This is a genomic window from Herbiconiux sp. (assembly GCF_023264855.1).
Classification (GTDB): domain Bacteria; phylum Actinomycetota; class Actinomycetes; order Actinomycetales; family Microbacteriaceae; genus Herbiconiux.
Window position 1 is genome coordinate 114881 of sequence record NZ_JAHFUW010000001.1, and the last position, 57671, is coordinate 172551.

The following is a 57671-nucleotide window of genomic DNA, read 5'->3' on the forward strand; positions in this document are numbered from 1 at the left end:
GACGCTGGTGGCTCGCGTTCTTCATCACGATCGCGCTCTCGGCCTCCATCGAGCTCTACCAGTTCGTGGCCCTCCCGCACCGCTACGCGACCGTCCGGGACGTCGTGGCCAACAGCGGTGGAGGTGCGCTCGGCGCGCTGCTCGCCGCCCTCGTGATCAGCCTGGCGCGCATCCGGCGGCCGCCGCGGCCTCCGCGCTTCCCGGGCCCGGGCGATCCCACCGCACACATTCGGATCTAGTCACCGCCCGCGCAGCCCCGTACTGCTCAGTTCTGCTCGCTCGGACCAGGTCGGCGGCGGAACCGCCGCGTGACCGACGCCAGCTTACGGCGGACCTTGCGGAGCACCGGCGTCCCGATCGTCCGCAGCACAGCACGGTTCTCGTCTCCCGCGAACATCCAGAGCAGGCCTGCGAAGGCGACCAGACCGAGCACCCCGACGGGGAGGGCGAACACCCAGAACGCGTGATCAGCGCTGGCCCAGGGGGTGAGCTGCAGCAGCGCGATGACGACGACTACCGGGATCATCGCGACTACGCTGCGGAACACCTGTCCGAGATACTTCCACACCGGCAGCCCGATGAGTCGGTGCAGAATTCGGATGCGGACGGGCCACGTGGCGATCCTCGACCAGCGGGAGAACGCCACACCGTAGAGCCCGAAGGGCAGCAGCGCGAACACGAGGGCCACGCCGACGACGTTCTGCAACAGCGCAACCCACAGCGCGGTGTCGGCCCGGCCGATGGCGAGGAAGGCGCTGCGATCGAAGTACATGACGGCGCCGAAGGCCCATCCGCCGGCCAGGATCCATATCAGCGGAATGGTCGCATCCCAGCCCGGGCCGAATGCGAAGGGGACGATCTGGGGCGCGAGAACGGCGACCAGCCCGAACATCGGCACACCGATGGCGCCCGAGGCGAAGGTCATCTGCAGGAAGATGCGGTTGAGTCGGGGGAGGTCGTCCTGCACCTTCGAGAACGTCGTCAGCGTGACGCGCGACATCACCGTGGTCACCAGTTCGATCAGGATCGTGCCGATCCGCTGCGCCAGGTAGTAGTAGCCCAGGTCAGAGGCGCTGAAGAAGGCACCGATGAGCAGCTTGTCGATGTTCTGTTGCAGGGCATCGAGCAAGCCGATGCCCATGATGCGGACGCCCATGGCCCACATCGACTTGAGCGAGGCGATGGAGTACTCGAATTTCGGGCGCCAGGAGGTCGCCGTCCAGAGCACGATGACAGAGGCCGCATTGGTCACCAGCACCTGCGCGACCAATGCCCAGACACCGCCGCCGCTGAAGGCGATCACGACGGCGACCGCTGCACCGCAGGTGGCCCCGATCACCTGGCGGATGGCCAGGGGGCGGAAGCCGAAGGAGCGCTCCAGGAGCGCTGACGGAACCTGCGAGAGGGAGGAAATCGGGAGCCCCAGCCCCAGGATCTGCAGAACCCCGGGCAGGCTGGGTTCGTCGAAGAGCGCGCCGAGCAAGGGGGCTGAGAAGAACAGCGCCGCATAGAGCACGAGGCTGATCGCGACCGACGTCCAGAACGCCGTCGAGGTGTCTTTCGCGCCGAGTTCCTTCTTCTGCACGAGCACCGTCACGAACCCGGACTCGACGAACACCTGGAGCAGTGCGATGACGACGGTCGCCAGCGACACCAGGCCGAAGTCCTCTGGTGACAACAGCCGCGTCAGGACGGCGATGACGACGAGGGAGAGAACCCGCGAGGTCCACCGCTCGAGGATGATCCACCCGATCGAACGTGTGGCTTTGCCCCGCAGATCGTCGCTGTCGCTCATAGCTGTGATCTCTTCTGCAGCATCAGGCCTGCCTGGAGACGAGCCTGCGCACCTTGCGAACCGAGCGACGCGCGAGATCGCCAGCCGACTCGGCCACCGCGACGGGCCCGAACGCCGACCAGAGGGTCGACACGCGCCCCCGCGACGAGGCGATACCGAATTCGACCGTCATCATCGGGTCGAGCGGATGGGCGACGCCGGCCAGCGACTTCCCCGAGTGGTTCTCCCCGGTGTCGACGTGGTAGACGGCCGCCCGATAGGGGAACGTCTCCAGCTCACGACCCCGTTCTTGGTGCCACTTCACGGCGTCGCGGTGAGCGCCCATGATGGTCGACAGTCGGTCGCCGAAGCCTTCGGCGACCTCGTGCTGCGATGCCGAGACGGTCAGCTCGACGGGCACCTCGTATGCTCCGAAGGGGATGATGAAGGAGGTGCCGCAGGTGCGGTTGAAGCCGTCCTGTCGCACGTACGAGTTGCGCGAGCGCGAGTACATCCAGCCCTCACGGATCACCCAGCCAGAGTGGTGAGGGCGCTCATGAACGAACCCGGCGAGGTCGCGATGCACGAAGTCGTCGGCGTCGAATATCATGACGTGCGTCGGCGAGTACTTCTGGGCCTCGATGAGCCCGATCCCGAGCTTGGTGCCCTTGTCCCAGACGAACGGTTCGCGCGCCGTCTTCGCCCCCGTCGGAGGCGCGGGCGGCGGGAACTCGACCGGCACGAAGTGGGTCCGCTCCGGTAGCTCGAACCGTGGTCGCTGGTTGCCGACGATGATGATGACGTACTCGTCGGACGTCTGCTGGGCGACGGAGTGGAGGGTCTCGCGCAGGAGCATCTCGACGCGACCGTAGTCGACCGAGTTCTGCGGGTGCCGGAGCGTCGTGATGAAGGCCAGCATCAGCGTGCCGTCAGCTCTTCGACGAACCCGCGGGCCATGTCGGTGTCGGTAGCGTAGCGCGCCGTCGAGAACTTTCCGGTGTACTCGTCGAACACGGCACCGATCTTGCGGTAGTTGTTGTCGAGGGCGACGTGGTCGATCCCGAGCAGGAGGGCCAGAACGTGCGCATGCAGGCGGTCGACGACGATCACCCCTGCCGTCGAATACAGTCTGAGCGCGCCCACGACGTTGATGTCGTTCAGCGTGGCGATGAGGCGCTGATCAACCCGCTGCGGCAGGGCAGGGACGAACTTCAGGCGTCGCCGCACGCGTACGAGCCGTTGCTGCAGGCGCATCGCCGAGCGCGCGAGACGGAATTTGACGGCCAGCCAGCCCTCGCTGTGCCAGTCCGTGCTGGTGCACGTCACTCCGGGCACCCAGCCGTCTTTCACGGCACTGAGCCCGGACACCGCCTCCCGGTCCTGGCGGGCGATGATGAGGACGGAGTCGCGCGGGCCGGGGCTCCGCTGCACCGGCGGCTCGTAGCCCAGGGCCATGTCGTAGCAGAATGTCGTGTCGATGCTCGGGAGCAGCTCTTTCGCCCGCTCGATCGAGAGGGGGTCGCGGAGCAGCAGCCGGAAGTCGGAATGCGCCCCGATGATGGCGTCGGCTTTCTCGGCACGCTCGGGGGACCCGAAGAAGATCGACTGCGGGAGCTGGACGATCCGGTAATCGGTCAGGCTTGCGACGACGTCTTCGCGGTGATTCTGGTGGCCGAGCCACAGATCGCCGAAGTTCCCTCCGCCGTGCAGGAGCACCACGCCTTCGGGCATCACCTTCCGCAGCTTGGCCGCGTCGAAGGTGCGGATGTCGGAGACGTAGCGCAGTCGAAGGCCCATCCGACGGAGATAGGCGATCTCACCCGCCCAGATCAGCGAGTCGCCCACGTTGGTCTGATTCGGCGCGTCGAGGATCGCGACGTCGAGGGAGTCGCCGATCGCCGCCCGCAGGATGGACTCGGTGGAGTCGCGGATCATGGCGAGGTATTCGAGGTCCACGTTGGTGAGCGGCACGCTACCCACTTTCTCAATTGCGCATCATGAAGTTGCGCAACACAGCCGGCTGAAGCCCATTGATGTGTTGCCCGAGTCGCTCCCGCGCGCCCGCGGAACCTTGACGCGAATCCAGTCGACTTATGATCGGCGGTCGCCTGACCATACTACTGACAACAGCCCCGTCTCTTTCGCGCATCGGTGGGGGACGCGTCCGGGCGCGAAGACGATTCGGATCAGCAGGTGAACTGCAACTCCGTCACCTCTGGCTGAACGAGTAGGGGTCCGACGAGCGACTCGATGCTCTTCTTTTCCAACCCGCTGATATCGATGTCGATCGTCGCCGTCTGCGTCTCACCCGGCGCTGCTTGAATGACGCCTCGGGCCACCGGGTACTCCTTGTCGGCTCCCACGAAGGAATCGGCCTGACTGGTGCTTCCGTCGATGCTGAGGATCTTCGACCCGACCGGCGCATAGACATAGGTGAAGATCCGCAGATCTCCCACCGGCACGTTGAAGTTGTTGCCGCTGTTTCCCGTGACGTAGATCGAAAGTCCGTCGACGGCGCCAGGATCCAGCGAATTGTTCGCAGTGACCTGCACGCGCAACCTGGTGCTGCCGTCAGCACACGTCTGCTGCCCCACAGCCATTGCGGTGCGCAGGTAGTAATCCATCTTCGACCCCTGATAGTCGCTCAGGTAGATACCCACCTGGTGCGACGCGTCTGTCTCTTGAGGCATGCGCCCACCGAAGCCTCCGTCGGCAATGAGCTGCGCGACGGTCGGATCCGTGCTCGACGCAATGACACGGCGTTCCGACGCTCCCTTGGTCATGGCGGTCACGAAGGTCGGAATGTCGAGGTTTCCGCTCATGACGGCCGAAAAGGTCTTCGCCGCCACTCCTGAGAAGAAGGCGTCCTGCAGGTCAGGCGCATCGGAGTTGGCCTTGCCTGAGTACTGCTGGTACACGCCGTTCAGAAGCAGATCAACCGCATTGTCATGGTTGATCTCTGTTCCATCGTCCAGAGTGATCGGACCAGTCGCACTGAGGATGTAGGTGAGAGCAGTGGGGTCGATGAATACGACCGTGTCGGAGGTGACGCCCCGGGTGTTCTGCCACATCGATCGAGTGAGGTCCGCGGCGACCTCCACACGCGGAGTCAGAGTGTTGTTCTGGCTCTGCAGGCCGAACGGCACCAGGAAGAGCGAACGCGCCTCCCTACCCACGTGGGAGTTCGCGAACTCCTCCGACTCGAACGGGAAGTCACGGCCTGATGCCTCCTGCGCGATGCTCACTCGGCCTTGATCCGCAGTCAGGAGCACCTGTGCCCCGGCGATTCCGCCGAGCGGGCGCACCTCAGCCGAATTCTGGAAAACCAGAAGGTAGTTTCGCGGGCCGTCTGCGCCCAGCAGAGCGGGCAACACAGGCGCCACGGATTTCGCGGTCGCGATGGCGGGTTCGACTTCGCCGACCAGATCGTTGATCTGTGTGACTGCACTCTTCACGGGTCCGATGAGCGAATCGGTCTTGAGCGCCGAAATGGAGTCCTTCGCTCCCGTGAGGGCCGTTCCGGCAGACTCGATCACGGGCAGGACGGTTTGGATAGCCGCAAGGTTGACCGCGCCGTCGACGGGCTTGAAGATCGCCGGCGAGAGGTTGTCTCCGAGCGCCACCGCCGGCACGATCGCGTCGTCGACCACGTTCGAGACGCTGTTCGTGATGGTGCGCACGGCGATCAGGTTCTCCCCGATCCCGGGGATCTGCTCCGCCAGCCACCAGGCGGGGCCGGTGGTCGCCTCGTTGGCCTTGTCGGCATGTTTCTTGAGTTCGTCGACATCGGACTGCGCCGACGCGGCTTGACCGTTCAGAACCTTGTCCTTGACCGTCGACATCAGCGGCTTGGCATCGGCAAGCTCACTGTTCACCGTGATGGCGCTCGTGACCACCGAGACCGCGCCTGCGCCGGCGGCCACCAGCAGCAGGAAGATTCCTCCGACGATCCAGGGCCAGCGTCGCCGACGTCGTCGGCGTGCCGGTTTCTCAGCGCGGCGGGATCGGCGGGTGTAGGTCTCGTCGGTCACCCGGTTATCCTATGGGCTCGCATGCAAGCCCGGCTGAGTGAACGGCGAGTGTCCTCGTGCGTCAGGAACGCGTGAGCTCCAGCACCCGGGCGGTCGATTCCAGGGACTTCTCCGCAGCCTTCCTGGTGTCGTTGAGCTTGGTGCCGAACGACGGGATCATGGCGGCGAGCTTCTTCTCCCAGACCGGATACTGCTCCGGGAAGCACCGCGCCACCAGGTCGATCATGATCGGGACGGCGGTCGAAGCCCCGGGAGACGCGCCGAGCAGACCGGCGATCGAACCGTCGGCGGAGGTGATGACCTCGGTGCCGAACTGCAGCACTCCGCCCTTCTTCGCGTCCTTTTTCATCACCTGCACACGCTGACCGGCCGTGATGAGATACCAGTCCTCGGCTTTGGCCGTCGGCATGAATTCCCGCAGCGCCGCGAGCTTCTTCTTCTTGCTCGCGAGCAGCTCGCCGATGAGGTACTTCATGAGGTCGCCGTTGTCGCGGGCCACGGCGAGCATGGGACCGAGGTTGTGCAGCCGGATCGACCGCGGGAGATCCAGCCACGAACCGCGCTTGAGGAACTTCGGGCTGAAGCCCGCATAGGGCCCGAACAGCAGGGACGACTGGCCATCCACGACCCGGGTGTCCAGGTGCGGCACCGACATCGGCGGGGCGCCGACGGCTGCCTTGCCGTAGACCTTGGCGTTGTGCTGCGCGACGACCGCGGGGTTGTCGGTGCGGAAGAACTGCCCGCTGATCGGGAAGCCGCCGAATCCCTTGATCTCGGGGATGCCCGACTTCTGGAGCAGCGGAAGAGCGTGCCCGCCCGCCCCGACGAACACGAACTTCGCGTTGACGCTGAGCGGGGTGTTGCCCACCCGCTCCCGCACCGAGATGGTCCAGGTGCCGTCCTTCTGCTTCTTGAGCTTCTTCACCTCGGTCTCGAGGCGGATGTCGGCACCCGTGCTGCGCAGGTAGTCGAACAGATTGCTGGTCAGCGATCCGAAGTCCACGTCGGTGCCCGATTCGAACCGGGTCGCGGCGATCGTCTCGCCCTTCACCCGCTCACGCACCAGCAACGGCGCCCAGGTGTAGATGACACGAGGGTCGTCACTGAACTCGATCCCCGCGAACAGCGGCTCCTCGCGCAGCAGCTCGTAGCGCCGGCGGAGGTAGTCCACGTTCGCCTCGCCCCGCACGAAGGTCATGTGAGGCGTGGGATTGATGAAGTTCTCGGGATCCGGAAGCACGCCGTCGGTCACCAGCGACGCCCAGAACTGCCGGCTCACCTGGAACTGCTCGTTGATGTTGATGGCTTTCGAGGCCTCGAGACTGCCGTCGGGCGCCTCAGGCATGTAGTTCAACTCGGCGAGCGCCGCATGGCCGGTACCCGCGTTGTTCCACGGGTTGGAGCTCTCCTGCGCCACCTCGCTCAGCTTTTCGAACACGAGGATGGACCAGTCCGGTTGCAGCCGGCGGATCATGGTTCCGAGGGTGGCACTCATGATGCCACCACCGATCAGGACGACATCCACGTTCTTTGTGCTCACACCACGATCCTACGCGCTTGTATACACGCTGCCGAACGCGATGAGCAGCAAGATCCGCCGATCTTTACGGGCGGCCCATCGCGCGGTAGTTCCAGCCCGCTTCGCGCCAGGTGGCGGAGTCGAGCACGTTGCGGCCGTCGACGATCGTCTTGCCCGCGACCAGGCCATCGATGTCGGCCGGGAGGATCCCGCGGTACTGCTTCCACTCGGTCAGCAGCAGCACGATGTCCGCGCCCTGCACCGCCTCGGCGATGGACTCCACGAAGTGGAGCTGCGGATGCTTGGCCTGCGCATTGCCGATGGCTTCCGGGTCGGTCGCGGTCACGAGCGCTCCCAGACCGTTCAGCTGCACGGCGATGTCCAGGGCGGGCGAGTCACGGATGTCGTCCGAGTCGGGCTTGAAGGCCAGGCCGAGAACGGCGACGCGCTTGTTGTAGGCCTGCCCGCCGAGCAGGTCGACGGTGAGGTCGACGACGTGCTGACGGCGCCGCAGGTTGATCGAGTCGACCTCCTTGAGGAAGGCCAGCGACTCGCCGCGCCCGAGCTCCTCCGCGCGGGCGCCGAAGGCCCGGATGTCCTTCGGCAGGCAGCCGCCCCCGAAGCCGATGCCGGCGTTGAGGAAGCGGCGTCCGATCCGGGCGTCGAAGCCGATGGCATCCGCGAGCTCGGTGACGTTCGCACCCGTGACGTCCGCGATCTCGGCGATCGCGTTGATGAACGAGATCTTGGTCGCGAGGAAGGCGTTGGCCGAGACCTTCACCAGCTCGGCGGTCGCGTAGTCGGTGACGACGAGCGGGGTGTCCTCGCTGAGGGCCTTCGCGTACACCTCGTCGAGCACGGCCTGCGAGGCCGCGGCGATCGCCGGGTCGGAGGAGACGCCGTAGACCAGACGGTCGGGCGAGATGGTGTCTTTCACCGCGAAGCCCTCCCGGAGGAACTCCGGGTTCCAGGCCAGATCCGCCCCGGGAACGGCCGACTTGACCTTCTCGGCCAGGCGCGCAGCCGTGCCGACCGGCACGGTCGACTTGCCCACCACGAGATCGCCGTCTTTCAGGTACGGCAGCAGGCCGTCGACCGCCGCATCGACGTAGGTCATGTCCGCGCTGTACGAGCCCGGCTTCTGCGGTGTGCCGACGGCGATGAAATGCACGGTCGCGTCGGCTGCTGCAGCAGGATCGGTCGAGAAGGTGAGCCGTCCCGATGCACTCGCCGAGGTGAGGATCTCGGGCAGGCCGGGCTCGAAGAACGGCGCCTTGCCCGCGGCGAGGGCATCGATCTTGCGCTGGTCGACATCGATGCCGACCACCTCGTGACCCAACTCTGCCATCGCGGCAGCGTGCACCGCTCCGAGATAGCCGCAGCCGATGACGGAAACCTTCATAGTTCGCCCCAAGGTGTCTAAGTGTGCGATCACGTCGTCGTGCTGACGACTCCATTTCTATCAGAGTCGCGGTTGAGCCCGGGAAAGGAGGCACCCAAGCTCCCTTAGTCTGGGATCGTCCGAAACAGCCACGATCGCGAACGAGGAGCAGCCATGGCCAAGGTGGAGCTCGTGCATTGGAACCCGTCTAGGCCGATCATTCCTGGTCGATTCGGACGATTCCTGCCACGCAAGCCGGTCGATAACTTCGGCGACCTTCTCGGCCCGGCCATCGTGGAACGCATCCTGCATGTGCGCGGAATCTCCTCGGAGTCGGCTCCTGACAGACGCCGACTGCTCTCGGTCGGATCCATTCTGCATTTCGCCGAGGACGGCGACACGGTCTGGGGAACCGGCGTCAACGGAAAGAAGCTCCACGGCGACCCGCCGTTCCGATCGCTCGACGTGCGAGCAGTTCGCGGCCCGCTCACCCGGTCCTACCTCCAGGGTCTCGGAATTCCAGCACCTGAGGTCTACGGCGACCCCGGCCTCCTGGTAGGTCACCTCTGGACGCGTGAGGAACTTGCGGTCGGATACGAGGATCACGACCATATCGTGCTCCCGAACTTTCATGACTTCCCCGCAGCGAAGCGATCTCCCGCGCTCGTGAATCCTCGAGACCCGTTGTGGTCGGTGATCGGCCGGATCGCGTCGAGCAAGTTCGTCGTCGGATCTTCACTGCACGCGATGATCGTGGCCGAGAGCCTGGGCATCCCGGCACGACTCGTGATTTCGAAGACGGAGCCGATATTCAAGTTCGACGACTATTACCAAGGGACTGGGCGTGAAGGTGCCGAGCCCGCACACACGGTCGAAGAGGCTTTGCGGATGGGCGGCCAAGAGGCTCCTCGCTGGCTGCCCGGACCCCTGCTCGACAGCTTTCCCGCCGACCTATGGGCCGCCCCCGCGACCTCGGCCAGGTGAACGCCGCCCACGGATGAGCGACTTCACAGGAGCCGCGACATCGTGCGCCCCTTGGTGACCAGCGCCTGAATGCAGCGGACGGTGTCGGGACCCGCTATTTGCGGCGACGCGATGATGCCGCTCGATAGACATCTGCGTAGCGACGACCGAGCGTCTCCCACGATCGGCGGGTGAGATCCGGAGCGCTGGTGGGTTCGGGGAGATCTGCCACTGCGCGCTCCAGAGACTCGGCCGACCAGTCGTCCACGAGACGCACCCAGCTCTCTCCCACCTCGAGCGCCAGCTCCTGCATCGTCGGAGACGCCGTGACGATGATCGGACGGTTCGCGGTGAGTGCCAGAAGGGCTGCTCCCGAGTTGTACACCTGCCGATACGGCAGCACCACCGCCATCGACGCCTGGATCTCCTTGAGGAGCTCCCTGTCGCCGAGACGCCCGGCGGCGACCTCGATCCGCTCGTCGTCTTCGCTGAGCAGCTGCAACTCGGTGGCATACGACCGGGGCAGCGGACTCCCGGCGATCTTCAGCGTCAACCCACTGCTCGGCGCCGACTGCTTCAGTGCCGTGATCAACTGTTCGAATCCCTTGTAAGGGCGAAGGTACCCGAAGGCGAGAAGTCGACCAGGCACAGTCTCCACATGGTCCACGGCCAAGCGCTCCAGGAAGGGGCGGTAGTCGCCGTGGACGATCGTGACGGCTCGCCTCTCGCGATCATCCTCGGCTGCTGCCTCACGGCCGGCGTCAGAGAGGTAGACGCTCACTGCGCAGGACCGCTCCCACGCGCTCAGCACGAACCGGTTCAGGCGGGTTCCCGCTTCGTGCGGCCGCAGATTGTGGACGGTCCTCACATGGCGAGCCATCAATCGATTCCTCGCGATAAGGGCCAGAAATGCGAGTTCCTTGGCAACCCCGCGAAGCCGTGAGCCTCCCTTGAGGATGTGCTCGGGCCAGTGGATGTGCAGCACATCGTAGGAACCGAGCAAAGCCGTCTTCCACCGGAATTCCTCGACGATGATGTCCGAGGGAAGACTCTCCACCAGCAGAGAGACGAAGGGGTTGTCGTCGTCCATCGATGAGCCCGGCGACATCACCACACGCGTGGCGTGTGGCGGCGAAGCAGCGGGTGTCGAGGAGCTTCGACCACGTGAGCCGCGCAATCCGGCCTTGGCCGTTGCGGCCACGGCGTAGACCAGAGCGCTCGGGCTCGGCCGACCATAGCGCAGTGCGGTGGCGATCACTCTGACCATCGATCCCACCGATCCGTTGCGCCGGGCGAAGCCGAGCGACTGGGTCAGTATGAAGTCGCCGAGCGTCCGACGGTCGCTGCCAAGTCTTCGCCGAGCCCACGCGATGGACCCTGCTGGGTCGATCTTCTTCGATACCGAGCCTTCGGTCGAGTGATAGGTCACCAGAGCATCCCACACCTGCAGCACCCGCACCTCGGGGTGTGCGGCCACGACGTCGACCAGCCAGCTGATGTCCTGATGGAATTTCAGGCTGCGGTCGAATTGGACCTCAGCCGCGAGCGAGCGAGGAAACAGCAGTGTGGAGGCCTGGATGAAGCCGTGCCCGGCTCTCGGCGATGCCTTGTGGAACATGTAATGCAGGAGGTTCTCATCTGCGCCGACCGGCCGGGCCGGCTGAACGAGCACCTCGGTTGCGGACCGGCGCATCAGTACCCGAGAAGTTGCGATCCATACGTCAGGTGCATTTTCACCGACGAGATCCAGCTGTGCCCGAATCTTGTCCGGGAGCCACTCGTCGTCGTCATCGAGAAGCCCGATCACGTCACCGACCGCGGCATCGATCCCGGCCTGCCTGGCAGTATTGCCGCCCGCGAAGGGCCCGGTCCGCAGGACACGGATTCTTCGGTCGTCGGGAAGAGCGAACTCGTCGATGGTGTCGGCCACGACCAAGATCTCCAAAACCGGCTCCGTCTGCGCCAACACAGACTCCACGGCACGGAATACATGATCACGACCGATCGTCGGTATGACGACGGACACGCTCGGTCTGCTCACCAGGCTCCTCAGAACGGGATCGTACGATCGGGAAACACCACGACACCGGGGCAGCCGGACGCATCCAGCGCTTCCAGTGTACTGAGCAGACTCCCGGAATCTTGTGGGCCGTGGTGTAATGGTCGAGCCGGAGACCATTTGGGTGTGGTCTCATTGCTCTGGGTGCTTCAACGGCTTGGGTGTTTCGGCGCGTTCTTTTGGGGAGAACATGATCGTTTGGCGTGCCAAAAAATCGACTATTGCTATTACTGCAGCTCTCGCGCTATTAGCAGGAATCGTAGTCCCGGTGTTTCAGGCGCCGTCGGCGATGGCAGCCGCCGGAGAGAGCCTCATCGACGGTTTCGATGACGGCGCGGGCACCTGGGTATCCGCGAAGGGATCGATCACTCCGACCGGCTCCCCCGACGCTTCACAGGGCACAGGCTCATTGAGCCTTGCGTACGACCTCGCAGCGGGATCGGTCGAGGCCGGGCGCACCGGCACTCTCCCCACCCTGGCCTCGAAGGGGTATTCGGCGCTGAAACTCGACGTCAAGGGAGACGGGACGTACAACACCCTCTACGTCCGGTTCAAAGACGCGACAGGTGAGGTGCTGTACTACCGGGTGGCCAACCTCAATTCCACGAGCTGGACGACCGCCACCGTCAACTTGAGTGCTGCAGCCGCTGCGACCTCAGGAGGCAATGCAAACGGGATTCTCGACGCCCCGATTGCGCTCTACCGCTTCGTTATCGTGCGCAATGGCAGCCAGCCGGCCACCGGCACGGCTCTGGTCGACAACGTGCGCACGGTCGACAGCGGCTGGACGGCCGCGACGGCCGACCCTTCCTATTTCTCCGCCGCCACCGGACAGGTAGCAACGATCGGGTTCGTCGCGGGAACCCCCGGCGATTACTCCTTACGCCTCTCAGATGCCGGCGGGCACTCCCGAGAAATTCTCGGAACCGCTGGATCCGCCGGTGCGCAAGCGGTCACGTGGGACGGTGCAGCAGGCGATGGTTCCCTCTTCGTCGGGGATGTCTCGGCGGTGCTTGCCTTCGATTCCACGCCTAACGGAGTGCTCACGACGCCGACTTCCATCGGCACGCCCTTACTCACGACGGCGGCTGCTGCCGACGTGGCCACAGGCACGGAGGCCATCGCCTTGGCCGAGGGGTTCGAGTCAGCGGGATCTGCATGGGTCGCCGCCAAAGGAACGGTCACTCCGACGGCCTCGACGGACGTCACTGAGGGATCGACCTCGCTCAAGCTGGACTACGACCTGACCGCTGGATCGGTGGAGGCCGGCTGGAAGACGACACCTGCCGGGTTCGCCCCGACTGCATACAGCGCTCTCAAGCTCGACTACAAGGGTGACGGCACATTCAACACCCTCTATCTGCGCCTGCGCGACGCGACGGGCGAGATCCTGTACTACCGAGTTGGAACGCTGAACTCCAAGACATGGTCCACGGCGGCCGTTGACTTGCGTGCGGCCGCGGCGGCCAGCTCCGGGGGAAACGCGAACGGGGTTCTCGATGCCCCGATCGCGTTGTATCGGCTCGTCGTGGTTCGAAACGGTACCCAGCCGGCCACTGGCACCCTGCTGGTCGACAATATGCGCACCGTCGGCGACGGCTGGGGGGCTCCCACCGCAGATACCGCGTACTTCTCGGTGGATGAAGGTCAGCCGGCGAAAATCACCGTGCCTGCGCAGAGCTCGGGCGACTTCCAAGTCACACTCAAGGACCCGGCGGGCGTGACGCGCACACTCACCGGCTCATCTGACGGCGCAGCCCAGACACTCGACTGGGACGGAATGGCCGATAGCGGGCAGCCCCTTCAGGGTGATATCGCTGCCACTCTCGCTTACGACACGATCGCGGACGGCACCGTGTCGACACCGCCCACCAGCATCGGTAATCCACTGCTGACGACGGTAGCGGAGCGTGTTGCATCCTCCACTCTTGTCGAGGGGTTCGACGATGGGGCCGACTCGTGGGTCCTCGCCCTGGGAAAGGCTACGCCGCGCACGTCCGCCGACACCACTCAGGGCGCGAGCGCGCTCGACCTGGCATACGACTTGACGGCGGGTTCGGCGGAAGTCGGCCGAACGATGACGCCGGGACCATGGAATCAGCAGGCGTACAGCGCACTCAAAGTCGATTACAAGGGCGATGGCACGTTCAACACCTTCTACCTGCGAGTTCAGGATGCCACCGGCGAAGTCTTCTACTACCGCGTCGGCACCTTGAACACCAAGACCTGGACTACTGCGACGATCGACCTCACGGCCGCACCGGCGGCCAACTCGAAGGGGAACGCCGACGGAGTGCTCGACGGGCCGCTTTCCCTGTACAGACTTGTGGTGGTGCGAAACGGAACGCAACCCGCGACGGGGTCCGTGATTGTGGACAACCTCCGCGCGGTCGGTGACGGCTGGACCGGAGTGACGGCCAACCCCCAGTACTTCAGCGCGGCCGCCGGTCAGTCCACCGTGATATCGGTGCAGGCGGCGACTCCAGGTGATTACACGGTCACGCTCAGCGATCCCGCGGGCACCACCCGCAGCATCACCAAGACGGTGACGGCGGCCGGCGCGAGCACCTTCACGTGGGACGGCAAGACTTCAGCCGGCGTCAGCTTGCAGGGAAACATTTCGGCACGACTGTCCTACGACACGGCTCCGGACGGCCAGCTCACCGCGGCCAGAACACTAGGCATCCCTTATCTGGGAGGTGTGACCGCGCGGACGAGTGCCACCGCGAATTCCGCAACGACCGGGGTGAACAGTGCGCTGACGACGTACGACTCGATCGCGTCGGCAGACGCCGACGCGAAACTCATCGAGAACGCCTCCGTGCACTACGCCCGAGAGGAGTTCGAGTGGAATCGGATCGAGCCCCGGAACGGCTACTTCGAATGGGCGAAGTTCGACCAGGCAGTCGCAGTAGCGAAAGCTCGCAACATCGAGATCGTCGGCAGGCTCGTCTATACGGCGGATTGGGCGTCCAGCGCGCCGGCTGGAACACCGAGTGCGCAGGCTCGCTACTATCCTCCGGCCAACATGGCCGACTGGAACGACTACGTGGCACAGACCGTCGCTCGGTACAAAGACAGCGTCTCGGTCTGGGAGGTCTGGAACGAGCCCAACCTCGCCACCTACTGGATGCCGACGCCTGACGCGTCGCAATACGCCGAGATGCTCAAGGCGAGTTACTCCACGATCAAGGCCATCGCCCCTCAGGCGACGGTCCTCCTGGGTGGGCTTGCCGGCGGATTCTCGGAGTCGTACATGAACACCCTCATCGCCAGCGGGGCAGGCAACTCGTTCGACGGTGTCGCGATCCACATCTTCGTGGTGGGCGCGCCCGAGTCGGGCATCATCGATACCTGGATGAACACCGCTGAGACGTACATCGCTCGCAAACTCCCCGGCCGATCCCTCTGGATCACCGAGGTCGGGTGGAGCACGTGTGGAAGCTGCACGGCCAAAGTGACGGAGGACCAGCAGGCCCAATACCTGTCGCGCTTCATGATCGACGCGGCCAGCCACGGCGTGAAGGGGGTCATGTGGTTCAATCTTCGGGAAAGCGGCACCTCAACCAGCACCATCGACAATTACGGCCTGATCGAACGTGACGGCCGAGTGAAGCCCGCCTATACGGCGCTGTCGAGGTTCGCGGCGGCCACAATCGGCTCCGTCTACGCAGGGAGCGCGAACCCCAGTCCTGATGGAACCTCCACCTTGGTCAACGACTTCGCTACCACGAGCGGACTCAAGGCGAGCTCACTGGGCACAGGCGGTTCGACCACCGTCTCGGTGTCATCGGGCCGGATCGGGGGCGCGGGCGCCTTGGCGGTGAAATACAACTACTCGACACCCAGCGCTACCGGAGGGCTCATCACGCTCGGCAGTCCCGTCTCCGGCTCCCCGACTGCGCTCTCACTCTGGGCTTACGGTGACAACAGCAACGCATCCGTCATGCTGAAATTCACCGATGCGACGGGCGAGGCATTCGAAGCGAAGATCGGCAATGTCGGCACGGCCAAGTGGACCCGGATGGTGTTCTACTTCGATGGTACGAACCCGAGCTACACGCACTCGGGCGGCAACAACGACGCAAAGATCGACTACCCGATCAAGGTGACTCAGATTCACGTCTACAAGTCGTCCTCCGCGTCGGTCACATCAGGGCAATTCATCCTCGACGACCTCACGGCCCACTACGGGGCCCCACTGCGGGGGGCAATCTTCACCGGCCGCGGATACGTCACAGAGGCCGTCTACGCCATCGTCCCTCGCGACACGAAGCTGATCGTGCCCAACACGACCGCCTATATCTATGACCGAGGCACCGTCAATGCAGTCACCGTGCAAAATCGACTTGCGAGCGTGACACTCACGCCGACACCGAAGTTCGTGATCGCCACACCGACTGTGTCGCCCGTCACGGGGCCCGCCCAGACGCCGGTCTCCCTTGCTCTCGTGACCGGGGACAGGACGATGCTCACCGTGCAGGTCTATTCGAATACAGGAGTACTCATTCGAACGCTGACGTCGAGCCAGTCCTTCGTCTCCGGCGCCCGCAGCATCAGCTGGGACGGACGGAAATCCGATGGTACCTGGGCCACCGCAGGCGCATACACATTCCGCATCCAGACGACAGGGATCGATGGCCGCAGCTCAGTGATCACTCGGTACTTCAGCCTGTCCTGAACTCGAACACGGGTCGTGCTGTCTCTGCGTGTGTCTCATACCGTACGAAGCGTCCGCGAGCTGATGATTTCGTCCTCGGTCTCCACCGAGAACGGGGCGTCCAGCTTCTTCTTGAGCATGACAGAATCCGATCGCGCACCACGCCACGTATTAGATGCGATCTGCACGTGCTTCGCTTCCACCGAGACGAGAATTGCATGTTCCATCTGCGAGTCGGAAGAATCGCTCGCGATCAGGTTCCCGATCACGGAGAACTGGGACGCGGAGCCACCATCGGTCCGGGTCAGCGTGATTCCGCAACACCATTCCGTCTTCATTCCCGAGCGCGTGCCCGGGTCGAAGATCAGATTCGAACTGATCACGAAATCGCTGACGCCTTCGACCTGGACACCACTCTTGCCCGTCGCGATCAGATGGTTCTGGGCCACCACTGTACGGCTCGAACCACCGTTCCGGTCGAACAAGTGCACACCGAAGTCGAGGTCCGATAACAGCGTGTTTCCCACGATGCTGCCCTCAGTCGCTCCACTGCCGAAGAATACGCAGACAAGCGTCGTGTGAAGACGGTTGCCCACCACTGCGACGTTCCGCGTGGTGGTGCCGGCCACGAGCACCGCAGTGTCGTCCGACCCGAGCACGGTGTTCCCCGTGACCGTGACGTCGACGCCGCGGATGTAGAACGCCGCCGGGCTAGTGGCGTTCTTCTTCGCGACATCGGCCACGACATTGTCCTCGATGAGAACGGTCTCGGTTCCTTCCGTGACGCGAACGGCGTAATCGGAGATCTGAGAGAAGTAATTACCGCGGATGACAATACGCTCCGATGACTCGAACGCAGTGGTGTACACGTGAACGGCATGGCTCATCCTGATGAAGGCGCAGTTCTCCACGACCACGTCGGAGCAGCCATCGAACTGGAGCGAAACCGCGTCCTGGTCTTGGATTCCGCCATCGAAAGTGATCCCTGAAACACGCACCTGCGTCATACCCGAGGCCAGCACGAATGGCGACTGCGAATTGTCAGCCAGGCGCACTGTGGTGACGCCGGCACCGGCGCCGATGAGATTCACGCCCGACTGCAGCCGAAGGACACTCTCGATCAGGTATTCGCCCGCCGGAAGAACGATGTCATCACCCTGCTGAGCGTTCGCCAGCAGGGCGTTCAAGGCTGAAGCATTGTCAGTGGAGCCGTCACCGACGATCCCCGGCGCCGCGTCGCCGGTGCTGGGTCGGGGCTTAGAGGGAGGGGCCGGAGTCGCTGTCGGCGACGGCGTCGCCGTCGGAGCGGGCGTGGCACCACCGACGGCCACCGGGAGGCGATGGGACGCCAAGGCCGAAGCGATCCCCCCGGCCGCGAAGCCGCCGGCCAGAGCGCTCACCGGGAGCGAGACGAGGATGGCGCGCCGCGAGATCCGGTCGCCTTTCGACTCGCCATCAGTCACGCGGTGTTCCCTTCTTCCAGACGGCCCCGGCGAAGTTCTCGAACCGCTCAGCCCGTGCGTCGTACTCTTCACGCAGGCTACGCGCCTTCATTCCACGCAACCTGAAAAGCAGCGCCCTGGAGAGCAGGCCGCCGCTGAAGATTCCGCGCCAGACGAACCTGCGCACAGGCCCGGCGTGGAACTCGCGCACGTAGTAGTCATAGGTATTCACCGCCCACATCGTGGAAACCTTCCCCCCGGCCTTGTTGACCGACGAACCGATGAGATGCGTCGCCTTGACGGAGGGGGTGACCACCACCCGGTAGCCGGCGAGCGAGACGCGGTGCGCGAACTCGATGTCCTCGCCGTACATGAACCAGCGTTCCGACAGCAATCCCACCGTGCTCAGGGCCGGCTCGGTGACGTACAGCGCACATCCCGACACCCACTCGACGTCTTGCTCCACGGACGAATGGTGTCCCATGTACAGGTGTCGTCCGCGCAGGGCGCGCCAGCGGGGGAACGCCCGCGCGAGACCAGAGAAATGCGTGAACAGCGGCCACAGGGTGGGCTGACGTCCGGCAGCCATCACAGCCACTGTCGGGCCGCTCTCGACCAGCGGCGCGATTATCCCGATCCGGGGATCGTTCCTCGCCGCTTCGCGGAGGCGCACCACCGAGGCCCCATCGATCTGAGCATCCGGGTTCAGCAGGAAGACGTCGCGTCCGTGGGAGGCGCGGATGCCCGCATTGACAGCTTTCGCGAATCCGTCGTTCGACTCGGAGAGCACGAGAACATCGATCGCACCCCGCTGCTCGAACCGCCGCAGCATCTCGGGGGTGGAATCGCTGGACGCGTTGTCGACCACGACGATCTCGAGCCCCTCGCCACCGGCCAGCTGGTCCAGGCAGGCGGCGATGTCGTCCTCCGAGTTGAAGGTCACGATCACCACCGAGGTCTCGAAGCTGGGCGTCATCACCGGGCCGCCTTTCGCGGGTTCTTCCTGCCGTTGTCCGCGGCCGTCTCGACGGCCGCGACGATTCCCCGGGCGTAGGACTCGGGTGAAAATCGGTCGAGCACGCTCAGCCTGCCTCGGCGGGCGAGCGAGCGGGCGAGGTCGTCGTCCACGACGATCTGCTCTAGGACCACCGCGAGCTGTTCGTCGTCGCCCACGGGGAACGACCGCCCGATCGAGGGGTCGTCGACGATCTCGACGAGACCCTGCACGTCGGATACCACGGTCGGCCGTTCTGCAGCCATTCCTTCCGCCGCCACCGTACCGAAAGGCTCGATCCGAGAGGGAACCACCAGAATGGAGGCGCGCTGGAGAAAAGGTGCGGCGTCGGACTGGAATCCTGCGAACTCGACTCGCGACTCGAGCTTCAGCTCTGAGACGAGCCCCTCGAGCTCGTGGAGGTACCACTCGTAACCGGAGAAGACCGAGCCGACCACCGTGAGCCGGGCGTCGATGCCGCGCTGCACCAGTCGCGCGAGAGCCCGGATCGCCACATCCGGACCCTTGCGCGGATTCAGCCGCCCAATGAACAGGATCTCCGGGCTGGGCCCGACGCCGTCGAACGCCGAGCGGAAATACGGTGCCCAGTCCTTGCCGTTGTACACGATGCGTGACTTGGCGGCCATGCGGAAGCCGCGGTCGATCACGTGCTGCATCGTCGATGCGGAGTTCGACACCGCGACGTCGGCCAAGGTCAGCGGCGCCAACAGGACGCGTTGGGCGATGACGGGGATCTCCGTCTCGGCCTCCCGGACATGCACCAGACTGGCACGCCGCGACATCCGGGCCGCGAGCAGCCACCACGGCTGTGTGATGGTGTTGGCGTAGACGACGTCCACGGCCTCGTCCCGCATGAGTCGGCGCGAGCGGGAAATCGTACGCGGCATACGGCCGATCAGCCCGATCAGCCCCTTGGGCTTCAGCAGGGCTTTGCGCAGCACCGGGAGATCGACGACCTCGAGCGATGCCCCGGCATCCGTGAACAACGGGCCGAGCGGACCGTCGCTGGGGAGCACCACGAGAACCTCATGCCCCGCCTGTACGAGTGCCGCGGCTGCTGCGACCGCCATCCGGTCGCTGCCGTAGAGTTCACTCCCCGGGTGGGCGAGCAATACTTTCATTGTCGATGTCCATCAATGAGGTCGATCAAGGCCTTCTCGTAGCCGGCATTCACGCCGGCCCACGAGTAGCGCTCTCGACCGCGCTCGAAGGCACCCACGCTCAGCTCCTCTTGGCGCTGCGGCGAGGCCAGCACGGCACGGATTCCCGCCTCGATCGCCCCCGGGGTCGCGGCGACGAACTCCCCGTTGTCCGCAAGCACTTCGCGGTTGTAGACGGTGTCGCGTGCCACGATCGGCGCCCCGCAGGCCATGGCCTGCACGAGTGCCGGATTCGTGCCACCCACGCTGTGACCGTGGAAGTAGGCACCCGCGTGCTGCCACAGCGCGTTCAGCCGGCGATCGTCACGCACGTGACCGAGCCACTGCAGATTGGGCATGCGATTTGCCAGCGCCGCGACGGCCTGGTCGATCTCGCCCCCGTAGCCGGCCGAACCGACCATCACGACCTTGGTGTCCTCGGCCAAGCGCTCGGCCGCCGCGAGGAACTCGTTGATCGTGTTCTCCGGCACGAAACGCGCCACCACGAGTACATACTTGCGGTGTTCGAGGCCGTCTTCCACTGGCAGCTCGCCGGGCACATCGCCCCCGTAGGGAATGAACACGCCGCGGTCGACCTTGAAGTCAGCCCGCCAGCGCCGGCCGATCTCTTCGGCGTCGTAGACGAGCTGGTCGCCGAACCGGGCGGTGGCAGAGGCTCCCGCCACGAAGATACGTTTCGCCAAACCGCCCCACTTGTCGCGATCCCACTCGATGCCGTCGACGTTCACCAGCGATGGGATACCGCGCGCCTTGAGGACGGGCAGCCAGAACCCGTTCGCCACATTCATCACGAGGGCGGCATCGGGGCGTCGTCGCGCCGCGTCGAGGGTGGAACTGAGGCCGTAGGTGAGGGTACTCACCGACTTACTCTCGACACCCCACGTCACACGGGTCGTGACCCGGGCATCCGCCTCAGCGTCGACGGTGGAACCCTTGCGGCCATAGACCGTGACGTCCCACCCTTGTTCCGCAAGATACGGGGCGAGCTTGCGCACCGCCGTCTCGAACCCCCCGTAGTAACTGGGATATCCCCGGGTGCCGATGATTGCGACAGACCTGCGTACCGCCAAGTGTTCCTCCGTGGTCTTGAAAGGCAAGCCTACCGGCCGAAGGCGGCACGCCAGCGATCTCGAAGGGCCGCATCGGGCCGCTTCGACGCCGAAGGACATTAGCGATTAGCATGGTGCATCGGGACGGGTGAGGTAAAGGGGGCAGCTCGAGTGAATTCCGCGAGAGCGACCACGGTCATCGCAACAGTGGCCGGAGCGGTGCTGTTCGTGGCCGTCGTCCTTGTGCTGGGCATCCAGAACACGCTGATCGGCATCATCGTGCTGATCGCAACGGTCCTGCTGCTGCGATTCCCCACCGTCGGCGTCTACGCCCTTGTAATCCTCTTGCCGTTCAACGGGCTTGTGTCGCAGGTCACCGAAGGAACGCCGATCCCCGCGCTGTACGGTGCCGCGAAGGACTTCATCCTTCTCGGCCTGGTGGTGATCGCCATGGTGACCGGCAGGATCCGGCGTGTTCCCGTCGCCGTCGTGACCCTGGTTTTCGCCACAATTCTGGTGGCCATGTTCTCCGCGGTCTTCACGAACGATCTCGTTCAGGCAAGCTACGGATGGCGAAATGACTATGAGCCCCTCCTTCTTTTGATCGCTGTCCCCGCGATAGTCGATTTCCGGGCCGTGCGGGGTATTCTCGGCACAGTCATCGTGATGGGACAGATCAGCGCGGCAGTGTCCGTACTCACCTGGACCCGAGGCCTTGATTGGTTGTTCGACATCGGGCGCCTGCCTGTCGCCAATCAGAGCGATTTCCCCACCTCACTGTTCAGTTCCGGCAACCTCTGGCCTCGCGCTTTCAGCCCCTACGTGGCTCCGAACGAGATGGCGGTGGTGATGAGCATCCTCATCGCGGTCGTCTGGCTGTTCCCTCGCCTGAAGCTCTCCACCCGACTCCTGCTCTCGGTGCTCCCGATAGTCGCCATCGTGCTTTCCGGCTCACGAAGCGCCCTCCTCGGCGGGATCGTGGTCGGCTGCGTTCTGGCTGCTCGCGCGATCCACTCGCGTTCGAATCTGCTGTCGGTGACGTTCCTGGCCATCGCCGGTCTGGGCGTGGCTGCCGGAGCCGGGTTGTACATCACGAACCGACTCGGCGATGGCGGTGACCCGTCGCTCGGCGGCCATTCGTCGAGCCTGGAGGAGGGCATCCAGGCTCTCGTCCAAAACCCATTCGGCGTCGGTCTCGGCCTGGTCGGGCCTCGCGCCAGAAACCTCGATACCTCCTACCACGTGGAGAGCTTCTGGTTGCTGATAGGGCTTGAGTCGGGAATAGTCGTCCTGGTCTTGTTCGTGATCCTGATGGTGTTCCTGGCCAGGCGCTCCGTCGCCGCCAAGACCGATCTCGGCTTCTTGGCGGCCGCCGCGCTGGCGGCCAGCCTGGTGAGTCAGCTGGTGCTTCCCACGCTCCAGGAAGGAGCGGTGAGCTTCCTCCTCTGGACGATCGTCGGGCTCTCACTGATAGCCCTCCAGCACGAGAACGAACCCGTTGCCGACGAGTCGGCACCCACCTTCACAGCCTCGTCGCAGCCAGGTCGGGCGATTGCGAAGGCACCACTCCCCCGACCACACGGCACCTGACACATCGGAAGATCCGGAGCAGCGCGCTTCGCGACCCTCGCCCCCGAGCCCACAACTGGCCTACAGCCATCTAGAATGTGCAGAACGACTGCCCGGGTCACCGATGACCCAGCGCACTGTTACGCGGTTCGTGGTCGTGCTGTGTTCTGGGGGGAATAGGCATTCGATGACACGACTTCACCGATGGGGCGTCAGAGCTGTCTTCGCGGTCGCCGTGCTCCTGATCCCAATCGAGCTGCTGGTCCAACGTTCGATCGGCGAACAGCCGTATCCAGGGATATACCAGCCCGATTTCCGGGGCACTCCTCTTTCCGCAGACGGTCGTATCCGGATCACGGAGACCACCGCAAGCGTTCAGTTCGAGGACGGAACCAGGACGAGCTTCGACTGGCACGAACTCGTCCCCCCCCACGTCGTTGTCGGATGCCGCAGTGTTCCGGACGGCTTTCGGTACGCAAACTGCCGCCGATGCTCCCGCGAGCCGATCGTTCCTGTCGCAGAGGATGGCCGAGCTGTTCCCGGAAAGGGTGGTCACCTCGGTGATCTTCTTCTGGAAATCGTCCACCGCCGACATCGTGAGCCATGACATCGCACCCTTCAGGATCGACGAGCGGGTCGTAGTGGACCTGCGATGACTCGCATTCTCTCTTCCTTCGACCGTTGGGCGAACCGTTCACCACTCATCCGAGCCGACCTCGCTCGATATCGCGTCGTGTACGCCGTCCTCGTCCTGCTGACCATGCCCAATGAGCTGTTCACCTCAAGCATCCCCAGGGCCTATTTCGCGCCGCCTCCGGGCCCGTTCAGCCTCTTGGACGGCCCCCCTCCGTTCGAAGTGCTCGTAGCCTTCCAGGTTCTGCTCGCGGTAGCCCTCGCTGCTCTGGCGGTCGGCGTATTCGTGGTGCCGGCATCACTGGTCACGGCGGTCTGCCTGTGTTTTCTTTGGGGGATCCTCTTCAGCTACGGAAAGATCGACCACTCGATCTTCCTCGTCCTGGTGCCGCTGTTACTCGCCGTGGCAGGTTGGTCGAAGTCGAACGCACAAATCAGGCACTGGCCGATCCGCCTGCTCGCCGTGCTGATCGGCGTCGGCTTCGTGACCGCGGCCATGCCCAAGTTGACCAGCGGGTGGCTGGACCCGTCGACTCAGGCAACCAAGGGTCATCTGATCCTGAAGCTGTTCGGACAAGACCCGGATGGATGGCTTTACAGCGTGGCCACATCGATCCAGCCGTCAGCGCTCTGGGAGATCGTCGACATCGCAACGGTGGTGTTGGAGTTCAGCGTGATCCTCAGCGTGCTCAGCTGGAAATGGTTCAGGGTGACACTCGCCGTGCTCAGTTTTTTCCATCTCGGGGTCTTGCTCACCTTCGACATCGGCTTCTCGGCGAATCTCATCGCCTACGGGGCGTTCGTGTCCTGGGCCTCATTCGGCGGGCCGCGCGTCACGGCGAGGGCGTCCCGCGCCGCTCCCACTCGCTGGCCTCTGCCGCTGCGATTGGGAGCTGTCGTGGTGATCGCGGCGGGCGCGCTCGCGCTCTCGACCGTAGATATTGCGGTGTTCGAGATCTTCGTCCGGCGGCTGATCGTAATCGGCGGGGCGGTCGGCGGGGCAACCTACCTCGTCGTTCTGACGCGCCGAAGGATTCAGGCACGCAGGGGTCGGGAGAATCAGGCGGGACAGGTCCTCACTCGATAGCCAGGCTGGGAGCGCGAAGGCCGAACACGTCGCGCAGTGCGGTGCGGGCGGCGTAGTAGCCGCACAGACCGTGCACTCCCGTGGCGGGAGGCGTGGAGGACGAGGCGAGGTACACACCCGTTGCCGGAGTGCGCCACGGGCGGGGCGAGAAGACCGGCCGGATCAGCATCTGCGCCAGCGAGAGCGCGCCGGACGAGATGTCGCCGCCGACGAAGTTCGGATCGTAGTGCTCGAGCTGCTGCGCCGACATCGACGCCGAGGCCTCGACGACGTCGCGGAAACCCGGAGCGTACTTCTCCACCTCACGGGTGATGATCTCGGTGGGATCGACCGTCGAACCGCGGGGAACGTGGATGTACGCCCACAGCACGTGCTTCCGGCCGGTGCACGGCTCGGGTCGACGACGCTCGGCTGGGAGACGAGAACGTACGGCTCGTGCGGCATCCGGCCCGCAGCGACCTCGGCCTCCGCCTTCGCGATGCTCGAACGGGTGCCGCCGAGATGGAGGGTCGGCGTGCGCCGCGCCTCGTCGTTCGACCACGGCACCGCGGCGGACAACGCGAAGTCGGCTTTCGCGATGCCGTCGCCGAAGCGGAAACGCCGCAACGCCGCCCGGTAGGCGGCCGGCAACCGATCACCCGCGATCCGGTTCAGAGAGGCGGCCGACACGTCGAGCACGGTCGCTCGGGCGGTGGGCAGCGATTCGAGTCCTTCGACGTCGACGCCGGTGAAGACGCGACCCCCGTGCGCGAGGAAGTCGTCCTCCAGCGCACCGATGATCGCCTGGCTGCCGCCCACGGGCACGGGCCACCCCCGGGCGTGGGCATGGGCAGCCAGCACCAGGCCGGCCCCGGAGGACGCGAGGCCCGGCATCCGGCCGATGCTGTGGGCGCTGACGCCGCTGAGCATCGCCCGCGCGGTCTCGCCCCGGAAGCGCCGGTTCCAGGCCGGGCCTCCTTGCTCCAGGGTGAGCAGTCCGAAGCGGATCGCCGTCAGCGGATCGCGCGGCATCCGCAGGAGCTGCGAGCCGGTGAAGTCGGTGACGCCGTCGATGTGCTCGACCAGCGCTCCGAAGAGCGAACGCCACGCCCTCCCGTCCGGGCCCAGGGCGTCTGCGGTGCGGTCCAGGTCCCGATAGGCCACTCCCGCCGACCCTGCCTGGAGCGGATGCACGTAGGAGATCTCGGGCACGGCGAACTCGATGCGTCTCGCCAGCTGGAAGGCACGGAAGAACGGCGACGCCAGACCCATCGGATGCACCGCCGACCCCACGTCGTGGTGGAAACCCGGAAGCGTCAGCTCTCGCGTGCGCGCGCCGCCGCCGAGCGTCTCACCCCGCTCGTAGAGATCGACCGACAGCCCGGCGCGCGCCATCGTGACGGCGGCGGCGAGCCCGTTCGGGCCACCGCCGATCACGTTCACGTCGGCCATGTCGTCAGCCGCTCAGAGCGGCGGCGCGGTCACGGCGCGGGGTGGGAGAAGGAGCTCGAATCGAGGAACCCCTTCGGTCCGCGGCGCCGATGCGGCAGACGAGTCGAACACGTCGACGTGGAATCTGCTCTCGTTCTTCTTCGCTGCCCGGCGGGTGAAGGTTCCCGCGAGACTGAAACGGGCCCGGGAGCCCGCCGGCCGCGGGCTGGTCGCGACCGCCCGACGCCCGTCGAAGGCGGGAAGGTCCAGATCGACCCGCGAACGACCGGTGGGCGCGATCGACCGCGCGGGGAGGTGCAGGTCCATCGAGGCGGTCGCGGCCGCCTCGAGCACCGGGCGCGATCCCGGATTCCATTCCGGGAGGCCCGCCGTGTCCACCTTCGGCGCCGCCGACGTAGATGCGCCCACCAGCGCCGAGATGTCGAGATTGTCGGGCATGGGCGTCGAGACCCGATCCGCCATCGACGGCGACGCTCCCTGCGGGAGCAGTGATACCGCTGCGAGCGACCGCAGGCGGGCGAGCCGGAAACGCGAGACGACGAAGGAGATGATGGCCGCGACCATCATCAGGCCCGCCGCGCCCCCGCCGAGGATCAAGGGCGCCAGATCACGCGCGGTTCCGCTGGAGGGCGGGTAGAACGGCGCGAAGATGTCGACCGCCGGGATCGGCGTGGCGCTCGGCGTCGGAGTGGGCGTCGGGGTCACGACCGGCGTCTCCACAGGCACGACCGGGGCCTCATCGACGTCCCCGTCGCTGTCGTCGAAGAAGGTTTCGCCGCCGTCGTCGGGCTCCTCCACCGGAGCCACCGGCTCGACGGGAACCGGCTCGGGCACGGGCGCCTCGGTGGGCTGCGGTTCGGGCTCGGCGGTGGGTTCGGGCTCGGCCGTGGGTTCGGGCACGATCGTCGGCTCGGGTTCCGGCTCCGGATCGACCGGCTGACCGGTCGGGATGACGGGTTCCATCGGGCTCGCGTGCCATCCGGTGCCCGGTTGCATCGAGGCGAAGGCCGCGGCCGCACCCGTCAGGGGAACGGCGGCCAGCAGCACCGAGGCGGCCGCGGCGGAGAGCGACAGACCAAGCACGCGTCTCGATCTCATCTGACCCCCCGTAGCCGTCGAAAGCACCCACCCGATGTCGAGCGCCAGCCTGCCCAATTCTACAGTGCTCGCCGAGTGTGGAAGAATCGAGCTCGGGGATCGGGTGGATCGGCAGTCTGTCATCGTCCGTACCCCGTCGAGTGGATGACGAGAGGCAACTGCGAGTGACGTTTCAAGATTACCTCCGTGTTCTACGCAAGGGCTGGATCCACATCATGGTCGGGCTGCTGCTCGGAATCGCGATCGGGTCCGCACTGGTAATCGTGGCCACCCCCAAGTACGAGGCTCAGACCAAGGTCTTCGTCTCGGTGCAGAGCAGCGAGTCGGCCAGCGCCGGTGAGCTCGTCTCGGGCAACAGCTACGCGCAGCAGAAGGTCAAGTCGTACCTCGACATCGTGGCGAGCCCCTCCGTGCTCGAGCCGGTGATCAAGGAACTCGGACTGGACGTGAGCCCGAGCGAACTCGCGACGCAGATCTCCGCGACCTCCCCCGCCAACACCGTCATCATCCAGATCTCCGTGGTCGACACCGATCCGCAGCAGGCGGCGAACCTCGCGAACGCCACAGCGAACAGCTTCCAGGACGTGATCGTCGACGATCTCGAGAAGCCGCTCGGCGGCGGCCCCAGCCTGGTGAAGGTCCAGACCATCCAGCCGGCTGTCCCGCCGTCGAAGCCGTTCAGCCCCAACCTGGCTCAGAACATCGCGCTCGGCGCGCTGCTCGGACTCATCGTCGGTCTGGGCGCCGCGGTTCTGCGCTCCACTCTCGACACCCGAGTGCACGGCCGGCACGATGTCGAGGCGCTCACCGACGTACCGATCCTCGGGGGCACGACGTACGATCCGGAGTCGACCCAGCATCCGCTCATAGTGCACACCGACCCCCGCAATCCCCGCGCGGAGTCCTTCCGCGGGTTGCGCACCAATCTGCGCTTCGTGAACGTCGACGACAGCCAGCGGGCCTTCGTCGTGACCTCCTCCATCCCCGGTGAGGGCAAGAGCACCACGACCGCCAACCTGGCCTTGGCACTCGCCGAGACGGGAGCACGGGTCGTGCTGATCGACGCCGACCTCCGGCTTCCCCGCCTGGCCGGCTACATGGGCCTGGAAGGCAGCGTGGGATTGACGGATGTGCTGATCGGGCGTGTGCCGCTGGCCGACGTCCTTCAGCGCTGGGGCGACAAGGAGTTGTACGTGCTTCCGGCCGGGCAGCTTCCGCCGAACCCGAGCGAGCTCCTCGGCTCGGAGGCGATGGTGAGCCTCCTCGCCGCCCTGAACAAGCAGGTCGACTACGTTCTGCTGGACTCGCCGCCTCTGCTGCCGGTCACCGACGCCGCCGTGCTCAGCAGCCTGACGGCGGGAGCGATCGTGGTCGCGGCCGCCGGCAAGGTGAAGAAGACCGAGCTGAGCTCGGCGATCCGCAACCTCAACCAGACCAACAGCAAGGTGATCGGCATCGTCATGACCATGCTGCCCACCAAGGGGGTCGACTCCTACGGCGGCGAGTACAGCTATTACGGAGGCGCCGCTTCGGAGACGCCGGCCAAGCCCCGCTCTCGCAGGGGCCGCAAGTAGGCGTCAGGGGCACGACGTGAATCGGACACCCGTCACCCGGGATCCCAATGCCGCTCGTCGCGCCCGCCGCGTCGGCGGAGGCATCGTGGTGTGCGCAGCTGTGCTCGCCGCCGGAGGCCTGGTGGTCGCGGCCGCGATCACCAGCGCCGCCCCGGTCGTTGCGACCGCCTCCCCGATCGCGCCCGTGACGAGCACGACGGCCGCCGACCCCGACGACTCGGATGACCTCGTGCCCATCGAGCCGGCCACCCGGCTGATCAGCGCCTTCGACGCGAAGACCGCGTGGCGCACCACGATCGGGGACTGCTCCGACGATGACGTCGTCGTCGAGCGCTCCGTCGACGGGGGCGGCACCTGGGACGGATTCAACCTGGGCTCGGCCGGGGGGATAACCGGCGCGATTGCTCTTCAGGCCCTCGGCGATGACAATTCCGCCACCGTGATCGGCCAGAACACCACCGGCTGCACTCCCACCTGGGTGGAGACCACTTCGGCGGGGACCAGTTGGACCGCCTATTCCGACCGCACCGCCACAGCCTGGTACGTCGACACGACGAGCCTCTCGCTGATCCACACCCCGGGGGCTGTGGTGCGGCCCGCGCCCTGCGACGTGGCGGGTCTCGCCAGCCTCAGCAGCACGTCTGCCGCGGTGCTGTGCACCGACCGTTCGCTGCACCGCACCGTCGACGGCGGCCTCACCTGGACGACGTCGAAGACCGTTCCCGCAGCACTCGCCGTCGGTGCGAGCACGGACGGCTACCTCGTCGCCTCGCAGTCGCGCGACGTCTCCTGCACAGGCCTCACCATCTGGGGGCTCCCGGAGAGCCCGACGACCGACCCCGCCACGGTGAGCTCCTGCGTGCCGACGGCCTCCTCCACCGGCGAGGTGGCGCTGAGCGGCACCTCCGAGGCCCTGTGGCTCTGGGCCGGCACCGTCGTGCTGCGGTCGCTCGACGAGGGCGCCACGTGGCGCTAGGCGTCGCGAGGCGGCGGCAGCGCGCTCAGTAGGCGCCGCTGCTCCCCAGCACCGCGCGAGCCGTCTTGAACAGGATGATCAGGTCGCCCACCATCGACCAGTTCTCGACGTAGTAGAGATCCAGGCGCACCGAGTCCTCCCAGGAGAGATCGGATCGACCGCTCACCTGCCACAGCCCGGTGATGCCGGGCTTCATCAGGAACCGGCGATGCACGTGGGACTCGTAGAGGTCGACTTCGCGCTGCAGCGGCGGGCGCGGCCCGATCAACGACATGTCGCCCCGCAGCACGTTGAGCAGCTGGGGCAGCTCGTCGAGGCTGTAACGGCGGAGCAGCCGACCCACGCTGGTCACCCGCGGGTCGTCCTTCATCTTGAACAGCACGGCGTTGCCCTCGGTGCGCTCCGCACTCTGCAGTTCGTCCATCCGGGCTTCGGCGTCGACCACCATCGACCGGAACTTGAGCATGTCGAAGGTGCTGCCGTTCAGCCCCACCCGCTCCTGCCGGAACAGGACGTCGCCCGGCGTGCTGAGGCGCACGATCGCCGCGATGATCAGGAGCACCGGCGAGAGCACGAGCAGAAGCAACGACGACGCGATCACGTCGAAGATCCTCTTCTGATAGCGCTTGAATCCCTCGTAGCGCGGAGTCTCCACGTGGATCAGCGGCAGCCCGGCCACCGGGCGCGTGTGGATGCGCGGCCCGCCGATGTCGGTCAGGCTGGGCGCCACCACGAGGTGCTGACGACCCGGCTCGAGCGACCAGCTGAGCTCCCGGATGCGATCCGGGGAGAGTTCGTCGGAACTCGTGATGACGATGGTGTCGGCCCCGGTGGCGGCGATGGCACTGCTCACCCTGTCGACGTTGCCGGCGACGGGGATCAGGGTGCCCTCGAGGTAGTCCGCCACCCGGCCGGAGGGCACGCAGGCCCCGACGACGTTGTACCCGGCCTGCGGCTGGCGCGCGAGCTCCTTGGCCGTGTGCAGCACCGAGACCTCGGAACCGACCAGCAGCACCTTCGCCGAGTACTCCCCTCGGCTGCGCCGCAGATGCAGCCACTGGCGCCAGCACCACCGGCCGACGACCAAGGCGAGGGTGCCGAGAGGAAGGGCGACGATGAAGTAGCCGCGACTGAAGTCGATCTGGAACAGGAAGGCGATGATCGCCAGCAGACCGAAGATGCGCAGACTCGAGTCGACGACCAGGCGGTATTCCGCCGCCCCGGTGCCGACCACCCGATCGCTGCGGGTGCCGTACACACCCACGATCGCCGTCCACGCCAGAACCAGGATGACGGAGACGAGAGTGTAGTTCACGGCCAGGGAGTCGAGCTTGCCGCGGAAATCGACGTCTTGCGCCGACGTGCCGAACCAGAGCACCTGGCTGGCCGCGACGGCGAGAGCGATCAGCAGGAAGTCGGTGACGGCGAGCCGCCGGCTGTACGACCGCCTCCAGTCCACGACCGCGTCGGATCCGGCCCGTACCTCAGCCGTGCGCGCTTCCGTTGCCATGTCCGAAGCCCCCGATGTCATCATTCACCCATTCACCGCCGTGCGCTGCGCACGCGGCGATCCCAATCACCCGAAAGTCAGCCGGTCGTCGCCGGTACCGGTCGCGCCGCCAGCCGGAGCACACGCACCACCTCGAAGGCGGCCGGCGCGAGTTGCGCACCGGACCGCTCGTAGGTCTCGTCGCTGCGCCGGTAGGGGTCGACCACGTCGTCCAGGCCCGGGTCGCCGACCGGACCGGCCACGCCCTTCTGCGCGAACACGAGACGCAGCACCGCACTGATCCGCTCGTTCAGCGCGTCGCTCGCGGCCGCTTCCCGGATGCGCTCATCGCTCAGCGTCGACGACAACCGAGCGAACTCGCGGATCGTGAAGGTCTTCTGCAGCTTGGACGGCACCAGCGAGACCACAGCCGATCGGTGCTCGCGGGACATGGCGAACACCACGTCCGACTCGCTCACGATCCGCTCGGTGAGGTAGCGCGCCTTGTGCGTCGTCGGATCGACACCGAAGCCCACGGCGAGCGCCTGAGCCTGCTCGGGCATGACGTCTCCGTCACGCGCCATCGTTCCGGCGCTGGCCACCACGAACTCCGGGATGTCGCCCAGACCGGCGCTGAGCATCAGTTCGGCGAGCGGAGACCGACAGATGTTTCCGGTGCAGACGGTGAGCAGTCGAACCTGTTCCATGCAGTCATCTCCATCAGTTGTGTCGACGCTGGTGGTGAAATTCTACTGGACCGCGGAACGCCTTTCGACACGCTGGATGCTAGCGTCGAATCATGACCGGCGAATCCACGGATGCGAATTCTGTCTGGCAGGTCGATGACGATGTCGCGATCGTCGCCAGTGCCGATTCAGTCACCGTACTCGATCTCGCCGCCGATAGCCCAGCCCCACTCGTCCTGAGCGCGACGGCCGCAGAGATCTGGCACGCCATCGATGGCCGGCGGAGCACGGATGAGATCGTCTCGGCGGTCGCCGGCGGCTACGGGATCGACGGGCACGAGGTGAGAGCCGACGTCATCGATTTCCTCACCCAGCTCCGGCTCGCCGGGGTGATCCGGCGGCGAGCGCGGACGCTCGACTGAGCGGCTACTTCTTGGCCTGGTTGCGGAGTTCGCGGCGGGTCAGGCTGCGGGTGTGCGACGAGCCGGCCGAGGACTGATCCACGAAGTCATCCGCCTCGGGCTCGACGGTGTCGTCGAAGGAGATGCCGGCTCCCGACAGCACGTCGTCGAAACTCGTCTCCGAGGTCAGCGCGCTCTCGTACCGCCCCGCCTGGTAGGCGCCGCTTCCCGGGGTCGAGGTGCCCGGGGCCGAGGTGGTCGGCGTCGGGGCGCTCGGCGTCGATGCTCCGGCGAAGTGCTGCGGCACGACCGCGGGAACCGCGACCTCCTCGGCGGGAGCGACCGCCGTCTGCGGTTCCGCCACCGCGTCAGCGGCTGTCGGCTCCGCGGCATCGGCGTCGGTGCTCGGCCGGGCTGCATACCCGTATCCGTAGCCGTACCCGTAGCCGTACCCGCTCGCCCGTCGCGGCACCCGGTTCAGGATGATGCCCAGGGGGTGCGCACTCGCGCGTTCCAGATTCTTGAGCGCCTTGTTCAAGGCGTCGAAGGTGGTCTTGCCCACGCTCGCGACGATCAGCGCCCCGTCGGTGTTGTGCGTGAGGATCGCGGCATCCGTCACCGGGATCAGCGGCGGGGCGTCGATGAGCACGATGGCCTTCTTCGACAGCTCCGCCAGCAGGGTGTGCATGCGCTCCGAGCCGAGCAGTTCGCTCGGGTTGGGCGGAGTCTTACCCGCCGCCAGAACGGCGAAGCGGCCGGAGTTGCCCCACGGCTGGAGCACGTCGCCGATCTCCGACCGGCCGGCCAGCACATCGGTCAGACCGGCGCCCTCGACCAGGTTGAACGTGGTGGAGACGGTCGGGCGACGCAGATCGGCATCGACGAGGATGACGTTCTGCCCTCCCGCGGCAAGGGCGATGGCCAGGTTCGCGATCGTGGTCGACTTCCCGTCACCGGGGAGCGGGCTCGTGACCACGATCACGCGGGGCGGATTGTCGACGTTCATGAACTGCAGGTTGGTGCGCACCTCGCGCATCGCCTCTGCCACGGCGACATCGTCGTCCGAGGCCGCGCTCGCACCGGTCGCACCGTCCATCGAGACAAGACGGGCTTCGTCGGTGAACCGCCGGTCGACCGGGACCGATCCGATCACCGAGAGACCGGTCTCCTTCTCCACCGCTTCCGCCGTCCGGATGCGCCGGTCGAGTGCATGGCGGATCACCGCGTAGACCAGGCCGAGCAGCAAGCCGGCCACCAGGCCCATGATGATCGCCAGCCGCGTGTTGGGCGAGGTGGGCGATGTGGGGAGAACCGCGGAATCGAGCGGGATCAGCTGTACGAGCCCGGATCCCCCGTCCGTAGCGCCGGTGGGATTCTCGATCGTCTGGATCTGCTGCGCGATTCCGCGCAACCAGGCTTCTGCCAGGTCACGGGCCTCGACGGGGGTCGGACCGGTCGCGCTCACCTTCATCAGCACGGTATTGGCCGGATTGGTGACGGAAATCCGACGGACCAGCGATTCGGGTGCGACGTCGGTCAGCCCGAGATTGTCGATGGCGAACTGCGCGACGGCCCGGGAGGTTCCGATGTCGATGTAGGACTTCACCTTGGACTGGGCGAGGTTGTCCCCGACCAGCGCGTTCCCGGTGTCGGAGTTGGTGCCGGCCGTGACGTACCCGCTGGCGTCCGCCGAGTAGACCCTCGGCTGGATCAAGGCCCAGCCGAACGCGGCCGCTCCCCCGAGGAGCGTGATCAGGATGATGGCGATCCAGTGCGCGCGCAGGATCGGTAGGTACGACCTCAGTTCCATACTCTGCCCCATCGTCATTCGCCGCAGTTCGAGCGACCACGTACTCGTCTTTCAGAAACGCTCGTCCTTCAGACACGCCGAAGTTGGATCGATCATGTCATTCTAGGGGCGCGATGGCGAACTGCCCCAGGCAGGGAGCCCACGACCGGGGGTGAACGTGGACTATCCTGACGAGATGGGCGGGACGGATCTTGCGGTCAGCGCGCTCGGCGTGCGGATCGTTCTCGACCTGGAGCTGGTCGCGTCCCGCGAATTGCGTCAGCAGATCCGCGACCTCTGGACCGACGCGACGCCGCCGGCCGGCGATGCCGCGGTCCGCAGCGCGTCGCTCCGGCTCTCGGACACCGTGCCCGATCCGGGGTCGACGGGATCGAGGATCAGACAGGACCGCACGCGGGTCGACATCGTGTCGGATGACTTCCGCATCCTGGCATCCGCTCTCTCCAGCCAGGTGACGCTCAAGGCGATCGAGGCCCGCAAGGGCGAACTGGTGATGCTGCACGCCTGCGGGATCGCGGAGCCCGATGGCCGGGTCACCGCCTTCGTCGGCCCCTCCGGGCGAGGCAAGACGACGCTCGCCTCCCGACTGGCGCGGCGGTTCGGCTACGTCACCGATGAGACGGTGGGGGTCGACGCCGAGGGGCGGGTTCACCCCTACCGCAAGCCGCTGTCGGTGATCGAGAGCGGCTCGCATCACGGGGACAAGACGCAGCTCAACTCCCAGGAGCTCGGACTGGTCCCCCTCCCCGCCGAGCCGCTCGTGCTCGGCGCGATCTGCCTGATCGAGCGTGACCCCGAGCACGAGGCCGCTCCCGACGTGACCGAGGTCGGCCTTGCCGAGGCCATCACCGCGCTCGTCCCCGAATTGAGCTACCTCCCCGCACTCGAGCGGCCCCTGCAGACCCTCGCGGCTCTGATCGACCGTGTGGGCGGCGTGCGGCGCATCCGGTATCAGGATGCCGAGCAGGTCGTCGACGTCGTGCCGGGGCTCCGCTCCCGGCCCCGGTCTCCGCAGCTCTGGGAGGCGCTGCCGGCGGAATCCGCACCCCGAGTGCGGTCGGACGACGTCTACCACCGCGCACCGGCCGATGACGGCATCTCGATCTCGGGGGTCTACGTCTTCCTGCACGGCACCAGGGTGCAGGTGGTCGACGGAGTCGGTCCGCTCATCTGGGACGCCCTGCCGGCCGATCGGGCGACGATCACCGACGACGTGGTCGCGCGCATCGGGGTGCCGGAGACCGGAGACGCCCGCACCCTGATCGACCAGGCCCTCGACGACCTGATCGACGCGGGCATCGTCGAGGCCGGCGTGCACCGGGATGACGCCGTGGCGGTAGAGGAATCATCCTGAACGAGCAGTCCCCCCTGACCAACCTTCAGGCCGTCCCCCTCGTGAGTGCCCTCACGTCGTTCATCGCGCGGCGGAGCGGGATCCGGATCTTGCTGATCAAGGGCCTGGTGGCCGAGGAGCTGAAGCTCCGGCCCGCGCGCGGGTACGCCGACGTCGACGTGCTGGTGGAGCCGGCCCGCTTCGACGAGTTCATCGAACAGCTCGCCCGGATCGGCTGGCACGAACGGGTGCACCTGTGGCTGTTCGATCGGATCGACGAGCACTCCATGGCCGTCATCCACGACAACTGGCCGATCGACATCGATGTGCACCGGTACTTCCCCGGCTTCCTGCGGTCGCCCGAGGACGTGTTCGAGCAGCTCTGGGAGCACCGTCAGGCGTTCACCATCGCGGCGACCGAGAGGACCGGAACCGATGCGGTCGCGGGCGCTGCGATCCTCGGGCTGCACTCCCTGCGGTCGCTGCACTACGAGCGCACCTCGCGGGAGTACACGTTCTTGGTCGACCAGCTGCGCGCCGATCCGGAGACCGCCGAGGCGCTGGCCGAATTGGCGGCCCAGACGGGCAGCTCGGAGACGCTCTCGCCGCTTCTGAGCGCCGTCGGCGTGCCGCCACGACCCGGGCCCGCCATCGACCGGCACGATCTGGCGGCCTGGCGCCGGCGCACCGCACATCCCTCGCGTGCAGGAGAGTGGATGACCTACTTCTCGCGCATCCCGGTACGACGCTGGCCCGGGGAACTCCGGGTCGTCATCTGGCCGCCCCGGGAGCTCTATCTGCAAGACCATCCAGACGCCGGGGCCACCCGTGCCGGATTGATCCGCCACCGGATCCGCCGGCTCGGACGGGGAGCCGTGGGCGTTGCGAAGGCTCTGTTCGCGACGAACGGGCGCGCACCGAGGAGCCCGCATGAGTGATGTGAACCCCTCGGAGCCGGCTGCCGCCCCCTCCTCCACGATGGCCGCACCCCGCAGACCGGGGCTCGCGCGGCGGCTGGCGCGCAACCCGCTCGTCAACCTCGTGGCCGCGTTCCTGGTGCTGGCGCTCGTGCAGACCTTCCTCGTGCGCCTCTACGCCGTCCCCTCCGGCTCGATGGAGCAGACGCTCGAGATCGGCGACCGCATCCTGGTCAACCGGCTGGCCTACCTCGGCGACGGGCCGCAGACCGGCGACGTCGTCGTGTTCGACGCCTCCGACGCCTGGGAGGCACCCCGGGCAGCCGATCCGAACCCCCTGAAGGCGGCGGTGAAGTGGGTGGGCGGCATCGTGGGCATCGGGCCCTCGGATCGGCACACGCTCGTCAAGCGCGTGATCGCCGGCCCCGGGCAGACCGTCTCGTGCTGCGACGCCGAGGGACGGATGCTGGTGGACGGCGTGCCTCTGGACGAACCGTACGTGTTCGAAGACCTGCCGTTCGTGGCCGGCAGCACCGACTGCGAGAGCACTCCGGCCTCACTGCGGTGCTTCGACGAGTACACGCTGCCCGACGACCGCTACCTCGTTCTGGGTGACCATCGCTCGGCCTCCGGCGACGGGCTGGCGAACTGCCGGGGTCAGACCGTGATCGACGACTGCGTGCGGCTCGTGAAGAAGGAGGACGTGGTGGGGCGGGTGTTCCAGATCGTGTTCCCCTTCGGCAACTGGGGACCGGTCTGAGCGGCGACTTCACCCGGGATGAGAAGAGGGTGAAGTCGAAGATGAAATGTGCGGCTTTGACACCGCACCCCCCTATCGGGGGGATATATTCGTGGAGTCGGACCCGAAGACGTCTACGGTCTCGATGACGAGTCGCACTTGTCGGACACCCATTCCGCGGCGACGACGTCTGCGTCTCCCCGCCAATCGGGCCCCAAACCGCTGGCGGGGAGGCCACGTCGTTTCTGGTCAGTGCCTCTCGGCGCCGTCCCTCCGGCTCAGGCGCGCGACCAGCCGCGGATGACGGCGGAGCGAGTGCTGCCTTCGTCTCCCCAGACCCGGGCCGTGAACTCGTCGTCGTCGCGACCGCCCTCCAGCTTCACGATGCTCACCGTGGGCAGCACCGCCTCCCCGTCCCGGGCGGACAGCGACGGCCGGCCGGCATCGAGGCGATTCGTCTCGGCGCGCGTGATCGTCCAGCCTCCCGCCAGATCGTCTCCGACCGCCAGACCGTGCGCCCGGAACGCGCCCGACCAGCGCAGGCTGAGGGTGAGGCGTCCCGACTCCTGGGCTGCGTGCGATCCGCGCATCCGCAGCACGCCGTTGCCCATCGTGATGCTCACGACGCCGGGCTGCGTGTTGGCGGCGAAGTCGACGCTCATCCGGAGCGGGTTGACGACGCCGGGCAGCTCGCCCGCGCTCGGCCGCGCGGCGGGGAGCCGGCCGAGAGTGGTCTCGGGCAGGCCGAGCTCAGGATCGAACCGGGAGTTCGGAATCATCGGGAATTGTCTCCGCATCGGGGTGATTCGTCATGGGATGACAGAATGCGTCCCCGGATTCGTCAGCAGCGTTCGGGTCTCGCTGCTTCGAACCTACACGGCAGGTGACCTCGCGCGCCGTCATCCGGGCCTCGGGGAGGGTGATAATCCACCCGGTCGGGGTGAAAAGGCCGCCCCGACCGACCGGATCGTGTGCTAGCGCACGCTCTGCTGCCGCGTCTGGACCCCGTGGCGGATCTCCGACGGCGTGCTGTATCCCATCGACTCGAACGCGCGCCGCAGTTCCGAGGCGTCCGCGAATCCGCTGTGCTGGGCGATCTGCGAGACGTTCAGCACCCGGAAGGCGGGATTGGTGAGCATCGAGACCGCGAGATCGGCGCGCTGTCGGCGGATCTCCCGCGAAGGCGTCGATCCGATCGAGGAGAACAGGCGCTGCAGCTGCCGCATCGAGATGTTGAGGTCGTGCGCGAGGCGAGTCGGTGTGAGCGAACGATCGGTGCGGTAGCCGGCGATCTGCGACATCGCCCGGTCGAGCAGGCCGACGCTCGGCGTGGCCAGACCTCCGGCTCCACGACCCTCCAGCAGCAGCGACGCCACCATCTCGAGCACCAGCTTCTCGAGGAAGTAGGTTGAGAGGCGCTCCGGGCTCTGCGTGTTCTCCAGCGTGCCCAGCAAGAACTTCTTCGTGGGCGTCAGCACGGCCGAACCCTGGATCGTGCCGAAGGAGCCGGCCGGGCCGGTGTACTCCTCGAGTGCCGCGGTCGGCATCGCCACCGCGAGCGCCGTGCACCGGCGTGAGCCGTAGACCGCGTAGCGGCGGGCGCCCACGATGTACACGGCCTGGTCGGGCCGTAGCGGCAGGTCTTCCCGGTTCTCGCCGCGCACCACGATGGTGGCGTCGATCGGGATGACCAGCTCGATCGACGGCGTGGCCGTGCGGCAGATCTTGCGCAGAGGCGTTCCTCCGGCCGGAATGTCCAGAACCGACAATTCGGTGTCACCGAATCGCACCCTGGTCGTGTTGCGTCCTTCGGCCGACGACGTCGCAGTCGTCTGTGACGAAGTAGTCCTTGAAGAAATCATCTGAGCCCCCGCTCGATTTGTTCTCGACCCCGGAGGGCCATCGTGTCGCATTCAGCTAGAAGTTCGCCTCCGCCTTATGAGGCCTCCATTCGATCGGACCGGATCAGATCATCCGCACGTCGTCGTGCAGGATCGGGTATGACGGAGACTACATCGCGAACGAGATCTTGTACCTCCACACTTCCCTGCGCAGGGCCTGCCGCGACCATCCGGTCGGTGCCGAGCAGCAGCGCGCTCGGCACTCCGCCGATGCGCGCGGCCGTCATCAGCGAGCGGTAGCCGTAATAGAACGTCGCATCGAGGTCGGGGTGGGCCCGGCGGATCGCCTCCGGCGAGTCGGAGGTGAGCACGGCGATGTCGACCGCTCCCCGGAACTCGCGCTCCCACTGCGGAATGCGGTCGGCGACCCTGCCGCAGGGCGTGCAATCCGCCGAGAGCAGCAGCAGCAAGGTGGGACGGGACACCGCGATCGCCATCAGGGGGACGGCCCGGCCGGCCGAGCTCGTGACCTCCAGGCCGGGGATCGGCCACGGTTCACCGTCCCGCCCCGGGCCGTCCGACCCGGTTCCGGCGAAGGAGGGCGGAGCGACCGCGGCGGCCGGGCCCCGGGTGCGAACTCCCCTCACGACGAGCGCTGCGGCGACCAGCGCCGTGAGCACGAGCGCGCCCGAGCCGAAGGCGATCCACTCGGCCGGATCGAATGCGACGAGCCCCGCGATCACACCGTCATCGGCGATGACGAGCACGACCAGCGAGGCGAGCACGAACAGGACGTTTCGCGCCACGGACCAACGGTCGATGGGGCGGGAGGAGGTGCCGCCGAAGCAGGCGCACACCACCGTCTCGTGGCGCACGAGCACCAGCACGGTGAGGGTCAGAAAGACGCAGAAGACGAGAACGGCTCCGGCCGTGACCACGGTGAAGGCCAGGCCCTGCGTCACCAGGAGCGCCCCACCCAGAGCGATCTCGGCGAAGGGCACGGCCGCTGCGATCGCCGGGTGCCGGAGCGCCGCCGGCATCCGCAGCTCGCCGAGCATCCGGAGCGTCTGCTCGCTGCGACCCACCTTTGCCGTGCCGCTGACCAGCAGCACCGCGGCGAGCGCGGTGGTGAGGAGCACGGCGACGGGAAGGATCATTGCTCGGGCCAGGCTTTCGGACGAAGACGACTACGACGAGCGGATGTGGTGCGGCGGGACGGCTCTTGGGGAAGCCGCCCCGCCGCGCCGGATCAGCTCGCCGAGCAGAGGATCAGCGTGGAGCTGACCGAACCGGCGGCCTTTGAGCCGGTGCCGATGTAGCCGGTGGGCACCGACACGACCCCGTTCAGCGTGAAGGCCACCGAGATCGACAGCGTGGTGCGGAAGGCGATCGTCGCACCGGCCGGGAGAGCGGCGGTGAGGGTGATCTGACGGCTGGTCTGGCTCAGCACGGCGACGTTGGCTGTGCCGCCGCTGACGCTGAAGACGCCGATGTTGGCGACGCCGGAGCCGGTGATGATCACCGAGGTGCCGACGGGCAGCGGGGCCGACGGACCGGCGGTCAGCGTGAAGCCGGGGCCGAGCACGCCGAGGGTGCCGCAGGATCCGTCGAGGTGGAAGGCGCCCAGCTGCACGTCGGAGGCCGCGGCGAGCGGCGTGGCGACGGCGAGTGCGATAACGGGCAGCGACCAGGCCGCTCCCTTCATCACGGTGCGGCGTGCGACACCGCTGTCGTCTTTGGTGATGTCGGATTCGGTCATGAAGCCCCCTGAGCTCTGCGAGATGATGTCGGTCTCGTGAGCTCTTGTCGTGCTCACTGGGAACTCATGCTCGCCAAGGAGGCGGAGGCGTCGTCACCCCACCCGGGGGTCTTGTCGTCGCGGTGATGTCATGTGTCGTGAAAGTGATCAATCAGGGATCAGAGGGCGTCGGATTTGGCCTGCAGCACCTCCCGTTCCCGGGCGTTCGAGGTGAGCGCCACGGCGGCCGCGAATTCGGCCCGCGCCTGTTCACGACGGCCGAGTCGCGCGAGCAGTTCGCCCCGCACACTCGGCAGCAGGTGCGAGCCGCGGAGGGCTCCGGATGCGGCGATCCCGTCGACGATGAGCAGAGCGGATGCGGGGCCCGTCGCCTGCGAGACCGCGACCGCGCGGTTCAGTTCCACCACGGGGTTCGGCGCGAGGCGTCCGAGCGCCTCGTAGAGCAGAACGACCTGGGCCCAGTCCGTGCTCTCGACGCTCTGCGCAGTGGCATGGCAGCGGGCGATCGCCGCCTGCAGGGCGTAGGGGCCGCGCCCGGTCTTACGGGCCGTGGCCAGCGCATCCGCCCGCTCGAGGGCAGCTTCACCCCGGCGGATCTGAGCGTGATCCCAGCGGGAGCGGTCTTGGTCGGCGAGCAGGATGGGACGGCCGTCGGGGGCCGTGCGGGCGGCGAACCGGGAGGCCTGGAACTCCATCAGCGCGAGCAGGGCGTGCACCTCGGGTTCGCGGGGCAACAGGCCGGCCAGTACCCGGCCGAGGCGGAGCGCCTCGGTGGCGAGGTCGAGGCGCATCCAGCGCTCCCCCGAGGTGGCCGCGTAGCCCTCGGTGAAAACGAGGTAGACGACGCCGAGCACGGGCCCCAGGCGCGCCGCCCACTCGCCCGGATCCGGCACCTCGAACGGGACCCGGGCGGCCGACAGCGTCTTCTTGGCGCGCACGATCCGCTGCTGCACGGTGGCCACGGGCAGCAGGAACAGCCGCGCGATCTCGTCGGTGGTGAGGCCGCCGACCAGGCGGAGCGTGAGCGCCACCTGGGCCTCCCGGGCGAGAACGGGGTGGCAGGCCGTGAAGACGAGCCTCAGTACGTCGTCGTCGATCGGCTCCCAGACGTCATCCGCGCCGGGGACCCCGCCCTCCCGCGAGGCGAGGTCGTGGGCGATCGCGCTGTGCCGCTCGTCGAGCCGCTCACGGCGGCGCCACCCGTCGATCGCCTTGCGCTTGGCCACGGCGGTGAGCCAGGCGGCCGCGTTCTGCGGCACGCCCGACTCGGGCCACTGTGCGAGGGCGTCGGCCACGGCATCCTGAGCGAGATCCTCGGCCAGGCCCAGGTCGCCCGTCAGCCGCGCGAGATTGCCGACGATGCGGGCGCCCTCGATCCGCCAGACGGCGTCGACCGTGCGCCGCACGTCGGCGGACATCAGCGTTCGGCCTGCTCCGCGCGCCAGCCCTCTTCCTTCTGGATGTACTCGTTGTCTTCGTGGCCGGCGAAGTCGCTCATGTCGGTGACCCGGCGCACCTCGAGCTTGCTGCCGGCGCCCAGCGGTGCGCGGCTCGCCCACTGCACGGCCTCCTCCTTCGAGGAGACCTCGATGATCCAGAAGCCGTTGAACAGCTCGTGGATCTCGCCGTAGGGGCCGTCGGTGACGATCGGCGTCTCGCCCGCGAAGTCGACCACGAAGGCCGTGCTCAGGTCGTCGGCGAGGCCTTCGCCGGCCAGCAGCACGCCGGCCTTGATCATCGATTCGTTGTAGGCGCCCATCGCGTTGATGACCTCGGCGAAGTCGATCTCCTCGTAGGCGGCCTTGGCGGCTTCGGTGGCTCGCATGATCAGCATGAATTTCATCGGGGTGCTCCTTGTTCGGCAGGGCGGGGAATCCGTCCTTCTACTATTGCGTCGAACGGGAGCACGCCGGATCGACAATGCCGTGAAAAAACTTTCGGGGGATCTCAGTGAGGCGGGAACGCGAACGAACTAATCTCGCGGAAAACCTCTGAGAGCGCCTTCGACTGGTGCTCCACGATCCGCTCGCCGAGCTCGCGGGTGGCGGCCGTGGGGTCGCCGAGAACCCCGGATGCCGAGAGGTCGTCCGTCACCCAGGCGGTGGGCACCGCGCCCTCGAGGGTGAGGTGCGTGTAGCCGGCGAAGAGGTCGCCGGCCGCGGCGCCGTCGCGCACGGCGAGCTGCATGTGCACGAGCTCGGGAGCGAGCGCCCACACGATGCTCGACTCGATCTGACCGCCGTGGATGCCGTAGTCGGGATCGACGGGGTCGACACCCTCGGGCAGGCCCAGTCGCCCGGGCATCATCGGGAAGACCTCGAGGCCCGTCTCGACCCGGATGTCGCGCGCGACCACATCCAGCAGCCCGGGCTGGCCGCCGTGACCGTTCACGAACACGAGCTTGCGGAATCCGGATGCCGCCAGCGAGCGTCCGAGATCCAGGCACACGGCTATCAGCGTCGAGGCGCTCATCGCGATGGTGCCCGCGCGGCCCAGGTGTTCGGTCGACTTGCCGTAGCTCAGGGTGGGCAGCTGCCACACGTTACTGCCCTCGCCGAGCCGTGCGATGGCCAGCCCGGTCATCCGCTCGGCGACCAGGGCATCCGTCACCAGGGGCAGGTGCGCCCCGTGCTGCTCGATCGCGCCGATCGGCTGCACGATCACGGCGTCGCTCTTCTGGATCGCCGCCACCTCCACGGTCGTGAGGTGTGCCAGCAGATGCGTCATGTGGATGTCTCCCGACCGTGAAACGACGCCGACCCGTCCGTTCGTACCGCTAAGCCATGGGGAGAGCGCGACTGACTGACGGGTCGGCGGCTGGGGGTTACTTGGTGAGGCCGATCGAGGTGTCGATGAACTCATTGGTGTAGATGTCGGCGGGGGTGAGGCCTTCCGCGGGTGCGGTGCCGAGGCCCTCGAAGACAGGGACGATCTTGTCGAAGACATCCGAGACACGCTGGTCTTCGAAGTCGCCGAGGGTGTCGTTCGGGCCGTTGCCGACCAGGCCGATGCTGAGAGCGGTGTCGATCGAGTAGTCCGCCACGCCCTGGGTGTAGACCCAGCCGGTGTCGTAGTCCTTGACCAGCTCGAGGATGAGGTCGACGGTCTGCTGGGGCGAGTCGTAGAAGTCGACCTCGGCCTGCTGCATCACGGGCACGAGCGCCTTGAGGCAGTCGGCCTGCGCGGTGACGTCGTCACTGCGCACCGAGACGGGGCCGTAGTAGATCGGGTAGCCCAGGTCGTTGATCAGCTGGTAGTCGACCGGCTTGCCCCAGCTCTCCACCTCGTTCTCGTAGATGTAGGGCTCGGCCGAGGCGAAGCCCTGCTGGGCGTCCTTGCCGCCGGCGGCCACGAACGAGGCGGGGGTGCCGTCGTAGGATCCGTCGGTCTGCGACTCGGGGATGATGCCCGCGGCCATCAGGTACTCCATGTAGGCGGAGCCGCCGAAGTAGCGCACGGTCGCGCCGCCGGCGACGACATCCTGAACCGTCTTGGCGTCGGGGTAGGTCTCGGGGTCCCACATGATCATGGTGGGGCCGATGTCCAGTGGTGCGAAGACGGCCGTGGTGGGCATGTCGGCCGAGAGCTGGATGGCCTCGTCGGTGGAGACGTAGCCGAGCAGGATGTCGGGGTCGGTGTACATCTGGCTCGACACGGTCTGGAAGCCGATCGCCGGGCCACCGGCCCGGATCTCGACGTCGACGCCGGTGTACTCGCCGCCGGCCATCAGCGGGCCGGAGACGGTCTTGTTCTCGGCGTCGATCGTGTAGTCGTCGCCGAGCAGCTGGTAGAGGTGGCCGTGCTCGGCCTCGGGGTTCCAGTCGGTCTGGATGACGACCTTGGCGGGGCAGCCGGCCGCGGCGAGGTCGGTGGCGCCGATGGTGAGGTCGGCGGAGGAAGTGGACTCGGTGGTGGCCGAGGAGCCGCTGGAACAGGCGGCGAGGGACACGGCGGCGGTGACCGCCAGCCCGGTGGCCAGGATCAGCCGGGATCGGGAGCTGCGCATGGGTTGTCTCCTTGGTTGGGTGTGCTGTGTGGTGCGGGTGGGCCGGATGGGTTCAGGGGGGCGGGGTCTGCGGGCGACGGATGCGCCCGGCGGTCAGGCCGCGAGGGTGCCGCGAGCGGCGAAGACGACCGCGAGGTCTTCCTCGTCGAGCGGCTCGGGCGTGCCCGACACGACGAGGTCGTAGAAGCCGGGCAGGCCGCCCTCGGGCTGCGAGCCGAGGTCGTGGGTCATGATCGTGACCGAGTAGAGCTTCTCGGTTTTCGACGTGTTGGCAATATGGTGCACCGAGCCGATCGGCAGGGTGAGCATGTCGCCGGCACCGACCGGAACCTCGTTCTCGTCGCTGTAGGCGATGCCCTCACCCTTCAGGAAGAGGAAGAGCTCGACCGAGTCGGGGTGCGAGTTGTCGGGCTGCTGACCCTCCGGGTCCCAGATCTCCAGGAACACGCTCGAGGGCGAGCCGTCGACCGGGCCGGTCAGCGGCACGAGCCGCACCGTGTCGTCCGGAGCGATGCGGTACGCCGTGTAGGTGTCGGGCGAGCGGAGGGTGGGCGCTACGGCCATGAGGGTCGTCCTTTCGTGAGGGCTGTCGTGAGGGCGGCCGCGGAGACCGCGAAGCCGAAGCACTGGTCGACGTTGTGCACGGTGGCGTCGAGGCAGAACGCGGGCGAGGTGGTGGCGCTGGCCTCTTCGAGGAACACGCAGTCGTAGCCGAGGCAGGCCGCGTCGATCAGGGTGGCGTACACGCACTGGTCGGCGTTCACGCCGGCGAACAGGATGGTGTCGACGCCGAGAGCGCGCAGGGTGGAGTCGAGCGGGGTGTCCCAGAAGCCGCTCATCCGGAACTTGTCGATGCAGATGTCGGTGCCGGCGATCTCGAGCTCGTCGACGACCGCGGCGCCCCACGATCCGGCGGTGAGCACGGCCGGGCTGGCGTCGTGCGCGGCGCCGATCCCCTCGCCGATGCCGGCGGGGTCGTACACATGGATGACGTTCGGAGGCAGGTTGATGCGGTCGGGGCGGTTGCCCCAGTCGAGCCAGATTACGGGCACGTCGAGGGCCCTCAGCTCCGGCAGCAGAGCGGCGATCGGGCCGATCGCCGCTCGGGCCGGCGGGATGTCGACGCCGATCGAGGCCAGCCATCCGCCGGGCGTGCAGAAGTCGTTCTGCATGTCGACGACCACCAGAGCGGTGCGACCGAGGTCGAAGCGCAGCTCGCCGCGGCGGGTGGGCACGGTGACGGCGCCCCGCTCCGCGGCTCCGGATGCCACGAGATCGGTCAGTGAACCGGAGACGCTCCATCGGCGTGGCTGTCGCATGTCGTCCTCCTCCCGGTCGCGGTATATGCGATGGTAAGACTGGTTTATAACGGTCGTATTTCGGCAGCGTCACCGGGAGGAAACAATGTCCAGCACCCATGACCGGCTGCTCGAGCTGTGGCGCACGGCGGCCGAGGCCGGCACACCGCTGCCCTCCGAGGCGGCCCTGGCCGCGGAACTCGGCGTCAGCCGACCCACCGTGCGCGAAGAGCTGATCCGGCTGGAATCGCACGGGCTGCTCACCCGTCTGCCCAACAGCGGCACCTTCCCCAACCGCTCGGCGCTGGACATGGGCCTGCGGCTGGACCAGAGCTACGAGTTCTCGGAGATGCTGCGCGAGGCCGGCTTCGAACCGCGGATGGAGGTGCTGGCCTCGTCGTGGTGCGAGCTCGACGCGGTGCGCGCCGACCGGCTCGGCGTGCGCCCGGGGGCGTCGGCGTTCAGCACCACCAAGCGCTGGTCGGCGAACGGGGTGCCCACGATGGTGGCGACCGACTTCATCCCCGCCACCCGGCCGGACGGCTCGGCCGCGGGCACCACGCCGGATCCGTCACTCACCGTGTTCGAGCTCGTGCGGCAGCTGCGCGGCTCGACGATCGAGTGGGAGCAGACCTGGATCGAGGCCGAGGTGGCCGATGCCGCCGAGCAGGAGCTGCTCTCGCTCCCGGCGCAATCCAGCGTGCTGCGGATCACCATGGCCGGCATCTCGGTGCTGGGCGCCAAGCTGTACCTGGCCGAGGAGACCCATCGGCAGGGGATCGTGCCATACGGCATGATCCGCACCGTTCCGCGCTGAGCGGTCGTCAGCCGGCTGCTTCCTCCGCCTGCTGCTCCTCGTCCGCGGCGAGCGCCGCGGCCTGCTCCTCGGCCTCGCGGGCCGCGCGGTAGCCGCGCACGGTCTCCATCGCGGCCTCGACGTCGTACTCCGGGTCGGGTTCGAGGAATCGCTCCAGGATCGCGACCAGCGCGATGGCCGGCAGCGTCCACTCCGGATCGTCGGAGGTGATCGTGGCCGGGCCCCGGTAGGAGGCGTCGACCAGTCCCGGGTTACCCAGGTGCCGCAGCCCCAGACCCTCCACGACCGCCGAGATCACCACCGCGTACGGCCGGTAGTCGCCGTTCCACTCCGATCGCAGCCGGTAGCCGAGGATGCGCGAGAACCAGCTGTGGAACTCCGCCATCCGCTCGATGAACGAGTCGCTTCCGCTCAGCAGCGCCTGCTCGATGTCGGCCCGCGCCGACGACTCCATGTGACTGAGCAGCGACGCCGACAGCCCCACGTACGACTGCCAGGCCACCGAGGCGATCACGGCACGGTAGTTGTGCTCGAGGGCCACCCGGATCACCTCGAACATCACCCGCCGACGGTCGGTCTCCGAACTCAGCAGCTCGACGTTCTGGAAGAGGATGCGCTCGCTGATCGCGAGCGTCTCGTCATCGGCGAGCTTGGTCGAGGTCTCGGCCGCGATCTCGGCGAGCAGATCGGAGACGAAAGCCTCTTTGGAGTCCCAGAGGCGATAGGTCGAGCTGCGCGGTACGCCCGCCTCGCGGATCAGGTCGTCCATCACGATGTGCTCGAAGCCGATCGTGAGGCCGATCCCCTCGATGCGCTCGAGGGCGACGTCGAGCACACGGCGTCGCACTTCGGCGGCCCGGATACGCGAGCGACGCCGAAGGGAATCGTTCGAAGCAGTCGAGTCGGCCATCGGATGCACCCCCACACAGTCACGCGGCTCGAGCCGGGTCAGCGGGAGCACACGTGTCGACCAGCGTAGTGAATACCTTCCCGAGATGGGACAGGGGACGCCAAGTCCCAGTCGAGTGTGACGTTCCGCGTCGCCGAGCGCGAGTGCGGTATCCCGCTAGCTAGACTAGCTAGTAGCACTGCGAACGCCTCAACCCCCATTCGGCGACCAGATCATTGCGAGCGCGAGCACCGACACCGGTGGACGCATGCCTAGTTCATCTAGTAACGAGGTGGACTACGCTTGTGCCATGACCTCGGACCGAACGGATTCGGCGCGGCACTATTGGTACGGAGACGGCTCCGAGCGCTCGCGCAGCATCGCGGTGCTCGAAGCGCTGCGCGGGTTCCGCGCCGCCGAGTCGGCCCAGCGCCGGCGCTCCCAGATCTCACTCGGTCTCGGCGAGAACGACATCCTGGCGATGCGCTACCTGTTGAGGGCGAACGAGGAAGGCCGGTCGGTCGGCCCGAAAGAGCTCGCGCACTATCTCGGAATCACCAGTGCGTCGATCACCGTGTTGCTCGACCGGCTCGAGAAGGCGGATCGCATCCGCCGCGAACCGAGCCCCTTCGACCGGCGCGCCCTCATCATCGTGCCGGCCGTGCCGACCGACGAGATCGCGATCGCGACGCTCGGCGAGGTGCGTGAGGAGCTGATCCAGGTGATCGAGGCGCTCTCCCCCGACGACGCGGAGCTCGTCATCCGGTTCCTGGCCGAGATGCGGGAGGCGCTCGACCAGATCGACAATCACGCCTACGCGAACGAGGAGCACCGATGAGCGAGCGAGCCGACCACGGTGTGAGCCACCGCACCGCGGCGGTCATGAACGAGTTGCAGGCGTACCGCGCCGCAGAAGAGGCCATGCGCCGGCGCACCCGCGAGTCGATGAAGATGGGCGAGAACGATCTCACCGCCCTGCGGTTTCTGCTGAAGGCGCAGCGCGAGGGCCGGGTGGTCACACCCGGCGCCTTGGCCGAGCACCTGAGCATGAAGTCGGCCTCGGTGACGGTGATGCTCGACCGCCTCACCAAATCCGGTCACGTCAGCCGCGCCCCGCATCCGAGCGACCGGCGCTCGCTGGCCGTGCTGGCCACCCCGGGATCCGACGCCGAGGTGCGCGCCACACTGGGCGACATGCACAGCCGGATGATGGAGGCGGCCGGCCACCTCGACGACCGCGAGGCTCAGGTGGTGCGCGACTTCCTGCTGGCGCTGACCGCCGCGACCACTCCCGCTCCCGCCGCCACGGCCTGAGGCGATCCGGGCCGGCGATCTAGCCCAGGCGGTCGATGTCGAACTGCACGAGCAGTTCACACCCGACCACCTGCTCGGTGGCCGTGCGGAACATCAGCCGGGTCATCCGGATGAAGGGCAGCACGTCGGTGCGCAGGGCCCGCACGTCATCGCTCGAGCAGCGCACCATGCCGAAGCGATCGGACTCGCCTTCCAGCAGCTCCAGGATGATCGATCCCTTCTCGGTGTGCGGCGACGATTCCAGCGCGATCAGCAGGGCCCGGATGGTGGCGCGGTCGTCTTCGTGCAGGCGCACCGAGAGGGCGCTCTCGTCGACCAGCACGCTCACGTGGTCGCCGAGCGAGTCCTGCTGGGCCGTGGTGTCGAGCGCCCTCTGCAGGCCCTCAGCCAGTTCGGCGGCCCGCAGGCGGTCGGCCTCGGTGAGCACTCCGCTCTGCCGAACGCGGCCGAGGAAGGGCACGATGTCGCTGCGCAGCCCGCCGATGCCGCCCACCACGTCGTCGTCGACGAACGCCTGGCGCAGCGCGTCGAGTTGCTGGTCGCGCTCGTCGGCCTGCTCCAGCCGTTCCGCGTAGATCCCGTAGAGCAGCGACCGGGCGTAGGCGACCGAGCCCAGCCCGAGCGCGAGGATCGGCGCCAGCGCCACCAGAACGGTGACCGGAACGGGGATGACCGTGTCGCGGAAGCTCATCAGCGCGTGCAGCACCACCAGGATGAGCACCACGACGGAGGAGACCGTCACATAGGTGCCGAGCTCCGTGTGGGTTCGGAAGGGCGCCGCCGCCATCAGGGCGAGACCCAGGGTGATCAGGCCCCAGTCGTCGCGCACGACGATGTTCGTGCCGAGGCAGCTGAGCGAGTTCAGCACGGTCGCGATCGCGATCAGGGCGAACGCCGTGGCGAAGCGATCCGAGCTCACACCCAGGTCGAAGCGGAACGCGCTGCGCAGGAACCAGCCGAAGCCGGCGGCCAGCACCACCAGCGCCGCCACCGCCAGCGGCCAGGACGAGATCTGGTCGGTGGTGCTGAGGGTGACCCCGATCGCGACCAGCATCGAGACGACCGCCACCACCACCAGGAATCCGCGCGCGCTGATCGAGGCCAGCGGGTCGAGCTGTAGCGCCGTGGTGCCGCGCGGCGGTCGCATCCGCGGTACCGCCTGCACCCGGGGTGCCTGGGCGACCGGCGGCGTGCTCCGGCGGCCGATCACGAATAACCGCCCGGCACGGTCACGAACACGGCGGTACCCGCGCCCGGTCGCGACCAGATCTGCACGGTCCCGCCGATCTCCACGATGTTGTCGACCACGATCATCCGCAGCCCCACATCCTGCTCGGTGGTCTGGTCGAGATCGAAGCCCACCCCGGCATCCGACACCATCACGCTCAGCTCGGGAGGGCTGGACATCACGGCGATCTCGGCCTCCATCACGCCGGAATGCTGCACCACGTTGTCCAGGCACTCCACCAAGGCGCGCTCGAGGCTGCGGCTCACCGTGGTGCTGAGCGCATTGACCGCGCTGAGGTCGCCCGTGACCCGGATGTGCAGCCCCTTCTGCTCGCCGTCGCGCACCGCGCCGAGCAGCACCGGCACCTTCGCCAGCTTGCGGGTGGCCGACCCGTGCACTCCGGGGGCGTCCAGGATCAGCCGCACGTCGGCGAGGTTCGCCAGGTCCCGATCGATCCCCTGGCGGTGCTCGAGCCCCAGCTCGCCCGGCTCGGCCGTCGCGAGCGCGCGCAGATCGGCCAGCACGTTCTCCGTCAGCCAGGTCGAGGCGCGGTCGTGGAAACGGCTGAGCGCCACATCGCGCTCCTCGGCGAGCGCCGCCCCGGCCATCAGCGCGGTGCCCCGGGCGGCCTCGCGCCGGCCGAGCCAGAGCGAGCAGACCAGCAACGTCACCGCGACGTAGGAGGCGAGCACCGGCACATCCACCGCCAGCGGCATCCCCTGCTGCCAGGCCGCGACCTGCACGAGACCGGGACCGGCCAGGAACGCGATCGTGCCGAGCGACAACGACTTCGCCAGGGAGCGGGCCGGGATGCCCACCACGAGCACGGCGAACTCGGGCATCGACAGCAGCACGTAATCGCTCGAGGGGGTCGGTCCCGGCACCTGCACCGAGACCTCGGTGGCCACCAGGGCGAAGAAGTAGAGGCCGGCGCAGGCGAGCAGCGTGAACAACAACGCGTGCCAGTACACCTCCGCGCGCAGGGCGAGCACCACCCCGACGCCGCTCGCCAGCAGTCCGATCAGCCCGAGCGTGATGTCCCAGCGCCCGGTCACCGGGATGAACAGCGTCGCCACCGCGAACGTGGCCGCGAGGAAGACGCAGGCCAGCCACGTTCCCGCCCGGCTGAGGGCCCGGCTCGTCGCCACGCCCTCGACATCCGCCGCTATCTGTAGTGTCACCCGTGCCCCTCACAGTTCCGAGCACGACGTCGCGCCGGTCACCGACCCACTGGCGATTTTAGGCCAGGTAGCCGTCCTCGGCCGCGCGCTGCATCAAGTCCTGCTTCTTGTCGGCGTTCCGGCCCTCCGAGGCGTACTGCTCGCGCACCCGCTTGAGGGAGTTCTTGACGGCCTGGATATTGGTGCCGAGCACCATCGCGACCTCCACCGGGCTGTGGCCGGAGGCGTACAGGCGCAGCGTCTCCTCCTCGTCTTCGGAGAATCGGATGGCGACGGCCGCCGGCGTGGCGCGTGCGACCGCCTCCGCCGCGTGCCCGCCCTCCGGCCCGCTGCGGCCGGCGGGCTCATCCCACGCCACACCCGTGGCCGTGCGGCGGGCGAGGGCACGGCGGACCGCATCCACGAGCTCGCTCGCGGGGCGGGTCTTCGACACGTAGGCGGCGGCGCCGGCCGCTCGCACCCGGCGTTCCAGGGCCGGCTCCTCGCCGTCGCCGGTCACCACGACGGCGGTGCCGGCCGTCAGGCAGATCCGGATGCGCGCCTCCAGCGCCACGCTGTCGCCCAGCTGCTGATCCATGACGAGCACCTCGGGCCAGGCCTGCGCATCGCGGATCAGGTCGGGCCACGACCGGGCGCACACCGTCACCCGCAGATCCGCGGCCTGCGCGGCGATCCAGGCGCCCAGCCCGTCGAGCACCAGTGCGTGGGCGTCGAGCAGGCCGATCGAATGCGGCGCGCGGCCGAGCACAGTACCCTCTGTCGTCAACTCCCCCACCCCTGCTGGGATGATACAAGCCCCCCGAACGGGCGTCCAATCGTCAGGCTGCGCCGCACGAGCGCGGGATCGTCATGGCTGTACCCTCGACACATGAGCTCGGGCAGCGACTACACCGAGGCGGAGCGCCGGTCTCGCTTCGATCGTGCCGTCTTCCAGTCCCAGCTCCTGTTCGCCGCCGCTCTGCTTCTTCTGGTGTGCGCCGCCTACCTGTTCCAGCCGAGCGCCGTGCTCGACGTCCGTTTCTTCGGCGGCATCGCCGTCGTCTTCACCCTCACCGGGGCGTCGGCCCTGGTGCCCTGGTCGAAGCTCCCGCGGTGGTGCACCGCCCTGGTGCCGCTGGTCGACATCCTGGCCATCATCGCGATACGGCTCGGCAACCCCGACCTCGGAGCGGGACTGCTGCTGGTGTTCCCCGTCATCTGGCTCTCCAGCTACTTCGGCTTCACCGGCGCGCTCGTCAGCGTACTGAGCTCCTCGGTGCTGGTCTGGGCCAGCGCCATCCTGGCCGCCGCCCCGCTCTCGCTGAACAGCATCCCGTCCCTGCTGGTGCTGCCGATCACGCTCGCGTTCATCGCCACCACCACCCTCTCGACCTCCAGCCGCACGGCCGCCCAACGAGGGCTCCTTCGTCAGCAGGCCGACCTGCTGGAGGTCGCACTGCGCCGCGCACGCCGCCAGGAGCAGACGCTCGACGAGGTGCTGAACGCGGTGACCTTCGGCGTTGTCGCCTTCGGCAAAGACGGTGTGCAGACCATCCTGAACCGCGCTCATCGCGCGTACCAGACGGAGTTCGGGCTGCCGGAGACCAGTGTCGAGCATCCGGTGATGTACAAACCCGATCGGGTCACCCCCTACGACGACGACGAGCGCCCCTTCTTCCGGGCGACCGGCGGGGAGCGCTTCGACGACATGGTGGCCTGGCTCGGCGCGCCGGGTGAGCACCGGATCGCGCTCTCGATCAGCTCGCGGCCTCTCACCACGGCCGACGGCGCCCCCGACGGCGGCGTGATGGTGTCACGCGACGTGACCGCCGAGATCAACGCCATCCAGGCCCGCGACGACCTGGTGGCCTCGGTGTCGCACGAGCTGCGCACGCCGCTGACCTCGATTCTCGGCTACCTCGAACTCGCTCTGGACGACGAGACCCTCGATCCCTCCACCCGGTCGATGCTCGAGGTGGCCTCGGCCAACTCGGATCGGCTGCTCGCGCTGGTGGCCGACCTGCTGACGGCCGCCAGCGAGAAGGACCAGCAGATCGTGATGTCGTTCAGCCAGTGCGATCTCTCCGAGATCGTGGCGCAGGCGATCGAGGCGCAGCGCCTGGCCGCGAGCGAGCGAGGCATCGTGCTGCAGAACAGCGTGCAGGGGCCGGTGCTGCTGGAGGCCGACGGATTCCGGCTCCGGCAGGTCGTCGACAACCTTCTCACCAACGCCATCAAGTACAACGTCGAGAACGGCCGGGTGTCGGTGCAGGTCGAGGCCGACGATTCGATCGTCCGCCTGGTCGTCAGCGACACCGGCATCGGGCTCAGCGACCTCGAGCAGTCCAAGCTCTTCGACCGGTACTTCCGGGCCGAGGGTGTGCGCCAGTCCAGCATCCACGGGTCGGGCCTCGGGCTCACCATCAGCCGCGACATCGTGCGGCGCCACGGCGGCGATCTCACCGTCGCGAGCACCGTCGGTGTGGGTACGACCTTCACCGCATCCGTTCCGCGCCGACGGTGAACTCCGACTGACGCTAAACTCCGACTGGGTGCAGTTCGACCCGACGGATGCCGGTGGGACGGGGGCGGGGCGATGACGTTGGACGACAGCACCCTGCTCATGATCTCGGGCCTCGTGATCATCCTCTGCGGCGTCTCCTTCATCCTCAACACCGCCATGCGGCGCAACGACGCCTCGGGCCGGCTGTGGAGCATCTCGTTCATCACCGGCATGCTCACCGCCCTCTCGTTCTCGGTGTGGAGCGTCGCTCCCGAGACCTGGTGGGTGCTGGTGATCGGCAACTCCGCGTACGTCATCTCGATCGGCGCCATCTGGTCGGGCTCACGCGTGTTCAACGGCCGTGGTCCGCTGATCTGGATCCCGCTGGCCGCCGGTGGCCTCACCGCGCTCTTCACGGCGCTCGAGGGCCCGGATGCCGGGCCGTGGACGGGTTCCACCAGCCTGTTCATCGGCATCACCGTGTTCGCCGGCCTCGGCGCCGCCGAGACGATGCGGGCCAGGATGCGTCGCAACCTCAATGCGCGCATCCTCAGCTTCTGCCTCTGGATCGTCTGCGCCTATTACGTGATGCGCACCTCGATCTTCGTGTCGCTCGGCCCCGACAGCGCCATCTTCCAGGACTACTTCGGATCGGGCATCACGACCGTGATCACCATCCTGCTCGTGCTGCTCAGCACGATCTCGATGTCGATCCTCCAGGCCGAGCGTTCCGGCGCCCGGGCGCTGGGCGACGTGACCGTGGGCGTGCACTCGGTCGTCGGCGTGCTCTCCGCGGCCTCGTTCATGCAGCAGTGGGCCGACTGGGTGGAGCGCGCCTCCTTCAACGGCGACCGGCTGGCGATGATCGCGATGGACGTCGACAACCTGCCGCAGATGAACACCGCCTTCGGCCGCACCTTCGGCGACACCGCGATCCGCTCGGTGGCACAGATCATCCGTCACTACGCCCCCACCACGTCGCTGCTCGGTCACACGGGCGCCGGGCGCTTCGTGATCGTGGTGGTGACGGCCTCCACCACCGACGCCGAGCAGCTGGCGATCCGGCTGCAGACCGCTCTCGTCGACGAGCCGATCGACCCCGAGCAGTCCCTGCGCGCCACGGCGAGCTTCGGTGTGGTCGACACCGACGCCTTCGGCTACGGCCTCCCAGTGCTGCGCCGGGCCCTCGACGACAGCACCCTCCAGGCCCGCGAAGAGGGCGGCAACCGCATCGTGGTCGCGAGGCGCACGGCAGTTTAGGGCTGGGCTATGGCGATCGTGAGCTGGTCGGACGCCGTCTGCTTCGAGTAGTCGCCCGAGGCGGGGGCCGTCTGGAGGAGGATCTCGTAGGTGAAGGAGAGGGTGACCGAGGTGGCCGTGGGATCCAGCGCCGGCAGGATGAAGGTCTGGCTGTAGGAGTACGGGTCTTTGATGTAGTAGCCGGGGGCCACCGAGGCCTGGTCGGCGATGGGGCTCGGTGCGGGCAGCGGGCCGTCGGGGCCGGAGACCGCAGGGGTGAGCGTGACGCGCGAGAGGTAGAAGCTCTGGCCCTGGTCGCTGCCCAGCACGCCGGAGAGCGAGAAGGTGAGCGGCTTGTTGGCGTCGGCGGTCCACTCGTCCATCGCCAGCGTCGAGTAGTAGTTGATGGTGAGCGCGATGTCGCCGGCCTGCAGCTGGTGCCGCGCCGATCCGCTGGCCAGCTCGTTGATGACCGGCGTGATGGTGGCCGGAAGGGTGGGGGTGGCTGAGGCGCTGGGCGTGTCGGCGGCATCGGTGTTGAAGCCGGGCTGGTCCCACGGGGCGGTGCCGCACGCGCTCAGCGCGACCGTGGCCGCGAGGGCGAGACCGCCGGCGAGAGCGCCTCGAACCGCGCGTCGGCGGCCGAATCGTGCTGTGCCTGGCATCCGAACACCCTTTCCCAAATGACCTGATCCAATCTTAAGCTGATCTTGACGCGACCCTAGCGCATTGTCGGGGGAACGCTTGCAGCCATGGGGGAGACTGAATTCATGACCGAGATCAACCCGTACGTGACGGATCGCAGCGATCTGAGCGACGAGCGCGACGACTTCCAGAACGACTTCATCGAGTCGGTGGAGTCGCTGCCCTCCTACCGCCCCACCATCGGCTGCATCATCCCGGCCTACAACGAGGCGGAGTCGATCGGCGCCGTGCTGGAGTCGCTGCTCAACCAGACCCGCCTCCCCGACGTCATCCACGTGGTCGTGAACAACACCACCGACGACACCGTGAAGATCGCCGCCCAGTACGCGGGCCCGCACCTCAAAGAGGTCGACGGGGTCGAGCAGTTCACCGAGGTGTACGTGCACGACATCGGCAAGAACAAGGACAAGAAGGTCGGCGCCCTCAACTACGGCTACCAGCTGATCGAGGGATGCGACTTCCTGCTCGGCGTCGACGGCGACACCACCGCCGCTCCCGACGCGGTGGAGCGCCTCGCCGAGGAGATCACCTCCGACTCCCGCATCGGCGGCATCTCGGCGATCTTCTCGATCGACGACGCACCGATCGAGGGCTTCGTGGCGAAGTTCCTGATCACCGGCCAGCGCTTCCAGTTCGCCGCCTTCAACATGCAGAACATGCTGAAGGGCCGCAACATGGCGGTGCTCGGCGGCCAGTTCTCCATCTTCAGCACGAAGGCGCTGCGCCAGATCATGGTGGAGAACCACCAGAACACGCCCTGGGTGAAGGACAGCGAGGTGGAGGACTCGCTGCTCTCGCTGCAGATCAAGAGCGCCGGCTACCTCACCAAGATCTCCGCACAGGCTCGCGCCGACGTCGGCGGGATGACGACCCTGCGCGGCCTCGACGGCCAGCAGGTGAAGTGGAACTTCGGGGCCATCGAGCTGATGTGGCCGGGGCAGCGCGGCGACACGAAGGGCCAGCCCTTCCACCCGAACCTGCGCCTGCGCTGGCTCGAGAACCTCTCGATGCTCACCAACCTGGTCACCCGCGTGCTCTTCGTGCTGCTGCTCATGGGCTCGCTCTCGATCAGCGCCTTCGTGTTCTCGCCGATCTGGCTGATCCCCCCGGTGATCGCCATCCTGCTGAACCTCCGCACCGCGCTGTCGATGAAGAACCGCAACAAACGCGACATCTTCTTCGCCCTGTTCCTCTTCCCGGCCGAGATCTACATGTGGGTCAGGCTCGGCCACTTCCTCCGGGCCTGGACGAAGTTCCTCAGCAAGAAGCAGACCGACAACTGGGCCGCTCAGGCCAAGGCCGAGCGCGGCCGCGGCAACGGCTACCTGGTGCCGCTGGTCATCCTCGTGCTCGTGGTGGCCGTGCTCGTCCTGGTCTGGTTCGTGCTCGACCCGTTCACCCAGTCGACCATCCTCTGGATCGGCTGGCCGGTGCTCGGCGTCATCACCATTCTGCAGACCATCACGATGACCGCCAAGGTGCTCACGCGCTACCGGGGGTACAAGGTTTGACGCAGGTCTACATCGAACACGACGTGATGCTGTCGCTGCTCACCGCGGTGGGCGACGAAGAGGGTCGCGGACGGTTCGTGCACGATTTCATCAACCTCTGGGAGACCCGATCCCAGAGGTTGATGAAAGCACTCGGCAGCCAGGATTTCGAGGATGCCGACGTCGTGCTGCTGAGTATCCGCAGCAGCAGCACCATGCTCGGCGCATGGCCTCTCGAGGCCATCGCCGGCATGGTGCATTCTTCGGTGAAGGCCCACGATCTGGCGGGCAGCATGAGCCATCTGGCCCGGCTGCACGAGGTGGGCTCGAACACCTGCCGCGAACTGCTCCAGCGGCTGGAGACGATGCGCGTCAGCGGGGCGCGACCGGTCAGCGGATCGGCCGCCGGCGGATCCGGGCAGGCCTGATCCTGGTGGCCTCAGTCTGCTTCGGAGGCCGCCAGACGATAGCCCACACCGCGCACCGTCTCGATCCAGCGCGGGGTCGTGATGCTGTCGGCGAGCTTGCGACGCAGGTTCGCCATGTGCACCTCGATCGCGCGCTTGTCGGCCTCGCTCACGAAGTGGGCGGTGACGTAGCTCTCGCCGCGCAGCAGCAGCGCCAGG

50 protein-coding genes and 1 pseudogene (2 of these 51 running past the window's edge) are annotated in these 57671 nt (G+C 67.2%); 19 read left to right on the forward strand and 32 right to left on the reverse strand.

From position 1 onward, the window contains the following. Positions 1-239 carry the 3' portion of a VanZ family protein gene (locus Q0D75_RS00525; RefSeq protein WP_291048311.1) on the forward strand. It extends 211 nt beyond the left edge of the window, so 239 of the gene's 450 nt are visible here — the last part of the coding sequence; the start codon falls outside the window, past its left edge; the stop codon is at positions 237-239. A gap of 26 nt (positions 240-265) precedes the next feature. Here the strand turns inward: Q0D75_RS00525 and Q0D75_RS00530 are convergent, their stop codons facing one another. The 6 genes from Q0D75_RS00530 to Q0D75_RS00555 all read right to left on the reverse strand — a co-directional run bounded on the left by Q0D75_RS00530 (position 266) and on the right by Q0D75_RS00555 (position 8726). After that, on the reverse strand, positions 266-1795 hold the full coding sequence (locus tag Q0D75_RS00530) for a lipopolysaccharide biosynthesis protein (protein ID WP_291048091.1): 1530 nt from the start codon (positions 1793-1795) through the stop codon (positions 266-268). A 22-nt stretch (positions 1796-1817) separates the two neighbouring features. Further along, positions 1818-2693: a hypothetical protein gene (locus tag Q0D75_RS00535; RefSeq protein ID WP_291048094.1), complete on the reverse strand. Its 876-nt coding sequence runs from the start codon at positions 2691-2693 to the stop codon at positions 1818-1820. Next, positions 2693-3745 carry a polysaccharide pyruvyl transferase family protein gene (locus tag Q0D75_RS00540; protein WP_291048097.1) on the reverse strand — a complete coding sequence of 351 codons (1053 nt, stop codon included), beginning with the start codon at positions 3743-3745 and terminating at the stop codon, positions 2693-2695. Before Q0D75_RS00540 ends, Q0D75_RS00535 begins: the two co-directional genes overlap by 1 nt. A 215-nt stretch (positions 3746-3960) precedes the next feature. Next, the gene (locus tag Q0D75_RS00545; RefSeq protein WP_291048100.1) at positions 3961-5805 is read right to left on the reverse strand and encodes a DUF4012 domain-containing protein; all 1845 of its coding nucleotides are present in this window, start codon (positions 5803-5805) and stop codon (positions 3961-3963) included. A gap of 61 nt (positions 5806-5866) precedes the next feature. Beyond that, positions 5867-7345, reverse strand: a complete 1479-nt coding sequence (locus Q0D75_RS00550; RefSeq protein ID WP_291048103.1) for a malate:quinone oxidoreductase — start codon at positions 7343-7345, stop codon at positions 5867-5869. 64 nt (positions 7346-7409) lie between these two features. Further along, entirely contained in the window at positions 7410-8726 is a 1317-nt protein-coding gene (locus tag Q0D75_RS00555; RefSeq protein ID WP_291048105.1) for a UDP-glucose/GDP-mannose dehydrogenase family protein, read from the reverse strand. A gap of 153 nt (positions 8727-8879) precedes the next feature. Here Q0D75_RS00555 and Q0D75_RS00560 point away from each other — a divergent pair, with 153 nt between their 5' ends. Beyond that, a complete protein-coding gene (locus tag Q0D75_RS00560) occupies positions 8880-9689 on the forward strand; it encodes a polysaccharide pyruvyl transferase family protein (protein WP_291048107.1) in 810 nt (269 codons plus the stop codon). A 94-nt stretch (positions 9690-9783) separates the two neighbouring features. Here Q0D75_RS00560 and Q0D75_RS00565 read toward each other — a convergent pair whose 3' ends face one another. Next, complete coding sequence (locus tag Q0D75_RS00565) at positions 9784-11694, reverse strand: glycosyltransferase (protein ID WP_291048109.1); 1911 nt, start codon at positions 11692-11694, stop codon at positions 9784-9786. Between the two features lie 223 nt (positions 11695-11917). Here Q0D75_RS00565 and Q0D75_RS00570 point away from each other — a divergent pair, with 223 nt between their 5' ends. Further along, the gene (locus Q0D75_RS00570; protein ID WP_291048111.1) at positions 11918-16408 is read left to right on the forward strand and encodes a FlgD immunoglobulin-like domain containing protein; all 4491 of its coding nucleotides are present in this window, start codon (positions 11918-11920) and stop codon (positions 16406-16408) included. 35 nt (positions 16409-16443) lie between these two features. Here the strand turns inward: Q0D75_RS00570 and Q0D75_RS00575 are convergent, their stop codons facing one another. The 4 genes from Q0D75_RS00575 to Q0D75_RS00590 are packed head-to-tail and all read right to left on the reverse strand — an operon-like array spanning position 16444 to position 21101. Then, entirely contained in the window at positions 16444-17850 is a 1407-nt protein-coding gene (locus Q0D75_RS00575; RefSeq protein ID WP_291048114.1) for a glycosyl hydrolase family 28-related protein, read from the reverse strand. Further along, entirely contained in the window at positions 17843-18805 is a 963-nt protein-coding gene (locus Q0D75_RS00580) for a glycosyltransferase family 2 protein (protein WP_291048314.1), read from the reverse strand. Before Q0D75_RS00580 ends, Q0D75_RS00575 begins: the two co-directional genes overlap by 8 nt. Next, positions 18805-19965, reverse strand: a complete 1161-nt coding sequence (locus tag Q0D75_RS00585; RefSeq protein WP_291048117.1) for a glycosyltransferase family 4 protein — start codon at positions 19963-19965, stop codon at positions 18805-18807. Before Q0D75_RS00585 ends, Q0D75_RS00580 begins: the two co-directional genes overlap by 1 nt. Then, on the reverse strand, positions 19962-21101 hold the full coding sequence (locus Q0D75_RS00590) for a glycosyltransferase (RefSeq protein WP_366513388.1): 1140 nt from the start codon (positions 21099-21101) through the stop codon (positions 19962-19964). The genes Q0D75_RS00585 and Q0D75_RS00590 overlap by 4 nt, the downstream gene beginning before the upstream one ends. A gap of 123 nt (positions 21102-21224) precedes the next feature. Between Q0D75_RS00590 and Q0D75_RS00595 the strand changes: the two genes are divergently transcribed. From Q0D75_RS00595 to Q0D75_RS00605, 3 genes are all read left to right on the forward strand, one after another. Next, positions 21225-22643, forward strand: a complete 1419-nt coding sequence (locus Q0D75_RS00595) for an O-antigen ligase family protein (RefSeq protein WP_291048120.1) — start codon at positions 21225-21227, stop codon at positions 22641-22643. 431 nt (positions 22644-23074) lie between these two features. Beyond that, complete coding sequence (locus Q0D75_RS00600) at positions 23075-23278, forward strand: hypothetical protein (RefSeq protein ID WP_291048123.1); 204 nt, start codon at positions 23075-23077, stop codon at positions 23276-23278. Next, positions 23275-24342 (forward strand): hypothetical protein, encoded by a 1068-nt coding sequence (locus Q0D75_RS00605; RefSeq protein ID WP_291048126.1) that lies wholly within the window; start codon positions 23275-23277, stop codon positions 24340-24342. The genes Q0D75_RS00600 and Q0D75_RS00605 overlap by 4 nt, the downstream gene beginning before the upstream one ends. Here Q0D75_RS00605 and Q0D75_RS00610 read toward each other — a convergent pair. Both Q0D75_RS00610 and Q0D75_RS00615 read right to left on the reverse strand, forming a co-directional pair. Further along, a pseudogene (locus tag Q0D75_RS00610) lies at positions 24332-25773 on the reverse strand (NAD(P)/FAD-dependent oxidoreductase). The gene Q0D75_RS00605 and the pseudogene Q0D75_RS00610 overlap by 11 nt on opposite strands. A 12-nt stretch (positions 25774-25785) precedes the next feature. Beyond that, positions 25786-26871: a hypothetical protein gene (locus Q0D75_RS00615; protein ID WP_291048128.1), complete on the reverse strand. Its 1086-nt coding sequence runs from the start codon at positions 26869-26871 to the stop codon at positions 25786-25788. 164 nt (positions 26872-27035) lie between these two features. Here Q0D75_RS00615 and Q0D75_RS00620 point away from each other — a divergent pair, with 164 nt between their 5' ends. Continuing rightward, positions 27036-28445 carry a polysaccharide biosynthesis tyrosine autokinase gene (locus Q0D75_RS00620; protein ID WP_291048131.1) on the forward strand — a complete coding sequence of 470 codons (1410 nt, stop codon included), beginning with the start codon at positions 27036-27038 and terminating at the stop codon, positions 28443-28445. A 16-nt stretch (positions 28446-28461) separates the two neighbouring features. Next, positions 28462-29421, forward strand: coding sequence for a hypothetical protein (locus tag Q0D75_RS00625; protein ID WP_291048133.1), 960 nt, complete (start codon positions 28462-28464; stop codon positions 29419-29421). Positions 29422-29446: 25 nt separating this feature from the next. On the opposite strand, the gene Q0D75_RS00630 is transcribed toward Q0D75_RS00625, so the two are convergent. Together Q0D75_RS00630 and Q0D75_RS00635 are read right to left on the reverse strand one after the other, a co-directional pair. Continuing rightward, positions 29447-30931, reverse strand: coding sequence for a sugar transferase (locus tag Q0D75_RS00630; protein ID WP_291048135.1), 1485 nt, complete (start codon positions 30929-30931; stop codon positions 29447-29449). Positions 30932-31008: 77 nt separating this feature from the next. After that, positions 31009-31617, reverse strand: coding sequence for a low molecular weight phosphatase family protein (locus tag Q0D75_RS00635; protein ID WP_291048138.1), 609 nt, complete (start codon positions 31615-31617; stop codon positions 31009-31011). A 92-nt stretch (positions 31618-31709) separates the two neighbouring features. On the opposite strand from Q0D75_RS00635, the gene Q0D75_RS00640 reads away from it, so the two are divergent. Further along, positions 31710-32018 carry a PqqD family protein gene (locus tag Q0D75_RS00640; protein WP_291048140.1) on the forward strand — a complete coding sequence of 103 codons (309 nt, stop codon included), beginning with the start codon at positions 31710-31712 and terminating at the stop codon, positions 32016-32018. Positions 32019-32022: 4 nt separating this feature from the next. On the opposite strand, the gene Q0D75_RS00645 is transcribed toward Q0D75_RS00640, so the two are convergent. Next, the gene (locus Q0D75_RS00645; RefSeq protein WP_291048143.1) at positions 32023-33807 is read right to left on the reverse strand and encodes a polysaccharide biosynthesis tyrosine autokinase; all 1785 of its coding nucleotides are present in this window, start codon (positions 33805-33807) and stop codon (positions 32023-32025) included. A 175-nt stretch (positions 33808-33982) separates the two neighbouring features. Here Q0D75_RS00645 and Q0D75_RS00650 point away from each other — a divergent pair, with 175 nt between their 5' ends. Genes Q0D75_RS00650 through lepB form a run of 3 tightly spaced genes read left to right on the forward strand, consistent with a single transcriptional unit; the run spans position 33983 to position 36817 of the window. Further along, positions 33983-35161 carry a hypothetical protein gene (locus tag Q0D75_RS00650; RefSeq protein WP_291048145.1) on the forward strand — a complete coding sequence of 393 codons (1179 nt, stop codon included), beginning with the start codon at positions 33983-33985 and terminating at the stop codon, positions 35159-35161. A gap of 41 nt (positions 35162-35202) precedes the next feature. Further along, complete coding sequence (locus Q0D75_RS00655; protein ID WP_291048146.1) at positions 35203-36078, forward strand: hypothetical protein; 876 nt, start codon at positions 35203-35205, stop codon at positions 36076-36078. Next, a complete protein-coding gene (gene lepB, locus Q0D75_RS00660; RefSeq protein ID WP_291048149.1) occupies positions 36071-36817 on the forward strand; it encodes a signal peptidase I in 747 nt (248 codons plus the stop codon). The genes Q0D75_RS00655 and lepB overlap by 8 nt, the downstream gene beginning before the upstream one ends. Positions 36818-37074: 257 nt before the next feature. On the opposite strand, the gene Q0D75_RS00665 is transcribed toward lepB, so the two are convergent. The 10 genes from Q0D75_RS00665 to Q0D75_RS00710 form a co-directional block, all read right to left on the reverse strand. Next, complete coding sequence (locus tag Q0D75_RS00665; protein WP_291048151.1) at positions 37075-37575, reverse strand: hypothetical protein; 501 nt, start codon at positions 37573-37575, stop codon at positions 37075-37077. A 195-nt stretch (positions 37576-37770) separates the two neighbouring features. Further along, positions 37771-38565: a helix-turn-helix domain-containing protein gene (locus Q0D75_RS00670; RefSeq protein WP_291048154.1), complete on the reverse strand. Its 795-nt coding sequence runs from the start codon at positions 38563-38565 to the stop codon at positions 37771-37773. A 167-nt stretch (positions 38566-38732) separates the two neighbouring features. Next, on the reverse strand, positions 38733-39794 hold the full coding sequence (locus tag Q0D75_RS00675; RefSeq protein ID WP_291048157.1) for a MauE/DoxX family redox-associated membrane protein: 1062 nt from the start codon (positions 39792-39794) through the stop codon (positions 38733-38735). A 92-nt stretch (positions 39795-39886) separates the two neighbouring features. Beyond that, on the reverse strand, positions 39887-40396 hold the full coding sequence (locus Q0D75_RS00680) for a hypothetical protein (protein WP_291048159.1): 510 nt from the start codon (positions 40394-40396) through the stop codon (positions 39887-39889). A gap of 158 nt (positions 40397-40554) precedes the next feature. After that, on the reverse strand, positions 40555-41814 hold the full coding sequence (locus Q0D75_RS00685; protein WP_291048161.1) for an RNA polymerase sigma factor: 1260 nt from the start codon (positions 41812-41814) through the stop codon (positions 40555-40557). Next, positions 41814-42239, reverse strand: a complete 426-nt coding sequence (locus Q0D75_RS00690; RefSeq protein ID WP_291048163.1) for a YciI family protein — start codon at positions 42237-42239, stop codon at positions 41814-41816. The genes Q0D75_RS00685 and Q0D75_RS00690 overlap by 1 nt, the downstream gene beginning before the upstream one ends. 104 nt (positions 42240-42343) lie before the next feature. Then, positions 42344-43123: a creatininase family protein gene (locus Q0D75_RS00695; protein ID WP_291048165.1), complete on the reverse strand. Its 780-nt coding sequence runs from the start codon at positions 43121-43123 to the stop codon at positions 42344-42346. A gap of 97 nt (positions 43124-43220) precedes the next feature. Further along, positions 43221-44402, reverse strand: a complete 1182-nt coding sequence (locus Q0D75_RS00700; RefSeq protein ID WP_291048167.1) for an ABC transporter substrate-binding protein — start codon at positions 44400-44402, stop codon at positions 43221-43223. Positions 44403-44495: 93 nt separating this feature from the next. Then, the gene (locus tag Q0D75_RS00705) at positions 44496-44966 is read right to left on the reverse strand and encodes a cupin domain-containing protein (RefSeq protein WP_291048170.1); all 471 of its coding nucleotides are present in this window, start codon (positions 44964-44966) and stop codon (positions 44496-44498) included. Continuing rightward, the gene (locus Q0D75_RS00710) at positions 44957-45721 is read right to left on the reverse strand and encodes an isochorismatase family cysteine hydrolase (protein ID WP_291048172.1); all 765 of its coding nucleotides are present in this window, start codon (positions 45719-45721) and stop codon (positions 44957-44959) included. The genes Q0D75_RS00705 and Q0D75_RS00710 overlap by 10 nt, the downstream gene beginning before the upstream one ends. 85 nt (positions 45722-45806) lie before the next feature. Here Q0D75_RS00710 and Q0D75_RS00715 point away from each other — a divergent pair, with 85 nt between their 5' ends. After that, positions 45807-46517 carry a GntR family transcriptional regulator gene (locus Q0D75_RS00715; RefSeq protein ID WP_291048174.1) on the forward strand — a complete coding sequence of 237 codons (711 nt, stop codon included), beginning with the start codon at positions 45807-45809 and terminating at the stop codon, positions 46515-46517. A gap of 7 nt (positions 46518-46524) precedes the next feature. Here Q0D75_RS00715 and Q0D75_RS00720 read toward each other — a convergent pair whose 3' ends face one another. Continuing rightward, complete coding sequence (locus Q0D75_RS00720; RefSeq protein WP_291048177.1) at positions 46525-47427, reverse strand: hypothetical protein; 903 nt, start codon at positions 47425-47427, stop codon at positions 46525-46527. A gap of 289 nt (positions 47428-47716) precedes the next feature. Here Q0D75_RS00720 and Q0D75_RS00725 point away from each other — a divergent pair, with 289 nt between their 5' ends. Next, on the forward strand, positions 47717-48244 hold the full coding sequence (locus Q0D75_RS00725) for a MarR family transcriptional regulator (protein WP_291048181.1): 528 nt from the start codon (positions 47717-47719) through the stop codon (positions 48242-48244). After that, complete coding sequence (locus tag Q0D75_RS00730; protein ID WP_291048184.1) at positions 48241-48720, forward strand: MarR family transcriptional regulator; 480 nt, start codon at positions 48241-48243, stop codon at positions 48718-48720. The genes Q0D75_RS00725 and Q0D75_RS00730 overlap by 4 nt, the downstream gene beginning before the upstream one ends. Positions 48721-48739: 19 nt before the next feature. Here Q0D75_RS00730 and Q0D75_RS00735 read toward each other — a convergent pair whose 3' ends face one another. The 3 genes from Q0D75_RS00735 to Q0D75_RS00745 are packed head-to-tail and all read right to left on the reverse strand — an operon-like array spanning position 48740 to position 51895. Further along, a complete protein-coding gene (locus tag Q0D75_RS00735) occupies positions 48740-49867 on the reverse strand; it encodes a hypothetical protein (protein ID WP_291048186.1) in 1128 nt (375 codons plus the stop codon). Positions 49868-49926: 59 nt separating this feature from the next. Next, positions 49927-51129: an ATP-binding protein gene (locus tag Q0D75_RS00740; RefSeq protein ID WP_291048188.1), complete on the reverse strand. Its 1203-nt coding sequence runs from the start codon at positions 51127-51129 to the stop codon at positions 49927-49929. A gap of 58 nt (positions 51130-51187) precedes the next feature. Continuing rightward, positions 51188-51895: a hypothetical protein gene (locus Q0D75_RS00745; protein ID WP_291048190.1), complete on the reverse strand. Its 708-nt coding sequence runs from the start codon at positions 51893-51895 to the stop codon at positions 51188-51190. A 102-nt stretch (positions 51896-51997) separates the two neighbouring features. Here Q0D75_RS00745 and Q0D75_RS00750 point away from each other — a divergent pair, with 102 nt between their 5' ends. Further along, entirely contained in the window at positions 51998-53632 is a 1635-nt protein-coding gene (locus tag Q0D75_RS00750) for a HAMP domain-containing sensor histidine kinase (RefSeq protein WP_291048192.1), read from the forward strand. Positions 53633-53704: 72 nt separating this feature from the next. Further along, entirely contained in the window at positions 53705-54871 is a 1167-nt protein-coding gene (locus Q0D75_RS00755) for a GGDEF domain-containing protein (RefSeq protein ID WP_291048194.1), read from the forward strand. Here Q0D75_RS00755 and Q0D75_RS00760 read toward each other — a convergent pair. Next, positions 54868-55515, reverse strand: coding sequence for a hypothetical protein (locus tag Q0D75_RS00760; RefSeq protein WP_291048197.1), 648 nt, complete (start codon positions 55513-55515; stop codon positions 54868-54870). The genes Q0D75_RS00755 and Q0D75_RS00760 overlap by 4 nt on opposite strands. 105 nt (positions 55516-55620) lie before the next feature. On the opposite strand from Q0D75_RS00760, the gene Q0D75_RS00765 reads away from it, so the two are divergent. Then, positions 55621-57066, forward strand: coding sequence for a glycosyltransferase (locus Q0D75_RS00765; protein ID WP_291048200.1), 1446 nt, complete (start codon positions 55621-55623; stop codon positions 57064-57066). Further along, positions 57063-57473 (forward strand): hypothetical protein, encoded by a 411-nt coding sequence (locus Q0D75_RS00770; protein ID WP_291048203.1) that lies wholly within the window; start codon positions 57063-57065, stop codon positions 57471-57473. The genes Q0D75_RS00765 and Q0D75_RS00770 overlap by 4 nt, the downstream gene beginning before the upstream one ends. 11 nt (positions 57474-57484) lie before the next feature. On the opposite strand, the gene Q0D75_RS00775 is transcribed toward Q0D75_RS00770, so the two are convergent. Further along, positions 57485-57671: the end of a response regulator transcription factor gene (locus Q0D75_RS00775; RefSeq protein WP_291048206.1), read on the reverse strand. Its footprint extends 737 nt past the window's final position; the window shows 187 of its 924 coding nt (coding positions 738-924); the start codon falls outside the window, past its right edge; the stop codon is at positions 57485-57487.

What these genes read in the sequence shown, in the direction of transcription:
- Q0D75_RS00570 (WP_291048111.1), top strand. Translation starts at nt 11,918, where the DNA reads ATGATCGTTTGGCGTGCCAAAAAATCGACTATTGCTATTACTGCAGCT.
- Q0D75_RS00680 (WP_291048159.1), bottom strand. Translation starts at nt 40,396, where the DNA reads ATGACCGAATCCGACATCACCAAAGACGACAGCGGTGTCGCACGCCGC.
- Q0D75_RS00645 (WP_291048143.1), bottom strand. Translation starts at nt 33,807, where the DNA reads ATGGAACTGAGGTCGTACCTACCGATCCTGCGCGCGCACTGGATCGCC.
- Q0D75_RS00560 (WP_291048107.1), top strand. Translation starts at nt 8,880, where the DNA reads ATGGCCAAGGTGGAGCTCGTGCATTGGAACCCGTCTAGGCCGATCATT.
- Q0D75_RS00750 (WP_291048192.1), top strand. Translation starts at nt 51,998, where the DNA reads ATGAGCTCGGGCAGCGACTACACCGAGGCGGAGCGCCGGTCTCGCTTC.
- Q0D75_RS00720 (WP_291048177.1), bottom strand. Translation starts at nt 47,427, where the DNA reads ATGGCCGACTCGACTGCTTCGAACGATTCCCTTCGGCGTCGCTCGCGT.
- Q0D75_RS00705 (WP_291048170.1), bottom strand. Translation starts at nt 44,966, where the DNA reads ATGGCCGTAGCGCCCACCCTCCGCTCGCCCGACACCTACACGGCGTAC.
- Q0D75_RS00630 (WP_291048135.1), bottom strand. Translation starts at nt 30,931, where the DNA reads ATGGCAACGGAAGCGCGCACGGCTGAGGTACGGGCCGGATCCGACGCG.
- Q0D75_RS00700 (WP_291048167.1), bottom strand. Translation starts at nt 44,402, where the DNA reads ATGCGCAGCTCCCGATCCCGGCTGATCCTGGCCACCGGGCTGGCGGTC.
- Q0D75_RS00555 (WP_291048105.1), bottom strand. Translation starts at nt 8,726, where the DNA reads ATGAAGGTTTCCGTCATCGGCTGCGGCTATCTCGGAGCGGTGCACGCT.
- Q0D75_RS00640 (WP_291048140.1), top strand. Translation starts at nt 31,710, where the DNA reads ATGACCGGCGAATCCACGGATGCGAATTCTGTCTGGCAGGTCGATGAC.
- Q0D75_RS00675 (WP_291048157.1), bottom strand. Translation starts at nt 39,794, where the DNA reads ATGATCCTTCCCGTCGCCGTGCTCCTCACCACCGCGCTCGCCGCGGTG.
- Q0D75_RS00650 (WP_291048145.1), top strand. Translation starts at nt 33,983, where the DNA reads ATGGGCGGGACGGATCTTGCGGTCAGCGCGCTCGGCGTGCGGATCGTT.
- Q0D75_RS00530 (WP_291048091.1), bottom strand. Translation starts at nt 1,795, where the DNA reads ATGAGCGACAGCGACGATCTGCGGGGCAAAGCCACACGTTCGATCGGG.
- Q0D75_RS00535 (WP_291048094.1), bottom strand. Translation starts at nt 2,693, where the DNA reads ATGCTGGCCTTCATCACGACGCTCCGGCACCCGCAGAACTCGGTCGAC.
- Q0D75_RS00715 (WP_291048174.1), top strand. Translation starts at nt 45,807, where the DNA reads ATGTCCAGCACCCATGACCGGCTGCTCGAGCTGTGGCGCACGGCGGCC.
- Q0D75_RS00755 (WP_291048194.1), top strand. Translation starts at nt 53,705, where the DNA reads ATGACGTTGGACGACAGCACCCTGCTCATGATCTCGGGCCTCGTGATC.
- Q0D75_RS00760 (WP_291048197.1), bottom strand. Translation starts at nt 55,515, where the DNA reads ATGCCAGGCACAGCACGATTCGGCCGCCGACGCGCGGTTCGAGGCGCT.
- Q0D75_RS00695 (WP_291048165.1), bottom strand. Translation starts at nt 43,123, where the DNA reads ATGACGCATCTGCTGGCACACCTCACGACCGTGGAGGTGGCGGCGATC.
- Q0D75_RS00635 (WP_291048138.1), bottom strand. Translation starts at nt 31,617, where the DNA reads ATGGAACAGGTTCGACTGCTCACCGTCTGCACCGGAAACATCTGTCGG.
- Q0D75_RS00585 (WP_291048117.1), bottom strand. Translation starts at nt 19,965, where the DNA reads ATGAAAGTATTGCTCGCCCACCCGGGGAGTGAACTCTACGGCAGCGAC.
- Q0D75_RS00735 (WP_291048186.1), bottom strand. Translation starts at nt 49,867, where the DNA reads ATGCGACCGCCGCGCGGCACCACGGCGCTACAGCTCGACCCGCTGGCC.
- Q0D75_RS00765 (WP_291048200.1), top strand. Translation starts at nt 55,621, where the DNA reads ATGACCGAGATCAACCCGTACGTGACGGATCGCAGCGATCTGAGCGAC.
- Q0D75_RS00730 (WP_291048184.1), top strand. Translation starts at nt 48,241, where the DNA reads ATGAGCGAGCGAGCCGACCACGGTGTGAGCCACCGCACCGCGGCGGTC.
- Q0D75_RS00690 (WP_291048163.1), bottom strand. Translation starts at nt 42,239, where the DNA reads ATGAAATTCATGCTGATCATGCGAGCCACCGAAGCCGCCAAGGCCGCC.
- Q0D75_RS00615 (WP_291048128.1), bottom strand. Translation starts at nt 26,871, where the DNA reads ATGAGATCGAGACGCGTGCTTGGTCTGTCGCTCTCCGCCGCGGCCGCC.
- lepB (WP_291048149.1), top strand. Translation starts at nt 36,071, where the DNA reads ATGAGTGATGTGAACCCCTCGGAGCCGGCTGCCGCCCCCTCCTCCACG.
- Q0D75_RS00685 (WP_291048161.1), bottom strand. Translation starts at nt 41,814, where the DNA reads ATGTCCGCCGACGTGCGGCGCACGGTCGACGCCGTCTGGCGGATCGAG.
- Q0D75_RS00605 (WP_291048126.1), top strand. Translation starts at nt 23,275, where the DNA reads ATGACTCGCATTCTCTCTTCCTTCGACCGTTGGGCGAACCGTTCACCA.
- Q0D75_RS00725 (WP_291048181.1), top strand. Translation starts at nt 47,717, where the DNA reads ATGACCTCGGACCGAACGGATTCGGCGCGGCACTATTGGTACGGAGAC.
- Q0D75_RS00580 (WP_291048314.1), bottom strand. Translation starts at nt 18,805, where the DNA reads ATGACGCCCAGCTTCGAGACCTCGGTGGTGATCGTGACCTTCAACTCG.
- Q0D75_RS00665 (WP_291048151.1), bottom strand. Translation starts at nt 37,575, where the DNA reads ATGATTCCGAACTCCCGGTTCGATCCTGAGCTCGGCCTGCCCGAGACC.
- Q0D75_RS00710 (WP_291048172.1), bottom strand. Translation starts at nt 45,721, where the DNA reads ATGCGACAGCCACGCCGATGGAGCGTCTCCGGTTCACTGACCGATCTC.